This is a genomic window from Faecalispora jeddahensis (genome assembly GCF_000577335.1).
GTDB lineage: Bacteria > Bacillota > Clostridia > Oscillospirales > Acutalibacteraceae > Faecalispora > Faecalispora jeddahensis.
The window spans coordinates 1-57,438 of record NZ_CBYL010000012.1; the positions used below are offsets into that span (position 1 = coordinate 1).

At 51.4% G+C, this 57,438-nt stretch carries 58 protein-coding genes, 2 tRNA genes and 3 pseudogenes (1 of these 63 only partly in view); 31 read left to right on the forward strand and 32 right to left on the reverse strand.

The features are described from left to right. A partial coding sequence (locus tag TY09_RS06405; RefSeq protein WP_042432146.1) for a polysaccharide deacetylase family protein occupies positions 1–524 on the reverse strand: 524 nt, incomplete at its 3' end. Positions 525–846: 322 nt separating this feature from the next. Here TY09_RS06405 and TY09_RS06410 point away from each other — a divergent pair. Genes TY09_RS06410 through TY09_RS06440 form a run of 7 tightly spaced genes read left to right on the forward strand, consistent with a single transcriptional unit; the run spans position 847 to position 5,785 of the window. Next, positions 847–1,842: a transglutaminase-like domain-containing protein gene (locus TY09_RS06410; RefSeq protein WP_042432151.1), complete on the forward strand. Its 996-nt coding sequence runs from the start codon at positions 847–849 to the stop codon at positions 1,840–1,842. 24 nt (positions 1,843–1,866) lie between these two features. Then, positions 1,867–2,919, forward strand: a complete 1,053-nt coding sequence (locus tag TY09_RS06415; protein WP_042432154.1) for a type II secretion system F family protein — start codon at positions 1,867–1,869, stop codon at positions 2,917–2,919. Between the two features lie 12 nt (positions 2,920–2,931). Then, the gene (locus TY09_RS06420) at positions 2,932–3,246 is read left to right on the forward strand and encodes a hypothetical protein (protein ID WP_042432157.1); all 315 of its coding nucleotides are present in this window, start codon (positions 2,932–2,934) and stop codon (positions 3,244–3,246) included. Then, the gene (locus TY09_RS06425; protein ID WP_042432160.1) at positions 3,243–3,716 is read left to right on the forward strand and encodes a DUF4860 domain-containing protein; all 474 of its coding nucleotides are present in this window, start codon (positions 3,243–3,245) and stop codon (positions 3,714–3,716) included. Before TY09_RS06420 ends, TY09_RS06425 begins: the two co-directional genes overlap by 4 nt. A 19-nt stretch (positions 3,717–3,735) precedes the next feature. Continuing rightward, positions 3,736–4,200, forward strand: coding sequence for a hypothetical protein (locus tag TY09_RS06430; RefSeq protein ID WP_042432163.1), 465 nt, complete (start codon positions 3,736–3,738; stop codon positions 4,198–4,200). Continuing rightward, positions 4,201–4,698: a hypothetical protein gene (locus TY09_RS06435; RefSeq protein WP_042432166.1), complete on the forward strand. Its 498-nt coding sequence runs from the start codon at positions 4,201–4,203 to the stop codon at positions 4,696–4,698. 25 nt (positions 4,699–4,723) lie between these two features. Next, positions 4,724–5,785: a type IV pilus twitching motility protein PilT gene (locus TY09_RS06440; protein ID WP_042432169.1), complete on the forward strand. Its 1,062-nt coding sequence runs from the start codon at positions 4,724–4,726 to the stop codon at positions 5,783–5,785. A 186-nt stretch (positions 5,786–5,971) separates the two neighbouring features. Here the strand turns inward: TY09_RS06440 and trhA are convergent, their stop codons facing one another. The 8 genes from trhA to TY09_RS06480 all read right to left on the reverse strand — a co-directional run bounded on the left by trhA (position 5,972) and on the right by TY09_RS06480 (position 14,828). Beyond that, positions 5,972–6,712 carry a PAQR family membrane homeostasis protein TrhA gene (trhA, locus tag TY09_RS06445; RefSeq protein ID WP_042432172.1) on the reverse strand — a complete coding sequence of 247 codons (741 nt, stop codon included), beginning with the start codon at positions 6,710–6,712 and terminating at the stop codon, positions 5,972–5,974. Positions 6,713–7,014: 302 nt separating this feature from the next. After that, complete coding sequence (locus TY09_RS06450) at positions 7,015–7,236, reverse strand: DUF3006 domain-containing protein (RefSeq protein ID WP_009063404.1); 222 nt, start codon at positions 7,234–7,236, stop codon at positions 7,015–7,017. Between the two features lie 4 nt (positions 7,237–7,240). Beyond that, on the reverse strand, positions 7,241–8,182 hold the full coding sequence (locus TY09_RS06455; protein WP_042432176.1) for a ComEC/Rec2 family competence protein: 942 nt from the start codon (positions 8,180–8,182) through the stop codon (positions 7,241–7,243). A gap of 211 nt (positions 8,183–8,393) precedes the next feature. Further along, on the reverse strand, positions 8,394–10,997 hold the full coding sequence (locus tag TY09_RS06460) for a DNA translocase FtsK (RefSeq protein ID WP_042432179.1): 2,604 nt from the start codon (positions 10,995–10,997) through the stop codon (positions 8,394–8,396). Positions 10,998–11,124: 127 nt separating this feature from the next. After that, entirely contained in the window at positions 11,125–12,042 is a 918-nt protein-coding gene (locus TY09_RS06465) for an undecaprenyl-diphosphate phosphatase (RefSeq protein WP_042432181.1), read from the reverse strand. Between the two features lie 72 nt (positions 12,043–12,114). Beyond that, entirely contained in the window at positions 12,115–12,924 is an 810-nt protein-coding gene (locus TY09_RS06470) for a ClpP family protease (RefSeq protein ID WP_009063556.1), read from the reverse strand. 330 nt (positions 12,925–13,254) lie between these two features. Further along, positions 13,255–14,271 (reverse strand): DMT family transporter, encoded by a 1,017-nt coding sequence (locus tag TY09_RS06475; protein WP_042432183.1) that lies wholly within the window; start codon positions 14,269–14,271, stop codon positions 13,255–13,257. 101 nt (positions 14,272–14,372) lie between these two features. Beyond that, positions 14,373–14,828, reverse strand: a complete 456-nt coding sequence (locus tag TY09_RS06480; protein ID WP_242824596.1) for a YoaK family protein — start codon at positions 14,826–14,828, stop codon at positions 14,373–14,375. A 5-nt stretch (positions 14,829–14,833) separates the two neighbouring features. Between TY09_RS06480 and TY09_RS18795 the strand changes: the two are divergent. Then, positions 14,834–14,977, forward strand: a pseudogene (locus TY09_RS18795) (IS5 family transposase); the annotation flags it as partial. Positions 14,978–15,082: 105 nt separating this feature from the next. Here TY09_RS18795 and TY09_RS06485 read toward each other — a convergent pair. The 3 genes and pseudogenes from TY09_RS06485 to TY09_RS06490 form a co-directional block, all read right to left on the reverse strand. Then, positions 15,083–16,363 carry a lipopolysaccharide biosynthesis protein gene (locus TY09_RS06485; RefSeq protein ID WP_042432186.1) on the reverse strand — a complete coding sequence of 427 codons (1,281 nt, stop codon included), beginning with the start codon at positions 16,361–16,363 and terminating at the stop codon, positions 15,083–15,085. 142 nt (positions 16,364–16,505) lie between these two features. Beyond that, positions 16,506–16,619: pseudogene (locus TY09_RS18275) on the reverse strand (DUF1275 family protein); the annotation flags it as partial. Positions 16,620–16,802: 183 nt separating this feature from the next. Further along, positions 16,803–17,687 carry a LysR family transcriptional regulator gene (locus TY09_RS06490; RefSeq protein ID WP_042432189.1) on the reverse strand — a complete coding sequence of 295 codons (885 nt, stop codon included), beginning with the start codon at positions 17,685–17,687 and terminating at the stop codon, positions 16,803–16,805. A gap of 334 nt (positions 17,688–18,021) precedes the next feature. Here TY09_RS06490 and TY09_RS06495 point away from each other — a divergent pair, with 334 nt between their 5' ends. Next, entirely contained in the window at positions 18,022–19,377 is a 1,356-nt protein-coding gene (locus TY09_RS06495; RefSeq protein WP_042432192.1) for a Na+/H+ antiporter NhaC family protein, read from the forward strand. Between the two features lie 106 nt (positions 19,378–19,483). Here TY09_RS06495 and bioB read toward each other — a convergent pair whose 3' ends face one another. The 5 genes from bioB to hemC all read right to left on the reverse strand — a co-directional run bounded on the left by bioB (position 19,484) and on the right by hemC (position 25,575). Continuing rightward, positions 19,484–20,458 (reverse strand): biotin synthase BioB, encoded by a 975-nt coding sequence (gene bioB, locus TY09_RS06500; RefSeq protein WP_042432194.1) that lies wholly within the window; start codon positions 20,456–20,458, stop codon positions 19,484–19,486. A gap of 339 nt (positions 20,459–20,797) precedes the next feature. Continuing rightward, the gene (locus tag TY09_RS06505; RefSeq protein WP_081759613.1) at positions 20,798–22,552 is read right to left on the reverse strand and encodes an FAD-dependent oxidoreductase; all 1,755 of its coding nucleotides are present in this window, start codon (positions 22,550–22,552) and stop codon (positions 20,798–20,800) included. Positions 22,553–22,645: 93 nt separating this feature from the next. Further along, on the reverse strand, positions 22,646–23,212 hold the full coding sequence (ahpC, locus tag TY09_RS06510; RefSeq protein WP_009063554.1) for an alkyl hydroperoxide reductase subunit C: 567 nt from the start codon (positions 23,210–23,212) through the stop codon (positions 22,646–22,648). A 144-nt stretch (positions 23,213–23,356) separates the two neighbouring features. Beyond that, complete coding sequence (locus TY09_RS06515; protein ID WP_042432198.1) at positions 23,357–24,595, reverse strand: glutamate-1-semialdehyde 2,1-aminomutase; 1,239 nt, start codon at positions 24,593–24,595, stop codon at positions 23,357–23,359. Positions 24,596–24,696: 101 nt separating this feature from the next. Continuing rightward, the gene (gene hemC / locus TY09_RS06520; RefSeq protein ID WP_042432201.1) at positions 24,697–25,575 is read right to left on the reverse strand and encodes a hydroxymethylbilane synthase; all 879 of its coding nucleotides are present in this window, start codon (positions 25,573–25,575) and stop codon (positions 24,697–24,699) included. A 441-nt stretch (positions 25,576–26,016) separates the two neighbouring features. Between hemC and TY09_RS06530 the strand changes: the two genes are divergently transcribed. The 16 genes from TY09_RS06530 to TY09_RS06605 all read left to right on the forward strand — a co-directional run bounded on the left by TY09_RS06530 (position 26,017) and on the right by TY09_RS06605 (position 39,253). Next, positions 26,017–26,247: an acyl carrier protein gene (locus TY09_RS06530; protein WP_042432207.1), complete on the forward strand. Its 231-nt coding sequence runs from the start codon at positions 26,017–26,019 to the stop codon at positions 26,245–26,247. 88 nt (positions 26,248–26,335) lie between these two features. Further along, a complete protein-coding gene (accD, locus tag TY09_RS06535) occupies positions 26,336–27,172 on the forward strand; it encodes an acetyl-CoA carboxylase, carboxyltransferase subunit beta (protein ID WP_187119587.1) in 837 nt (278 codons plus the stop codon). Next, the gene (locus TY09_RS06540) at positions 27,169–28,107 is read left to right on the forward strand and encodes an acetyl-CoA carboxylase carboxyltransferase subunit alpha (RefSeq protein WP_042432213.1); all 939 of its coding nucleotides are present in this window, start codon (positions 27,169–27,171) and stop codon (positions 28,105–28,107) included. Before accD ends, TY09_RS06540 begins: the two co-directional genes overlap by 4 nt. Next, entirely contained in the window at positions 28,104–29,045 is a 942-nt protein-coding gene (locus tag TY09_RS06545) for a beta-ketoacyl-ACP synthase III (RefSeq protein WP_042432216.1), read from the forward strand. The genes TY09_RS06540 and TY09_RS06545 overlap by 4 nt, the downstream gene beginning before the upstream one ends. A 14-nt stretch (positions 29,046–29,059) precedes the next feature. Continuing rightward, positions 29,060–29,992, forward strand: a complete 933-nt coding sequence (locus TY09_RS06550; RefSeq protein WP_042432220.1) for a nitronate monooxygenase — start codon at positions 29,060–29,062, stop codon at positions 29,990–29,992. 1 nt (position 29,993) lies between these two features. After that, positions 29,994–31,061, forward strand: a complete 1,068-nt coding sequence (locus tag TY09_RS06555) for an NAD(P)H-dependent flavin oxidoreductase (RefSeq protein ID WP_042432223.1) — start codon at positions 29,994–29,996, stop codon at positions 31,059–31,061. Further along, a complete protein-coding gene (gene fabD / locus TY09_RS06560; RefSeq protein ID WP_042432224.1) occupies positions 31,058–31,993 on the forward strand; it encodes an ACP S-malonyltransferase in 936 nt (311 codons plus the stop codon). The genes TY09_RS06555 and fabD overlap by 4 nt, the downstream gene beginning before the upstream one ends. Beyond that, a complete protein-coding gene (gene fabG / locus TY09_RS06565; protein WP_042432227.1) occupies positions 31,990–32,733 on the forward strand; it encodes a 3-oxoacyl-[acyl-carrier-protein] reductase in 744 nt (247 codons plus the stop codon). The genes fabD and fabG overlap by 4 nt, the downstream gene beginning before the upstream one ends. A 55-nt stretch (positions 32,734–32,788) precedes the next feature. After that, positions 32,789–34,033: a beta-ketoacyl-ACP synthase II gene (gene fabF, locus TY09_RS06570; RefSeq protein WP_042432230.1), complete on the forward strand. Its 1,245-nt coding sequence runs from the start codon at positions 32,789–32,791 to the stop codon at positions 34,031–34,033. A 1-nt stretch (position 34,034) separates the two neighbouring features. Next, the gene (fabZ, locus tag TY09_RS06575; protein WP_042432233.1) at positions 34,035–34,463 is read left to right on the forward strand and encodes a 3-hydroxyacyl-ACP dehydratase FabZ; all 429 of its coding nucleotides are present in this window, start codon (positions 34,035–34,037) and stop codon (positions 34,461–34,463) included. Between the two features lie 84 nt (positions 34,464–34,547). Then, positions 34,548–35,009 carry a MarR family transcriptional regulator gene (locus TY09_RS06580; RefSeq protein ID WP_042432237.1) on the forward strand — a complete coding sequence of 154 codons (462 nt, stop codon included), beginning with the start codon at positions 34,548–34,550 and terminating at the stop codon, positions 35,007–35,009. Between the two features lie 195 nt (positions 35,010–35,204). Next, entirely contained in the window at positions 35,205–36,080 is an 876-nt protein-coding gene (locus TY09_RS06585) for a tRNA lysidine(34) synthetase (RefSeq protein WP_042432240.1), read from the forward strand. A 37-nt stretch (positions 36,081–36,117) separates the two neighbouring features. Further along, entirely contained in the window at positions 36,118–36,453 is a 336-nt protein-coding gene (locus TY09_RS06590; RefSeq protein ID WP_009063478.1) for a hypothetical protein, read from the forward strand. Positions 36,454–36,513: 60 nt separating this feature from the next. Next, positions 36,514–37,068, forward strand: coding sequence for a hypothetical protein (locus tag TY09_RS06595; protein ID WP_042432243.1), 555 nt, complete (start codon positions 36,514–36,516; stop codon positions 37,066–37,068). A gap of 150 nt (positions 37,069–37,218) precedes the next feature. Then, the gene (locus tag TY09_RS06600) at positions 37,219–37,785 is read left to right on the forward strand and encodes an HDIG domain-containing metalloprotein (RefSeq protein WP_042432245.1); all 567 of its coding nucleotides are present in this window, start codon (positions 37,219–37,221) and stop codon (positions 37,783–37,785) included. 160 nt (positions 37,786–37,945) lie between these two features. After that, positions 37,946–39,253 carry a [Fe-Fe] hydrogenase large subunit C-terminal domain-containing protein gene (locus TY09_RS06605; protein ID WP_042432248.1) on the forward strand — a complete coding sequence of 436 codons (1,308 nt, stop codon included), beginning with the start codon at positions 37,946–37,948 and terminating at the stop codon, positions 39,251–39,253. Positions 39,254–39,655: 402 nt separating this feature from the next. Here TY09_RS06605 and TY09_RS06610 read toward each other — a convergent pair whose 3' ends face one another. After that, positions 39,656–41,065 carry an MFS transporter gene (locus TY09_RS06610; protein ID WP_042432251.1) on the reverse strand — a complete coding sequence of 470 codons (1,410 nt, stop codon included), beginning with the start codon at positions 41,063–41,065 and terminating at the stop codon, positions 39,656–39,658. Between the two features lie 120 nt (positions 41,066–41,185). Here TY09_RS06610 and TY09_RS06615 point away from each other — a divergent pair. Both TY09_RS06615 and TY09_RS19005 read left to right on the forward strand, forming a co-directional pair. Further along, positions 41,186–41,752: pseudogene (locus TY09_RS06615) on the forward strand (LysR family transcriptional regulator); the annotation flags it as partial. Continuing rightward, on the forward strand, positions 41,713–42,045 hold the full coding sequence (locus TY09_RS19005; RefSeq protein ID WP_207739106.1) for a LysR family transcriptional regulator substrate-binding protein: 333 nt from the start codon (positions 41,713–41,715) through the stop codon (positions 42,043–42,045). The pseudogene TY09_RS06615 and the gene TY09_RS19005, both read left to right, overlap by 40 nt. 863 nt (positions 42,046–42,908) lie before the next feature. Here the strand turns inward: TY09_RS19005 and TY09_RS06620 are convergent. Beyond that, entirely contained in the window at positions 42,909–44,069 is a 1,161-nt protein-coding gene (locus TY09_RS06620; RefSeq protein ID WP_042432254.1) for a 5-bromo-4-chloroindolyl phosphate hydrolysis family protein, read from the reverse strand. 250 nt (positions 44,070–44,319) lie between these two features. Here TY09_RS06620 and TY09_RS06625 point away from each other — a divergent pair. The 3 genes from TY09_RS06625 to TY09_RS06635 all read left to right on the forward strand — a co-directional run bounded on the left by TY09_RS06625 (position 44,320) and on the right by TY09_RS06635 (position 45,493). Next, positions 44,320–44,396: transfer RNA gene (locus tag TY09_RS06625), tRNA-Asp, on the forward strand. 4 nt (positions 44,397–44,400) lie between these two features. Continuing rightward, positions 44,401–44,476: transfer RNA gene (locus TY09_RS06630), tRNA-Thr, on the forward strand. Between the two features lie 387 nt (positions 44,477–44,863). Further along, positions 44,864–45,493 carry a DUF998 domain-containing protein gene (locus TY09_RS06635; protein ID WP_042432257.1) on the forward strand — a complete coding sequence of 210 codons (630 nt, stop codon included), beginning with the start codon at positions 44,864–44,866 and terminating at the stop codon, positions 45,491–45,493. Positions 45,494–45,821: 328 nt separating this feature from the next. Here TY09_RS06635 and TY09_RS06640 read toward each other — a convergent pair whose 3' ends face one another. The 3 genes from TY09_RS06640 to TY09_RS06650 all read right to left on the reverse strand — a co-directional run bounded on the left by TY09_RS06640 (position 45,822) and on the right by TY09_RS06650 (position 48,197). Further along, entirely contained in the window at positions 45,822–46,055 is a 234-nt protein-coding gene (locus TY09_RS06640; protein WP_042432260.1) for a hypothetical protein, read from the reverse strand. A gap of 11 nt (positions 46,056–46,066) precedes the next feature. Continuing rightward, positions 46,067–47,299: a DNA polymerase IV gene (dinB, locus tag TY09_RS06645; RefSeq protein ID WP_081759619.1), complete on the reverse strand. Its 1,233-nt coding sequence runs from the start codon at positions 47,297–47,299 to the stop codon at positions 46,067–46,069. Between the two features lie 295 nt (positions 47,300–47,594). Next, positions 47,595–48,197: a 50S ribosomal protein L25 gene (locus tag TY09_RS06650; RefSeq protein WP_042432262.1), complete on the reverse strand. Its 603-nt coding sequence runs from the start codon at positions 48,195–48,197 to the stop codon at positions 47,595–47,597. A 361-nt stretch (positions 48,198–48,558) separates the two neighbouring features. Here TY09_RS06650 and TY09_RS06655 point away from each other — a divergent pair, with 361 nt between their 5' ends. Further along, a complete protein-coding gene (locus tag TY09_RS06655) occupies positions 48,559–48,891 on the forward strand; it encodes a FlxA-like family protein (protein WP_009064176.1) in 333 nt (110 codons plus the stop codon). 161 nt (positions 48,892–49,052) lie between these two features. Here TY09_RS06655 and TY09_RS06660 read toward each other — a convergent pair whose 3' ends face one another. From TY09_RS06660 to TY09_RS06705, 10 genes are all read right to left on the reverse strand, one after another. Continuing rightward, positions 49,053–49,592 carry a BMC domain-containing protein gene (locus tag TY09_RS06660; protein ID WP_042432263.1) on the reverse strand — a complete coding sequence of 180 codons (540 nt, stop codon included), beginning with the start codon at positions 49,590–49,592 and terminating at the stop codon, positions 49,053–49,055. Positions 49,593–49,597: 5 nt separating this feature from the next. Then, complete coding sequence (locus TY09_RS06665; protein WP_042432267.1) at positions 49,598–50,953, reverse strand: 4Fe-4S dicluster domain-containing protein; 1,356 nt, start codon at positions 50,951–50,953, stop codon at positions 49,598–49,600. A 123-nt stretch (positions 50,954–51,076) separates the two neighbouring features. Beyond that, entirely contained in the window at positions 51,077–51,358 is a 282-nt protein-coding gene (locus TY09_RS06670; protein WP_009063501.1) for a EutN/CcmL family microcompartment protein, read from the reverse strand. A gap of 29 nt (positions 51,359–51,387) precedes the next feature. Then, the gene (gene eutJ, locus TY09_RS06675; protein WP_009064170.1) at positions 51,388–52,209 is read right to left on the reverse strand and encodes an ethanolamine utilization protein EutJ; all 822 of its coding nucleotides are present in this window, start codon (positions 52,207–52,209) and stop codon (positions 51,388–51,390) included. 35 nt (positions 52,210–52,244) lie between these two features. Beyond that, the gene (locus tag TY09_RS06680; protein ID WP_042432270.1) at positions 52,245–53,666 is read right to left on the reverse strand and encodes an aldehyde dehydrogenase family protein; all 1,422 of its coding nucleotides are present in this window, start codon (positions 53,664–53,666) and stop codon (positions 52,245–52,247) included. A gap of 139 nt (positions 53,667–53,805) precedes the next feature. Then, on the reverse strand, positions 53,806–54,450 hold the full coding sequence (locus tag TY09_RS06685; protein WP_042432272.1) for a phosphate propanoyltransferase: 645 nt from the start codon (positions 54,448–54,450) through the stop codon (positions 53,806–53,808). A 75-nt stretch (positions 54,451–54,525) separates the two neighbouring features. Then, complete coding sequence (locus TY09_RS06690) at positions 54,526–54,795, reverse strand: BMC domain-containing protein (RefSeq protein WP_009064199.1); 270 nt, start codon at positions 54,793–54,795, stop codon at positions 54,526–54,528. A 58-nt stretch (positions 54,796–54,853) separates the two neighbouring features. Further along, entirely contained in the window at positions 54,854–55,720 is an 867-nt protein-coding gene (locus TY09_RS06695) for a hypothetical protein (RefSeq protein WP_042432275.1), read from the reverse strand. A 24-nt stretch (positions 55,721–55,744) separates the two neighbouring features. Then, the gene (gene metK, locus TY09_RS06700; RefSeq protein ID WP_042432278.1) at positions 55,745–56,941 is read right to left on the reverse strand and encodes a methionine adenosyltransferase; all 1,197 of its coding nucleotides are present in this window, start codon (positions 56,939–56,941) and stop codon (positions 55,745–55,747) included. A 24-nt stretch (positions 56,942–56,965) separates the two neighbouring features. Beyond that, positions 56,966–57,438 carry the 3' end of a response regulator gene (locus tag TY09_RS06705; protein ID WP_042432333.1) on the reverse strand. 541 nt of this gene lie beyond the right edge of the window, so the window shows 473 of its 1,014 coding nt (coding positions 542–1,014); the start codon falls outside the window, past its right edge; it ends in the stop codon at positions 56,966–56,968.

The following is a 57,438-nucleotide window of genomic DNA, read 5'->3' on the forward strand; positions in this document are numbered from 1 at the left end:
TTTTGAATCTCTACCATGCCGGATTGCATCATTTCGTTGATTTCCGTCCAGGTAATGTGAGAATACAGTTCATTTTCCTCACCGGACTCACTGTACTTTTGCGTAAAATACCCGATCGGCGAGATCACGATCTTCATATTATATTTTAAGGACAAGGGGTAGGCATACAAATAGTTGTTATAGTATCCGTCGTCAAAGGTGAGCATCACGGGCTTTTCCGGCAAAGGCTTATCATTGTCGACATAATCAATGAGATCCTGAACCACTACTGCGGTATAGCCCTTCTCTTTTAAATATTTCATGTCGTTTTCCAGCAGCTGTGGGGAGATCATATAGGTTCCCTGGTGCCGGCTGTCCTTTACTATCCCGTGGTACATTACAATCGTGAGCGGCACCCCTTCAAATTTCCGGTTGATGCCCAGCGCACCCACGGTGGCCCCTGTAACACCGGTGACCAGCAGAATCATAACCATCATCAGAGCGGCCAGATTTTTTTTATTTCGAAGACTGACAGTGAAAAACATGAGCATAGGCCCCTTTTCTTTTTATAATGAAGTCAATTTACTTGCAACCTGGAAAAAGAAGAAAACATCACAACAATCAGTCGCTTCACATTTTTGAGCGTAATAAAAGCCTACTCAAATAGAAAGTAAGCTTTTCGATTATTTTGTTGTATTTTTTTATGACCCATGATATACTAAAAATAAACAATAACTTTTCCTGAAATATCCAAATATTTCTTTGAATCAGATACTTTTCTCAGCAAAATAGGACGATAAATCCATATTATATGGATTTATCAATCTGTTCTAAATTTGCGCAATTCGTTTTTTCGGAGGCTTCCCCATGAAAAAGTTAAGACTACCGTGCCCTAAAAAAATAACTGCGCTTTGTTTGCTGCTTGCCAGCACCTCGCTGCTCGGCGCATGCGCGCCGGTCACTTCTGCTGAGGTTATGGCCCGCAACAGCGTTTTATCCGCAGCGGCTCTTCTGAACCGTCCCGCCGCAAATACGGAAAACCACATCTCTGCATCGAATGACGGTATTGTAAAGCAGATGGCCTATGAATCTGTTCCGTTCCAAACGGCCGCATCAACGGTATACTCCCGTAACGGCGTTATCATTGATGCCAGCACCGCTTCCAACGGCTATGTTCAGATCAAGTATGCGGGTGCCGAAAAGCGGTTGAAGGTTCAGATCAGAAAGGACAGTGTGGCCTACAATTACGATTTGAACAGCAAAGGCGTTCCGGAAACATACTCACTGCAAATGGGAAGCGGACAGTATTCCATCCGCGTTTTGGAAAACGTATCCGGGAATTACTATAAAGAATTATATAATCTTCCTCTGGCGGTAACGCTCTCGAGCGAAACGGCTCCGTTTCTGCATGCAAATCAGTATGTCAATTACAGTGCTTCCTCTCTGGCGGCACAAAAGGCTGCGGAACTGTGTGCAGCTTCCGGCACCGACGTGGAAAAACTCAAAGCCATTTACAACTATATGATCCAAAACATTAAATATGATTACGATAAGGCTGCCAAGGTAACCTCCAGCTATGTACCGAATGTGGACGCGGTTCTGACTGCTCAGAAGGGAATCTGCTTTGATTACTCTTCTCTGATGGCAGCGATGCTCCGTTCTCAGGGGATTCCCTCTAAAGTGGTGGTTGGATCTGTTGATACACTCGCCGTCACACATGCCTGGAATGAGGTTTATTTACAGGGAACCGGATGGATCACCATCAAGATCGAGGTATCCAAAACAGGCTGGAATCTGATGGATTCCACACTGGGTGCGTCCAATACCGTCGGAGCCGGATACACGGCGGCCCGTATCTATTAACCGACGAAAGCCGGAGGAAACAATATGCAACAAAAAGAATGTACCGTTTTTACAGCAGGTGAGCTTTCGTTGATCTGCTCACAAATTTCCTGGATGTTAGAATCGGCAATTCCTTTGGAAGAAGGAATTGCCGTAATTTGTGAAAACACTGAAAATCCCAGGCAGAAAAAGATGCTTCAAAGCGTGTGCGACGCAGTTACCCAGAGCGGCTCGTTCAGTCAGGCCATGCGTGAATCCGGTTTTTTCCCTTCCTATATGGTTTCTATGGTAGAGATCGGGAAAAAGACCGGCAGACTGGACGACGTGATGGCTGGCCTGGCCGTTTACTATGAACGGGAGGATCAGATCTGGCGCCAGATCAAGGGAGCCGTCACCTATCCCCTGGTATTGATTTTTATGGTCGCGGCAATCCTTGGCGTGCTTTCCGCCAAGATTCTGCCGGTATTCCAGCAGGTATTTGACGGTTTAGGCGAGGATTACTCCGCTGTTTCGTTTCGTGCGGTCAATATGGGGATCGCCGCCGGCCGGGTCACTGTGATCATTATGCTGCTGGTTGGGCTTTCTATCCTTCTTGCACTCCTGTTCGCCGGAACTCAACGCGGCCACGCCGCTTTTCTTTCCGTGTGCTACCGAATCCCTTTCCTCGCCAGGATCATCAACGGGATCGATTCCGCTCAGTTTGCTTCTGCGCTGTCCATCCTGCTCAGCAGCGGTTACGACGTTTCGGAATCTTTAAACCTGATGCCGGAACTTCTGCAGAACCCTCGCAACCTTGAAAACGCGAAGAAAGCGGCTCAGGCCGTGGAAGATGGAGCCTCCCTTTCAGCCGCCCTGCGGCAGACCGAGCTCTTCTCCGGGCCGCGCTACAGTATGATCCGCGTGGGAGAAAGCGCCGGCAGCATAGAAAAAGTTCTGTCGAAAATTGCCGACATCGATACCGAGGAAGCGTTGGAGCTGATGAACCAGAAAATCGCCCTGATTGAACCGGTTTTGGTCGGTCTGGTTTCTGTGGTGATCGGTGCGCTCCTGCTTTCCGTGATGCTTCCGCTGATTGGGATCATGACCAGCATGATTTAGAGAGGGATTTTCATGAACATGCGCCGTTTTTTATCTGTGGCCCTGTTTGCAGTGCTTCTTGCCGCCCTTTCGATCGGTTTTACCCATCTGGAGCGGATCAATCACCAGAATGCCAGTAATCTGCTGCTTCAAAAAATCGACCGGGCTGTCATCAACTGCTATGCGATTGAGGGAACCTATCCTCCCAGCTTTGCATATCTGGAAGAAAACTACGGAATCCATATTGATGACAAAAAATACTACGTCGACTATCAGATTTTCGCTTCGAACATTAAGCCCGAAATTCGCCTTGTGGAGCGGGGACATTCCGAGGAGGCCAAGCCGTGAACCCAAAAGCACACCAGTCTACGCAAACCCTCTTCGCTCTGCTGATTGCCTGTGTTTTTACCGCCGCTTCGCTTTTTCTGGTGGTATTGGGAGCCGATTCCTACCGGAACAGTCTGCACTCGATCACTGTCAATCACCAGATTCGTGCCGCACTTTCTTATACGGCCAACCAGATTCGTTCCGCAGACAACGCGGAGAATATTTCGATTGAATCGCTTGACGGTCAACAGGTGCTGTTGATTCGTTCTGAGGAAGCCGAGCGGAACGGAAACACCTATCTGTATTTCCGCAACGGATATTTGATGGAGCTTTTTGCCGGCGGTCAGGACCCTTTTGAGCCGGAATATGGAGAGAAAATAACGGAAATCAAACAGTTTGCCGTAACCAAAAGCGGCAATTTATTTGTTGTCTCCGCGACTGCTCTGAACGGCAGGCAATTTTCAGTTTCTGTCTGCCCAAGAGCCTCTTAACAGAATGAGGTGAAGCCTGATGAAATACGCCGTGCGGATTCATCCTTTTTTTATAGAAATTCTTTTTGTGATCTTTTTTCTCGCAGTTTCTTCCGTCGCCGTATTGCAGATTTATGTTGCAACGAACACTGCCGCAAAAAAGAACACAGATACCCAGTTTGCTATGGCAGCCGCGCAAACGGCTGCAGAAACACTGCACTCTGTGAAAAGCCCCGCTGACGCAGAGCAGGCTTTTGGAGAAAAGAAAACGACAGAGCAGGGGGAGATTATTCTCACCCAATATGACGAGAACTGGGCCCCGGTCTCTTCAGGCGGCATTTACTACGCGGAAAAGCAGCTTCAGTCTACCCCGGTGGAAGCCGGTACCATTATGACATTGCGGATTTCAGTTTATTCCGAGAAAAACAATGATAAAAAAGAGCTTTTCTCTCTGACCTCTCAGCGCTATTTCCCCTCTTTCGGCTCAGAACAGGAGGGTGCGTAGATGAAGCAGAGCAGAAGACTGCCGTTCCCGGGCGTAGGCCTTTCTTCCCTCTTTATGGTGTTTGTCATTTTGTGCCTGACCGCCTTTGGCATCCTGTCCTTTTCCGCCGCGAAATCGGACTGGGATCTCACACAAAAGCACGTGCAAAGCGTTCAGGCCTATTATGCCGCCGACTCCAAGGCACAGCAGGTGCTGAGCGGCATTGACGCAAGGCTCTATCGCCTTCTTCAGGAAAATCCCGCTGTGAGTGAAACGGAGCTGGCCCGGCACCTGAACGGTACTGTGATCGACGATGTTTCTTTATCTCTTACAGAGGATTCTTCCGGCAGTAAAATTGCTTTTTCGGTACCTGCGGGTTCTGTTCAGGAAATCCAGGTGGAGATACAGCCCATAACCGGGCCGGAGCGCTATCGGGTTCTTAGCTACCGGCTGGCTGCCTCCAATGAATGGAACGGCGCCGATCAGCCGCTGGAGCTCTGGCAGGGCTCTCAGCCTTAACTGAAATGAAAGGAATCTCAACCCCATGGAAATGATGGAAATGCTTCAAACAGCCGTGTCAAAAGGTGCATCCGATATTTTCATTATCTCTGGCTGCCCGGCTTCCTATAAAATCAACGACGTGATTCAGCCGATGAACGAGGAAAAGCTGATGCCGGACAACGCAAAGCAGATGATCTCGCGCATATTTGAAATTGCGAGCCAGCGTGATTTTCAGTCCTTTTTGCAGAAGGGCGACGACGATTTCTCCTTTTCCATTCCCAAGCTGGGGCGGTTTCGCTGCAACGCATATCTGCAGCGGAATTCCTGTGCGGCCGTTCTTCGCATTCTGGGGTTTGAACTCCCCGAGCCTCACGCACTCCACATCCCCCAAGCTGTGATGGATCTTGCCAATAAAGAGCGGGGACTGGTTTTGATTACCGGCCCGGCCGGCAGCGGCAAAACCACCACTCTCGCGTGCCTGATCGAACAGATCAATCAAACGCGCAACAGCCATATTATTACGATTGAAGACCCGATCGAGTTTTTGCATGCACATAAAAAAAGCATTGTCAGCCAGCGTGAAATCGACAACGATACCCGGGGATATATTCCGGCGCTTCGTGCTGCGCTGCGGCAGGCACCCGATGTGATTTTAATCGGTGAAATGCGCGACTACGAAACCATTTCCACAGCTGTAACAGCGGCTGAAACCGGCCAGCTGATCTTCTCTACGCTTCACACTCTGGGTGCTTCCAATGCGATTGACCGCATTGTCGACGTGTTTCCCCAGAACCAGCAGTATCAAATCCGCGTTCAGCTTTCGATGGTGCTGCAGGCCGTCGTTTCCCAGCAGCTGATTCCTTCAATCGACGGTACCCTTGTTCCCACATTTGAAATCCTGCTTGTTAACAGCGCGATCCGCCACATGATCCGTGAGGCGAAAACCCATCAGATCGACAATACCATTTCCGCAAACGCGGCAATCGGAATGCTCTCAATGGATAGCGACCTGCTGCGCCTTTATCGGGAAGGGATCATTTCCAAGGAAAACGCGCTCACTTACTGCACCAATGTGGAATTGATGAATAAAAAGCTGTCTATGTGATTTTCTGTCAGCACAACCAGAAACACATATTTTCTCAAAAGAGAAAGCTCCTGTTCCAGATTCTTCGGAACAGGAGCTTTTCAATGATCGGGTTTTGCGCTCGGCAAAATAATACCTGATTCAAAAGGGCCTCCGGAGACTGAACAATCCGTCTCTGGAGGCCCCTTTATTATTTGAAATCTTTCTTTACAACAATTCCACCACATGATAAATCATAAAGAAATGCAGGATGCTGCCGGCCAGCACAAACAGGTGCCACACGCAGTGCAGGTAAGAGATCTTCTTCCCTTTCTGATAAATCAAAGCGCCCACAGTATAAGCAACGCCGCCTGCAATCAATAAAATCAAATCGCGCAGCTGAAGCGCCTGAATCAAAGGCCCGAATGCAAACACGACAATCCAGCCCATCGCAATGTAGCAGATCATCGATAGCTTGCGGAAACGCTCCATATCCACTATATTCAAAAGGATGCCGGCAATAGCGGCGGCCCATACAATAGAAAAAAGGACAAAGCCCGTTTTCCCCGCTAACGCGATCAATGTGATCGGCGTATAGGAACCGGCAATCAGCAGAAATATGGTGCAATGGTCCAGCACCTGAAACACGCGCTTGGCCTTGCACACGCCAAAGGCATGGTACATGGTAGAAACAAAATACAGCAAAAAGAGAGTTACTGCATAAATGCTGACAACCGCCTGCGGAAAAATCTCTTTTGGAGCCGCAGCCTGCAGAAGAAATAAGGCTACCAGCGCCAAAATGGCCCCGATGCCGTGTGTAACCGCATTCGCAACCTCTTCTCCTACACTGTACGACGGCAATCCCAATTCGCAGCGCCTGGTTTTACGCCACTCGTTTTTCTCTTCTCTTGTTTTTTCTTTGAGCGCATACCCGTTTAAGTGCAGCGCCCGTTCTGATTGTTCTGCCAATTTGAGGCACCTCCGTCCTGTGTAATGTAGTTTTAAAAACTAGATGTTATAATTATATTAATCCTAATCATTCGGTTTGTCAATTGGTTTCAGATAAAATTTTATTAAATTTTACAACTGAAAATGTCTTTGGTTTTTCATTAAAATGGATTTTTCTTTCCCAAAACAGCTTGAACAGAAAAAATGAAAATATACACTTTCAGCGGTAAAAAAGATGGTTCCAGCCAGAGCCAAAACCATCCCTTTTACTGCGCAGCGTTTTCATTTTCCGAATCATTTCTGGATTGCTCATTGCAAAAAAATCACGATTCCCACAAAGAATTCTGTTTTCGACGGATCAGACTGCGGCGTTCCGCAGTTTTTTCCGCATTGACCGAAAGGGTTCCGTCATCACCGATTTCCAGCACGTCCCCCTCGTGTACATCCTTCGGGAGCTCTGACAGCTCAATAGCAAAGAATTTTTTCTCTCCGTCCTCGCAGATGGCATATACACCCTCGAAACGGTCGACAATCAGATTTTTCATAGAATCACCTTTCTGTTTGATAGGTAACGCTTATTCCGTCACTGCAGTATAGCAGCGTACCGCTGACATCGGTACGCCCAATCGTGGCGGAAAAACGGTTCAGACGATCCATCACCTCGCGGTTCGGCAGCTCATAATGACTATCCGCCACAGAAACCGCAGCATATTTGGGGCGCACCGCAGCCAAAAAAGCGGCCGTGCTGGAGGTTTTGCTGCCATGGTGCCCCACTTTCAGCACATCTGCGCGAAGATCTTGCCTGAAAGACAAAAGTGCCGACTCTTCCCCGGCCTCCGCGTCGCCCATCAGCAAAAACCGGGTCTGCCCGAACGTAAGCATCAGTACAATGGAATTGTTGTTTGTTGTGTCCAGCACCGACAGCGGCGCCAGCACCTGAACGGAAAGCTCCTCCAGATTCAAGGCGTCGCCGCCGCGCAGATACTCTACCGGTATCTGTTTCTCCTTCAGAGCCTCCATCGTATTGATGTAGGCAAAATCCGACGGAATCAGCTTTTCCGGCAGCTTCGGCATAAAGTAGCGACCAACTGAAAATTCTTCGATCACTCCTCCAAGCCCGCCGACATGGTCGCTGTCCGGATGCGTGTTAATGACATAATCGAGGGTCGTCACCCCACGTCTGGCCAGGTAGCGGCTCACGTTCTCAGCCTGATCCGGCGTTCCGCCATCTACCAGAATATATTTCCCCTGGCATTCCACCAGAATGGAGTCGGCTTTCCCAACCTCAAGCACATGCATCGACATGGGATAACCATCTGCTACGCTCGAGAAGTCGGACAATCCGACGGCGGAAAACGCCTGTCGCCACCAGGCAGAATACCCTCCTGGAAACAAAACGGGTAAAATACCAAGGCAAAGCAGAACTGCCGCAAGGGCGGTCAAAAATGCTCGCTTTTTTCGGAATTCCGCTTGGGTCGTTTGTGGCTTCATCCCAGGATTTCTCCTTTGAGCGGGTTTAGGGCTGGTATACAAATGAAAAATAAAGGATATTTTGAGGAACAACAAAATTAAAGTTGTGCCGCAGGAATCCTCTAAGGGTAAGCGTACAGAAGGTACAGGGATTATCCCAGAGTTTTTATGCAGCCGCAGCCTGTTTCCTGTTTCTGTCCGAAGGACACTGAAAACCAGTACCAGCAGTCTCTTAGGCCTGCTCGCCGCGGTCCGCCTGCTGCATGGTCATTTCAAGGTATTGCTGGCGGGTCAGAAGCACCTGACGCGGTTTCGAGCCCTCGTGAGGGCCTACCACTCCCAGCTGCTCCATTTCATCGATCAAACGCCCTGCGCGGGCATAGCCAAGGCGCAGCCGCCGCTGGAGCAAAGAGGTAGAGGCCTGTCCCGCCTCGATGACGCATTTAATCGCTTCGTTCATCATGGGGTCCGTCATTTCTGAATCCGGGCCGTCTCCGTCAGAAGCGCCCTTCTCTGCCACTGCGTTGCGCTCGATCTCCTCAATGACCGACTGATCATAGCCGGAATCCTGCACTTTTTTCACATAGGTAACAACAGATTCGATTTCACTGTCGCTGACGAAGCAGCCCTGAATGCGGATCGGTTTCTGTGAGCCGACGGGCGAAAAGAGCATATCGCCGCGTCCCAGCAGCTTTTCAGCGCCGCCCATATCCAAAATGGTGCGGGAATCGATCTGGGACGAAACCGCAAAGGCGATTCGGCTTGGGATGTTGGCCTTGATGATACCTGTAATGACGTCTACGGAAGGACGCTGCGTCGCGATGACCAAATGCATTCCCGCCGCGCGGGCCATCTGCGCCAGACGGCAGATGGAATCCTCCACCTCGTTCGGTGCGGCCATCATCAAATCCGCCAGCTCATCGATAATGATGACGATCTGCGGCAAATGCGGCATGGGATTGCCGTCCTCATCCTGATTATTCTTGCTCTTTGCGAGCTTATTATAAGAAGCAAGGTCGCGCACATTATTTTCCGCAAAGATTTTATAGCGTTTGAGCATTTCCGTTACGGCCCAGCCCAGCGCACCGGCCGCCTTGCGGGGGTCGGTCACCACAGGCACCAGCAGATGCGGAATTCCGTTATAAATTCCAAGCTCCACCACCTTGGGGTCGACCATCAGAAAACGCACCTCATCCGGGGTGGACTTATACAGCAGGCTGACGATCAGCGAGTTGATGCACACCGACTTACCGGAACCCGTGGAACCGGCGATCAGCAGATGCGGCATCTTTGCCAGATCTGTAACCGCTACCGCACCGGCAATATCGCGCCCTAAGGCGACCGTCAGCTTGCTTTTCGCCGAGACAAAAGGATTCGATTCCACCAGATCGCGCATGCGAACCACATTGATATTTTTATTGGGCACCTCAATACCCACAGCTGCCTTGCCGGGAATCGGCGCTTCAATGCGCACGCCCGCCGCCGCAAGGTTCATAGCGATGTCGTCGCTGAGGTTGGTGATCTTGCTGATCTTCACACCGGGTGCCGGCTGCAGCTCATACCGTGTTACGGCAGGGCCGCGGCTGATGTCGACTATTTTGGTCTGCACCCCAAAGCTTTTCAGTGTGCCGACGAGCATATTTCCGTTGCTCTGCAGCTCCGCGGTAATATCCTCCTGATTGACTCCGGTGGAATATTCGAGCATGGAAAGCGGCGGAAAATGATATCCTTCCGGCTGCTGAACAGACTCTGCCGCCCGGACCGCTGTCTCTCGCGCCGCGCTTTGCAGCATGGCGGTTTTCTGAACGAAAGCAGCAGCCGCGGCTGCCGCGGAACCCGAAGGATCCTGCACTGCTGAAGAAGTGGGAACAGCAGGTACCACCTGAACTGGTGTGGGGATAACGCTGGGAACGGGAGTGGAAGCCGGAACCGAGGCCTGTACCGCCTGAGGCTTCTCTTCCGCTTTTTCCTGCGGAGCACCTCCGGTAAAATTAAAAATTTTCTCCAGCTGCTCCAGTTTTTCGCTCTTTTCCTGAGGGTCCGCCGGTGTGCGGTCCGATTTTACCGGGTGTGCGGGCAGCTCGTCCGCATCCAGAGCAATATCGATATTCGGGTCGCGCGATCTTTCTTTTTCCTGCGCGCGGCGCTCGCGAACGGCATCGATATTTTCCGCTACCATATCCATCGGTTTTGTAACAGTCCTGAACAGCTGAATCAGACTGGTACCTGTCAGCAGCATAATCATGACAAACAACAGCAGAATGATGACGATTTTCGAGCCAACAGAGCCCAGAACCGAAACAAACAGCACGCCGATCATACCGCTGACCAGTCCGGCCCCGCGCTGACCAACGCCCTGCACATACAATTCCTTCAGATGGGTAAAATAGGTTTCCCGCTGAATCGCTGCTGTTTCCGGCCCAAAAATATACACGGTCGCGCAGACCATAATAATAATGCCGGAAATCATCCACACCTTAAAGCGCATATTATCGCTGATGCGCTCAACTGCCGTAATAATCGCTATGTACAGAAGCAGAATCGGCCACAGGATCGCGCAGTTGCCGAACAGCCCAAGCAGCACATTATGTGCCCAATTCCATACATGATCGCCTTTTACAAGTACCAGAAACGCCATCAGCACCGCCACGGCAAACATCACCACCGCTGTCATCTGATTGCGGTGGCGCAGAGCCTCCAGCTCCCGTTCCGTTCTGGGCTTGGATTCAGGGCGTTTCGCCGCAGAGGTACTTTGGCGTCGATTGGCCGCAGGCGGGCGTTTGGCTTTCTTTTTCGTCTGAGAGGGTTCTTTTTGAACTGTTTTTTGTTTTGCCACAGCATTCTCACCTTGTTTTAAAATTCATTCGCGTTAAAACGTCTTATTTCTTTGCCCTAATGTAAAATAGATAGAAAAACATCTGATAGTAACATGTCATTCTATTTCGTTTTATGTTCATTCAAAATCAGGAAGGAAAGGTAACAACCCACCCGGTCTGGTGCTCAAATACACCGATCGCGATGGTCACAATTCCCAAAATCAATGTGTACCATACAAAAACCATCAGTTTATCGGAGGCCACCATCCAGCGAAGCAGCTTGATCGCCAAAAAGCCGACGATCGCGGCAGTGATAACTCCCGCAAGAATCGGAGCGATCCCGACAGTAACCGGCTCATGCAGAGCATCCTTCAGTTCCAGTGCCGCCGCAGCCACAATCGCAGGAATTCCAATGACAAAGGAATAATCCAGTGCCGTTTGGCGGCTGATGCCGCGCATCAATCCAGCAGAAAGTGTGGAACCGGAACGGGAAAGCCCCGGGAACACCGCCGCCACGCATTGTGCAAAACCAACCGCAAGCGCATCCGGCACACCAAAGCTTCTTCTTCCCGATATGGCCCCGGCTCTTCCCCTGCCCCGCTGGCGCTTCGTTGCAAGAATGCCCAGCGTCAGCAAAATGGAGGTCGCGACCAGCGCGCAGCCCTCCACCACAATATCCGAATCCGTTGCCCACAGGTCGGCAAAGTCCTTTACCTGGTACCCTGTACCCGGCACAGGCACGAACAGCAAAAACAAAGGCAAAAGACCGATCATCAGCATGATAAGCAGCCGGCGGTCGGCGCTCATGTGAGACCAGCGGAATTTTCCGGTGAAAACGTCCCGCACCAGACGGATCAACGCCACGATCAGACGAAGAATCAGCTCGCGGTAGACAATCAAAACGGCCAGCAATGTACCGATGTGAAGCATCACATCAAACAAAAGGCTGTCGACCTTTACCCCCATAAAATGCTGTGCCAGCGAAAGATGCCCGCTGCTGGAAACCGGCAAAAACTCCGTGGCACCTTGAACGATTCCCTGAATAATTGCTTGCAGAATACTCAACGTGAACCTCCGTCATATGTAATTCGGCGGCAGCCGCAGAGCGGAGCCGCCCGTATTTGCGGCAGGGACCCATTATTTTGTGTCCTTTGCCGATTTCGGACTTTTTCTGGTAGAACGTGGTTTTATCTTTTTTTCTTTTGCGCGGTTTTCATCGATCATATTGCGCAGGCAGTCCAGCGCGTCTGAAAGCGTCCCCACTGAATCGATCAAACCTTCCTCTACGGCATCGGAGCCGGTAAGCACCGTTCCTACATCCATCACAAGCTCCTGCGTGTTCATCGAAAGCTCGTAAAAGCGCTCCGGCGACATTTTGGAATTCTGCGTGACAAATCGCGTGATCCTTTCCTGCATCCGCTGAAAATACTCCAGCGTTTGAGGAACGCCCAGCACCAGGCCGCTCATGCGAACCGGGTGAATCGTCATAGATGCGGACTGTGCGATAAAAGAATGCTTTGCGGCAACCGCCAGAGGAACTCCAATAGAGTGTCCTCCGCCCAAAACCAGCGAAACCGTCGGCTTTTTCATCCCGGCCATCAGCTCTGCAATGGCCAGACCGGCCTCTACGTCGCCGCCTACCGTGTTCAGAATAATCAGGAGCCCGTGAACCTTCGGCTCCTCTTCAATGGCGACCAGCTGCGGGATCACATGCTCATATTTTGTTGTCTTGTTCTGCGACGGCAAAATATAATGACCCTCCACCTGACCGATAATCGTCAGGCAGTGAATCATGTGATCGGGGTCCCCTGCCAAAATAGAACCATTCTCTGTAATTTGATCTGTTTGTTTTTCACTGCCAACCTGTGCGGGCTCGATCTCTTCTCTTTCATTATCGTTCTCGCGCGGGGATGGATTATCGATCTGCTGATTGCGGTGTTTACCCATTTGTTCAGCCACCTCCTACGTACTAGTGTGCCGTAAGGAGCGGCTTCTCATTCACAGGATAGTGCGAATTTCCCTTTTCTGAAACCTGCGGGAAACCGCAAAGTGAAAAAACAAAGCAGCCAAACGAAAAAACAACATGATTCCAACGAGATATCATAAATTTAAAAATTTGCTTTGGCTTGCGCTGTGAAGTTATTATAGCATTTTACACACGCTTCTTCAATGTGATTCCAAAGAAAAAGCCAGTGAAATCATTCGACAAACCCTGCATATCCCTGAAAAACACAAAAATCCCCTGCCGCTTGCGACAGAGGATTTGCGTAATTCAGATTATTCCGAGAGCACTTTTTCGGCGGTTTCCTCAGAAGCGATTTCCTGCGCTGCGGCTTCTCTCGGTACAACCTCCAGTACAGCGGCGGCCTTCTGGCGCTTCCAGCTGGGAATGAACGTGATCATCGAACCGATCAGGATCAACACGATACCGGCAATCTTTGTAGAGGTGAGCGGTTCCTGAAGAATCAGGAAAGCCAGAACCGGCGCAAGAGCCGGTTTGATAAAAAACACGAGCGAGGTAGTGATTGCCGAGGTTGCTTCCATCGCCATAAAGTAAAATGCGAAGCCCAGGCCGGTAACACCGACGCCAATATACAAAAGGCTGGGCAGCAGATCAGCTGTGATACCCTCAAAAATGGGAGTATTGGCAAACACGCCTAACCCAATATCGGTTAAGAAGCCGCCAAACCACGCTGTTTTTGTCAGCAGAACAAGGACAAACAGCTCTGCCGCACCAAAAATAAAACTGAAGCAGGTCGTGACAACGCTGCCGTAACGGGCGCTATGTTTTTTGCCCATCACACTGTATAGCGCAAAGGTAATTGCCGCCAGAACCGAAAGGATGGTTCCCGTTGCGGAACCCTTGGCATGGAAAGGATCGATTGTCACCATCATGCCGGTAAGGCTGACGAGGATAGAAACGATCGAATATTTATAAACCTTTTCTTTCAGAACCAGCGCGGCCAGTATCATGACAAACACAGGGTTGCAGCTGAACAAAATCGCAACGATCGACGCATCCGAATAAAGAACGGCCATCTGGTATACAACCATGCTGATGACGACACAGCAAAAGCCGGTAAGGGCTAAATACAGCAAATCCTTAGAGCTCAGTCGGCAATTTTTCTTCTTTAGATGCCGGAGTGCAAACGGCAGCAGCACCAGCGCGCCGATGGAAAAACGCAGCACGGTAATTTGCAGCGGATGGAACCCGCCTGCCGTGATTTTCAGCATGATCTCCATCGTACTGAAAAAAATAGTCGTAATCAGAATGTACAAATATCCCTTTTTCATATGTGACCTCTCCCAACCCCTATTTTATGTTTTCTGCCGGATACTTTTGTCCCGCAGTTCTGAACATTCACATCTTTTCAGGCCCATGGCATGCCGGGCCGCTATTCTGCATCATGGCGGACCAACAGCAAAACAAACGCAGCAGCCAGCAGCGCCGCGCCTGCCAGAATCGCAGACTCACGCCACAGACCAACGCAGAGATTGCCAAGCACTGCCCCAAGCGTAAAAATCGCGATCATGAAATAGAACATAAGGCCCCTTTTCATCATCGATCTTTCTTTTGTATAAACAGAATCGCAGATCAACTGTGCCGCCGAACGAAGATTCCCAGTACACATGATCGTGGCTACCGGAGTGCCGTCGATCTTCCGAAAGCTTTCCGCCTGAACGCCGCAGGCAAAAGAAATCAGATTATTTGCCAGCAGATTGTTGCTTTGCGGAATAAAAGCCACCAACAGCAAAATCAAAGCCTCAAATAAAATCCCAATCTGCCGCCAATGAATTTTCCGGAAATTGCACAGCGGATACTGAATCAGCGCAACCAGAGCAATTCCGATCGTAAGCATTAAAAAAGGAACATCATTTAGTAAAATGCTTTTTTAATAAAATCAAACATTTTTGCAGAGTTGCAACTCGGTATGATAAGCTGGCAACATCCTTTCTTGCCTTTGTTTATTGTGCTTCCATATTCACTTTGTGCAAATAGTATAGGAAACGTGAGTTTTCAGACACACCCTAGAGACGCTAAGGGCATGACAGAATTTATACCAGCTTTTAAAATGATTTTCAACGCTGGGGAACCCAGAAAATGTCACGCGATGCTCTTAACAATCTTTTGGCAGAAGCGGTAGAAGATCAGATACGCCGCTGCCATCGGCAGACTGGCCGCAAGTAGATACTGCGCATAAGTCATCGGGATAACCATCGTCAATAGCGACGGAATCAAAACCACGGCGAGCAAAAAGAACTGCCATACCATCGTTGCCTTTTGGCGCCCAAGCGCAATGGCAGTGTTCGTGAGCGGCATTACCACAAAGCGCACCATAAATAATGGAATCAAATATCTGAGATATTCCGCCATAGGCCGCCATTGCTCTCCTAAAAATCTGGAAATGATGGGTTCGCCCCACAACAGCAAAATACCAAATGGGAACACAGAAATGATAATCAGCCATTTTGTCACAGTCGAAAATGTTTTACTGAGCTTTTTGCCGTTGTGTTTATCTGCGGACGCGCCTTGCAAAAACACCTGAGAAACCGCATTGGAAATCAGTTGAAGCGGCTGTCCCAATATCCGGTTGATTAGTCTGTAATACCCATTCATCACTGCACCGTAATTCATCTGAGTAAACACCCCCATCATATTCATGGCAAAGCTGTTGGCGATGGCGCTCGGCAGCATGTATTTGGGGTACACCATATTTTTACGCGCTACTTGTTTTAAAAAGGAGAGGTGGAACATCGAGCGATGAACGCGGCCTTTTAATGTCATCAGCATGCGTAAATTACCAAACAAAAACGACAAGAACTGCCCGATAATCAACCCCCAGTAGCCGAAGCCAAGGAAGGCAAGCCCTATCTGAGCGACGACCATCACCGAAACGCGGATAATGTTGGAGATGGAAATCACCTTGTATTTCTCAAACCGCACATTGAAATAGTTGAGTGCGTTAGTAAGTCCACAGATAAACGTCGTGAGTGGCACCATCCAGAGTGTATACTCCGCACCGCCCGTGAGCTTTAGCGCGGCACCAACATTGGAGATAAAGGGCCACATCGCAAGGCCAATCACCGCCGAAAACAAAGCAGACAGCGACGCACTGAGTACAAAAGCACCGCCCGCCTCCTCGTCACTGTCTACCACCACAATGGCGTAATCGTAGCGAAAACAGGCGATTTGCTGCGTGATGCCCGTTATCGAAACATAGATGCCGTAAACTCCTTGCAGCTCCGGCCCATAGAGCCGGCCCAAAATGTACATGGCGGCAATCGGAATCAACTGTGCCGCGGCCGTGCCGCTGCTCAGGACTGCCACATTTTTAAAAAATTGGTTTTTTCGCAGGGATTTTATTTTAGACGCTACAAAAGACAAATTGCGACCCCCTATGAAATATTAGGTGTAGGAAGTTGGAGTTGAGTGGGCGCTGTTTGCTCTCGTTATTTTAGTGAGCATTGCACTATTGAATAAAAAATAGTAGAATATCCCTATTATTGTCTCCCGCTTTCTGTAGGATACTAGCAAAAACGCCCCCGCGGCACACAAAAGAATAGGCGTCCATAAAGCCGCCCGCAAGTGTCAAAAGGATACCAAGCTCAATTGATTCTGAAACCTGTTTAGACCTTTGCATGTTCTTCCCTCATTGCAAATCTGTGAGTTTTATCCTGGCCGCACTTTTATTGCAGCTTACTCAGGCCGCCTGATCTTCGCTGGTGGAAACCCCTTTGCATCAGCTTTTTATCTGCTTGAAAAAGTATGCCTCAATCAGTTTAACGCAGCAAATTCAGAATGTCTATCCCTTTCGTGTGTTTTTTCACGATCCATTTTCCTCATCCCGACAGAGGTCGATCATCTCTGTCATGGCGTCCGTCAGATATTTTCCTTTATGATAGACTGCCTTAAACCATCTGCGGAACTGCATGTGGCTGACATCGACCATACAGAGCTTCCCTGCTTCGCATTCCTCTTTTACCGCGAGGTGTGAAATCACGGAAACCCCCAGCCCCTCCTGCACGGCCAGCTTAATGGTATCTGCGTTATTGCAGATCCAGCCTTCCCGCCAGGTGAGTGATTTCGCCGCCATTTCATCTTCAAAGGTTTTACGGGTTCCGCTGCCTTTTTCGCGGATGATAAAGGTTTCCTGCTCCAGTTCCTCAGGGGCGATCTGCCTGCGCCCGGCAAAACGATGCTGCGTACCGCAGATCAGCACCAGCTCATCGCTGAGAAAAGGAAGTGTCACAAGATCGGAGGATACCGTATCCCCCTCCACAAGCGCCAGATCAAGCTGGCCTCCCAGCAGCATCGCCTCAATATTCGCCGTGTTGTCCTCCACAACGAACACTTCTGTTCCCGGTCGGTTTTGCTGAAAGCGTGACACCAGCTTCGGCAGCACATAGGCTCCGATGGTTACGCTTGCCCCTACCCGGATCGAGCCGTCCTTTTGCAGGGCTTTCATATTATCTTCCGCCTCAAGGTCCATCCGGACGATCTGGTTCGCGTAGCGCATCAGCTTTTTCCCGGCGGTAGTCAGGTAAAGCTTGCGGGACATCCGCTCGAACAGGCGCACACCGTAGTGCTTCTCCATCTCTGCAATTGCCTGGCTTACGGCTGACTGGGAGAGAAACAGATTTTCCGCAGCGGCCGTCATATTCATACAGTCACAGACTGCGAGAAAAATTTTATAATGCCGCAAAGTCATACGGTTTGTTCTCCTTCATTTTCATTGAAAAGGCATTCTCATCGATAAGAAAATAGAAACTAAATCGTTTTGATGATACTATTTTACTTATGAAAAATCAAGCGGAAGTGTTCCCTTCCATTCTTTCCTCCATATTTTATTATGGAAAAAGGTTGTAAACTCCCGACGATTTCGCTATAATAACCTCACGCCGCATACAAAAGCGAAGCTTTTTGCGGCTGAGAGAACATTGAAGCACCGGCCAGTTCATTTTTATTCTCCAGGGGGTTTTCATAAATCACGTCTGAGTTTGTGCTATAATGAAATACAATTTAAATTGGTGGGGGAATTGGATTTGGCAGAACGAATCACGCTATCTTTGTTTTTATTGGGACTCGTTGCTTGTATTTTAGGTGGATTTCAAATCCTGTACGCGCTGGCATTTGGTCTGGTCTGTTTTGTCGTCTATGGTCTTTTGAAGAAACATACGCCTCGTCAGATGGTCACCATGATGCTGGACGGTATCCGCGGTGCAAAAAACATTCTGATCATCTTTTTGTTGATTGGCATCCTGACCTCTGTGTGGCGGTCGTCGGGAACCATTCCATTTTTGATTTACCATGCCGTTCAGGTGTTGAATCCCAGCTTCTTTGTGCTGTACACATTCCTTTTGTGCTGCATGATGTCCTTCCTGATGGGAACCTCGTTCGGAACGGCGGCCACCATGGGCGTTGTGTGTATGATGATCTCACGCTCGCTTGGAATCGATCCGGTTCTTTCGGGCGGCGCAATACTGGCAGGATCTTATTTTGGTGACCGCTGCTCACCGATGTCCTCCAGCGCGCTGCTGGTCAGCGAGCTGACCGATACCAATATTTACGATAACATTCGGCGTATGCTGAAAACGGCGGCCATCCCTTTTGCTCTTTCGTGTCTGTTGTATCTGGTGGCGCGGGGGGCTTCTTCCCAAACCGGCAGCGTAGCGTCTTTAGACATGTTTCGTGAGCATTTTAACCTCTCTTTTGTTGTGGTGCTGCCTGCGCTGCTGATCATCATCCTGTCGCTGTTCCGTATGCCGGTAAAGCGAACCATGCTGCTGAGCATTCTCGTTGCGGGCGTGATCTGCCTTACCGTACAGAAAATCCCTCTGACTCAGCTGCTTCCCAGCCTGCTGCTGGGATATGAGTCACCGAATGCCGAGCTTGCGGCTCTGCTGAACGGCGGGGGGATTCTTTCCATGGCAAAGGTGGCCGGGATCATCTTGATTTCCACCTCTTATTTTGGCATCTTCAAGCAGACGGAGCTCCTGACAGAGGTTCGCAGGCTCGTGGAAGCCTCTGCCTCAAAAATCACCCCGTTCGGCTCTGTGCTGTTTACCTCTGTGGTGATGAGTGCGATCAGCTGCAATCAGACGCTGGCCACTATGCTGACTTTTCAGATGTGCGATTCCATTCTGCCCGACAGAAAAAAGCTGGCGATCGTACTGGAAGATACCGTGATCGTGATCGCGCCGCTGATTCCCTGGAGCATTGCGGGCGGTATGCCCCTGACAACTGTTGGAGCGCCGACCATGAGCATTTGGTTTGCGTTTTATCTGTTCCTGCTCCCCATTTTCAGCTTCGGGACGGAGCTGCTCCTGAACCGGAAGAATAAGCAGACTGCAGCAGAGGAAATTGCGGAATCGCTTCCGAATACGGAAGAAAGCAAATGATCCTTACTACATATGCAAGCGAAAAAGAGCACCGGGAATGGCCGAAACCATCCCCGGTGTTCTTTTATGTTATGATAGGTAATCTTGTTCGCAAAAACAATATGAATCAGACCCGTACCTGACGGCGCAGCTGGAAGCCGGCCTTGGTGAACATTTCGAAATCCTCTTCCACCGTATTGCCGGAAGTAGTCAGCATGTTGCCCGTAATTGAAGCGTTTGCACCGGCGTGCAAAGCCAGTCGGCCGCAGTCTGTCATAGAATTGCGTCCGCCGGCCAGACGGATGTTGGCTGTGGGGTTGATCAACCGGAACAGCGCAATCGTACGCAGAATTTCAGGCTCGGGCAGCAAGGGCTGATCCTGCAGGGGAGTACCCGGAATTGCCATCAGCACGTTGACAGGGATCGATTCAACACCCAGATCGCGCAGCTCAAAAGCCATATCCAAACGATCGCTCATTTCCTCGCCCATTCCGATAATGCCGCCGCTGCAAATCTCAAGACCTGCTTTTTGGGCCGCCCGGATGGTTTCGATCTTATCATCGTACGTATGAGTGGTGCAGACCCGCGGAAAAAACCTGCGGGAGGTTTCGAGGTTATTATGAATGCGGGTAATGCCGGCCTCTTTCAGGCGCAAAAACTGCTCATAATTAATGAGGCCATGAGAAGCGCACAGCTGAATATCGGACTGCTCATGAATTTTGGCGTAGGCACGGCACAAAACGTCGACCTCTGCGTCGGATACCCGTACCCCGGAGGTAACGACCGAAAAACGGTCCACTCCTGCTTCAGCGGTTTGCAGGCCCTCTTCCACAATGCGGTCTACTGTGAGCAGCGGATATTCTTCCACCCCGGTTTTATGTCCGCGGGCCTGTGCGCAATACTTACAGTTTTCGGTACATAAACCGCTTTTTCCGTTTAGAATCGAACAGGTATCCAGTGTGTTGCCGTTCAGCTTTTCGCGGACTTCATTCGCCGCTTCACACAATTCTTCAAGCGGTGCTTTCAGCAATTCTTCTGCTCCGGGGCGGTCAATCTCCCCGCCGGACAGAATTTTTTCTTTCCAAATCTGCACGATACTCATTTCGTGACATCCTCCTAATCAATTGCCATTCACTGTTCTTGATAGCCATACAACTTGGAAAACAACATTCCTTTCCCCATCCGTCTTCGGTAAGGAAAATGATCCCGCAGGATTTGATGTTGCGCTGATTCAGTTGTCTGACGATCTGGCAGGCCCGCTGAAAAAACATGTTTGCCTTATTGTAGCAGGCTCATTTTGCATTGTCAACCATATTTATGATTATTTAGTTTACAATTTGAAAAATTGAGGTTGACGGAAAGGAGTCTCTGGGACGAAAGAATAAAAAAACAGAGCTCCCAGCCTGATTGGCCGAAAGCCCTGCAAAATGTGAAAGTGAAATCAGCCCTCCATCACTTTCTGGAGAACCTGATCGAATGACTGCGCCCCAAAGGTGGCCTGCTCATTGCTGTTGACGATGAGAGCAGGAACACTCATGATGTGATACTTCTCCCGAATATCCGGGAACAAAGCCACATCCATCATTTCCGCCGTGACGTTTCCTCCGCTGGCGATCGCAATGGAATGCGCCGCCGCAACGACGTCGGGGCAATACGGGCACGCAAGCGTTACCCCTATCTTCAGCGTGGTGTTAGGCGGAAGCTGACGGATTTTCTCCAGCTGCTCCTCAGTCAGCTTATCCTCCGCAGCCAGATGGAGAATGCCCAGTACAAACGAATTAATTTCGTGGCCGCCGGGAACTCCGCTGAACTTCACTCCGCTGAAACGGCCGTTCTCGTCCAGAAAAGCAGCGACGGGGTAACGTTCAATTCCAAGCGACTGCTCCAACTCAGGGTCTTCACCCTTCTGCAGCACACGCAGATGAATCAGATCGCTCAACGGCTCTATTTCGCGAAGGAAGCCCTCCAGCTCCAAAGACTTCTGATTTGAAGGATCGACTACCGTGACAATCGTCATTTCTTTTTTCAGGCGCTGGAATACCTGTGCCAGCTGTTCCTTCAAATCGCCTCCCAAATAGGTTCCGTCCGAAACAGAGGCAGGATTCTCCGCTTTGTCCTCTTTTTGTTCCAGCTCAGGTTCAGCTGTTGCAGCATCCTCCTCAAACATCGGAAGGCCCAGACGTTCCTTTTCGCTGGTGATATACTTTTCAGCCGAAGTGGCCGCCACCGCACCGTCAGCTACCGCGGTAACGATCTGGCGCAGCAGCTTCGGACGCAGGTCGCCGGCGGCAAAAACGCCCGGTACATTGGTGTGCATGGCATCGTCGGTCAGAATATATCCATCCTCGTCCATATCCACCTGTTCGCGGAACAGCTCAGTCGCGGGGTCGTACCCCACAAAAACGAACACGCCGAATGTTCCATTTTCCCCGGCGTCATACACGCTGGTTTCTCCGGTCAGCTTATCCTGAAAGTATGCCCGGCGAGGCAGACTGTCTCCTTCTATCTTTTCAAGCAAGGTGTTATACTTTACAGTGATCTTCGGATGCGCAATTGCCTTCTCCGCTACTGTTCTTGCACAGCTGAAGTCTTTGCCGCGGATGACAATCGTAACCGATTTGGCAAAGCGGGTCAGGTAAATAGCCTCCTCTGCCGCGGCATAGCCTCCCCCGATCACGAAGATATCGAGCCCACTGAAAAATTCGCCGTCGCAGGTGGCACAGTACGCAACTCCGTGCCCGCTGTAAAGCTCTTCCCCTTTAAATCCGCCGTGACGGGGCGATGCCCCGGTTGCAATGATCACCGCGCGGCTTTGATACGTTCCGGAGGGGGAATAGAGCTTTTTGATCTCTCCGGACAGTTCCACCCGCTCGATCTCAGCTGTTTCAATCTTTACGCCAAAATCTCGGACGTGATTTTTCATCTCTTCCACAAGCTCCGGGCCGCTCGTCCTGCGGATGCCGGGGTAGTTCACAACCTCTGCGGTATTCCCCACCTGACCGCCCGGATTGCTTTTTTCCAGAATCAGCGTCTTAAGCTTTGCACGCCCCGCATAAACACCGGCAGCCAGTCCCGCACTGCCGGCCCCGATGATAATCAGATCATAAATCGGATTCATGTTGTAATACTCCCCTTTAAAAATAGCCGCCGCCATTCCGGCAGCGGCCTTTTCATTATCATTATTCCACTGATTCAAAACTCTTGATATCTTCCCCTTCCAAAAGAAGGGGAAGATATCTCCGTTTTCTTATCAGTTCACTTGATAAAGCAAACTGACGTTATTTCGTTATTACAGCTTACCAACCAGATTCAGGCTGGGAGAAAGGGTCTCTTCGCCGGGCTTCCACTTAGCGGGGCAAACCTGGTCGCCGTGTTTGTCGACAAACTGAGCGGCCTGCACCTTACGCAGAACCTCTTCTGCATTTCGGCCGATTCCCAGATCATTCACCTCGTAGGCGACAATCTTGCCCTGCGGATTTACGATAAAAGTACCGCGCAGCGCCAAACCGCCGGATTCCACATAAATCCCAAGCTCTTTCGAGAGCGCCCCGGCCCGGTCGGCCAGCATGGGATACTGAATTTTCTTGATGGTATCGGAGGCATCCGCCCAGGCCTTATGAACATACTGGCTGTCGGTCGATACGGAATACACCTCTACGCCAATCTTCTTGAAATCGCTATAATGATCTGCCAGATCGCCAAGCTCTGTCGGGCAAACGAAGGAAAAATCAGCCGGGTAGAAAAACAGGATGCTCCACTGGCCTTCCAAATCCTCGCGGGAGATCTCCTTGAGCTCACCCTGATGATACGCCTGCAGTTTAAAATCCGGGAGTTCACGTCCAATTAAGTTTGTCATATCAAATTTACCTCCTATACGTATCATAAATTTTTGAAACTGCTTTCGCAGTTATCCTTTACTAACACACATTATACAGGAAGATGATTTGAATTTCAATAGATTTTTAAGAATAATTATTATTTTCAAAAATATTTTTCCAACTTATGCCAGAAACTCGGCCGAAGCCTCCAAAAACATTTCCACATCGCGCTCTGTGTGAGCGCCGGAGAGAAAGATGGGTTCAAACTGAGACGGCATCATAAAGATACCGTTTTCCAGCATATGAGAAAAATAGCGGACAAACTCACCTTTGTCACTGCTTCTGGCATCCTTGTCATTTTTGACAGGGCCGGGCGTAAAGAGCAGGCTGCTGACAGAGCCAACGCCGCCGACTGTGCACTGCGGGAACAACCCGCGCAGGCCAGCCCGCAGCTTTTCCCCTTCTCTTGCCAGTTTTTCATATAAAAGAGGCTGATTCAATACCGAACTCAGCTGCGCAAAGCCAGCCGCCATTGCCACCGGATTCCCGTTGCAGGCATCCGTCTGGTACACGGGCCCTACGGGAGCCAGCTGCTCCATGATCGCCCTGCTCCCGCCAAAGGCGCCCGCCGGCAGCCCTGCCCCGATGATCTCTCCGAAGATAGTCATATCCGGCTTTACCCCATAGTATTCCTGTGCGCCGCCAAGGGCCAGCCGAAATCCGGTGACTGTTTCGTCAAAAATCAGAATGGTTTTGTTTTGGCTGCAAAGCTTTCGCAGGTTCTGTAAAAATTCCGGTTCCGGTTCAACGATTCCCATGTGAGCCGCCAGCGGCTCTATGATCACTGCGGCAATCTGCCCCTGATTCTTTTCAAATAAATGTTCCACGCTGTTCAGATCATTATATTGCGCCACAAGCGCGTCCTGATCGCTGCCGCAGAGCAAAGAAGATCCAGAGGAATCTCCTTCCCCCTCCACCGCGTCAAAGCTGCCGTGGCGGCACCCGGCAAATTTAATCAGGCGTTTTCTGCCTGTTACGCTGCGTGCCACGCAAACCGCACTCAAAATCGCTTCGGTGACGGAGCTGACCATTCGCACCATCTGAACGGACGGAACCAGCTGAACGATCAGCTTTGCCAGCTTCAGCTCGGTTTCGGCGCAAGCCTCGTAATTCAGACCGTTCTGAACTGCCTCGAGCACAGCCTTTCTCACCAAAGGCGGATTGTGACCCAGCAGCGCGGCGCCCCCGGAACACACAAAATCAATATAAACATGACCGTCCACATCGTAAACACGGGATTCATCCGCACGGCGGATAAAGCGGGGCGTCTGCCCTATTTCTGCAAATGAACGCAGAGGGTTGTTTACCCCGCCAGGGATATACCGGGCCGCTTCCTCAAACAACTGCTCAGAACGAGTCATAGATTGATTTCTCCCTTCGGTTGGTTCCAGATAGATATTAAAATTTCACAGTCAATGCAAACACCTTTCTTATGTAAGAAGCAATCATTGCCGCCTGTCCGTCACCCATTTTCATACCATTGCTTGACTTCCTCCGCCAAGCGTTCCCCAAGCTTTCGCGCTTCAGAGAGCGGGCCGGTCAGCTGCCGCTTGCAGCTTCGCTCGCCATCACTGTAAAAGCCGGTCAGCTGCAATTCATTATCCTGTATTTGCGCAAACGCGGCGATCGGGTTATTGCAGGTATCTTCAAACAATTCAATAAACGTACGCTCCGCCTTTGCACAGCACCGGCTGAGAAAATCATCTACGCCTGAAAGGCAGTCGTGAACCTCATCCTCTCTGGTCATGACGGCCAGAATCCCCTGCCCTGCCACCGGAACGATCTCCTGCTCCGAAAAAACCCGGCTGCTGCGGTTGCGGATTCCCAAACGGGCCAGCGCATCACAAGGCAGAATCAGTGCAGAATAATCCCCGCGGTCCAAGCGTTTGAGCCTGCTTTGAACATCCCCGCGGATCGGGGCGATGTCAAAACGGGGATACAATACCCCTGCCTGCATGCGGCGATGTGCGCCCGATGCGCCGATCGGCCTCTCCGTATCCGGGTGCTCTGTCCCGCTTGGCAGAACCAGAGTGTCTTTTGCATCTGAACGCGCAGAATACGCCGCAATGGAAAGCCCGGGCGTAAGCTGCGGGGGAAGTTCCCCCAGATCGCACACGGCCAGATCGATTCTTCCGTCCAGCAGCGCCCGATCCAGTTCCCCAACCGGTGTCTCCTTGTGGGCCGTTTCCTCTGTCAGGTCCAGCACCTGTTCCTCTGCCTGTGCAATGGTCACCATATCCAACTGGCAGGAAGAGTCCGCTCTTTTTATTTTCTGCAGAATTCGTTTCGCATGGATCACCGCAAGCGCGTTGTCACGGCAGCCAATCCGTATTCTTTCCATCTGCAACCTCCGATCATCGCAGTCTATTCCCGTCTGTCCGGTCCAGTATCCATATCACCGTGCGTCAGACAAAATCCACCCTCAAAACGGTGCGCATCTTTTTTATCACAGGAAAAAAGTCAAAAAACACCCGCTGGGATTCCGGCCCGCGAGCGAATCATTTAAAATATGCTGTCTGTTTTCGCCTTTTCCAAATCCAACCGCTTTCCAATGCTTCTGCAGGCCAGCATTAAAATCCAATTTATGGTACGGATCATCTTGTTCCTGATTTTACCGGATACCATGCGAAAAGTCAAGCAGAGCATGCTTTTTTCGGGGCTGTCCCATTCTTTTTCAGAAATTTTTCTTGACTTTTTACGGCAATTGGAATACCATAACATTAAATTTTTTTAATTAAATATTTTTAACTATTTAGCAGTTTTCGGAGAAGAGGTTACAATCATGATTTTTGAAAAAATCAGAGATTTAATCGTGAGCAGAACCAACCTCAGCGAAAGTGTTGTGACTATGCAGGCCAGCCTGAAGGATGATCTTGGCCTGGATTCGTTCGACCTTGCAGAGCTGGGGATGGAATTGGAGGACACCTTTACCGTCACAATATCCGACGAAGAGCTGATTGCCTTTCATACCGTAAGAGATATTGTTACATTTATGGAAAACAACAAAGAATAAAACGAACAGGGTTGATTTTGTTTTTACCGAAAGAAAGGAACAGGCCATGAATCAACATTCCCCACATCCTAAAATGACCTTATTCTCGATGCTTCGCCTGCCTACCCAAAAGGCCCGCAAAGAATCGAGCGAAAAAGAAGTTCTGGGCTACACCACCTGCCCGGGCTGCAAAAAAGAAATCTTACGGGCACACTTGTCCGATCGGCAGATGGTCTGCCCCCAGTGCGGGCATCATCTTCCGATTTCTGCGAAGGAGCGCCTGAATATGCTGGCGGACCCGGGAAGCCTGCGGATTCTCGATCTGCCTGCCTGCCCGGAAAACCCGCTGGATTTCCCCGGGTACCCGGAAAAGCTGGAAGAAAGCCGGCAGAAAACAGGGCTGCCTGAGGCTGCTTTGTTTGCTTCTCTGAAGATTTACAACCAGCCCGCCGTTGTGGCGGTGCTGGACAGCCGCTTTTTTATGGGCAGCATGGGCGTTCAGGTAGGCGAAATCGTCACCAGTGCCGTGGAATACGCCCTGGAAAAACAGCTTCCCCTGATCATTTTCAGTGCCAGCGGCGGCGCAAGAATGCAGGAGGGAATCCTCTCTTTGATGCAGATGGCGAAAACCAGCGCCGCGCTGGCCCGTTTTGCAAAGGAGGGCGGCCTGTATATCTCTTACCTGACGCACCCGACAACCGGAGGAGTCAGCGCCAGTTTTGCGGGCCTTGGCGATATCACACTCGCGGAGCCCGGCGCGCTGATCGGTTTTGCCGGCCCCCGCGTTATTGAGCAGACCATCCGCCAGAAGCTGCCCGAGGGCTTTCAGCGCGCAGAATTTCAGGAGGAGCACGGTTTTGTGGATCGCATTGTGCCGCGCGGTGAAATGAAGTCCACCCTGGGCTTTCTGCTGCTGATTCATCAAAAAGGAGGGATGCCCGCATGATCAAAGAGACAGAGCTTCAGCTGGATCAGCTGGATCAGGAGCTTGCCGCCCTGCGGGAAAAATCCAAAGTTCCCCAGCTGCGCATCTGGCAGCTGGAGGGAGAACGCAGAAAGCTGCTCGAAGCCTACCCCGAGCTTACCCCGGCCGATAAGGTCTATCTGGCCCGCCGGCCGAAGCGCCCCGGCGTACGCGATTACACCGCGGCGCTGTTTCAGGATTTCTTTGAACTGCGGGGCGACCGCCTGAATAAAGACGACAAGAGCATTCTGGGCGGCGTAGCGTTTTACCACGGGATTCCCGTAACGGTGATCGGTCACTGCAAAGGAAAAAACCTGGATGAAAACCTGTACTATAATTTTGGAATGCCCGGCCCCGAGGGATACCGCAAAGCCCTGCGCCTGATGAAACAGGCCGAAAAATTCGGGCGCTCCATCATCACCTTTATTGATACGCCCGGCGCATTCCCGGGTCTGGAAGCGGAAACGAACGGCCAAAGCGAAGCGATTGCGCGCAATCTGGCCGCGATGAGCCAGCTTTCGGTGCCTGTGATTGCCGTGGTTACCGGGGAAGGCGGCAGCGGCGGTGCTCTGGCGCTCGGCGTTGCAAACCGCCTGCTGATGCTGGAAAACGCTGTATACTCTGTCCTGTCACCCGAGGGCTTCGCCTCTATTTTGTGGAAGGATTCCTCCCGCAGCGCCGAAGCCAGCGGAATGATGAAGCTGACCGCTCAGGATTTGCTCCGTTTCGGCGTGGCGGATGAAATTGTGCCGGAGCCGCGCGGCGGCGCTCACCGGACCCCCGATGCGGTTTACACCGCGCTGGATGAGGCTTTGCTGCGAAACCTGAAGGAGCTGCTGCCCCTCAGCGGAGAACGGCTGGCCAATCAGCGATACGATAAATTCAGAAAAATCGGCACGTCAAAGGAGGCCATATGACCGGAATTCATATTTTAGGAACCGGGCGCTGCGTTCCGGAGAAAATCGTCACAAATGATGACATCAGCAAGCTGACAGATACCAACGACGAGTGGATTTCTACCCGCACTGGAATCCGTCAAAGACATTTCGTGCAGGGAGAAAGCAATGCGGACCTGGCGACCGCCGCCGCACAAAAGGCGATGGAACGCGCGGGAGCGAAGCCGGAGGAAATCGGCGCCTGCGTGGTAGCCACCTTTACGCCCGACCACATGTCCCCTGCCGTTGCCACACAGGTGCAGCACCGTCTTTCCCTGCCGGAGGACTGCCCCTCCTTCGATATCAGCGTCGGCTGCACAGGCTTTCTGTACGGCCTGACTGTCGTTCGGGGGCTTTTGCTGCAAAGCGGTTATTCCCGCGCGCTGCTGATCGGCAGCGAGGTCATTTCTAAAGTGTTGGATTTTGACGATCGGAGCACCTGCGTTTTGTTCGGTGATGGCGCGGGCGCGGCAGTCATCGAGCTTTCGGACGATTACGCCTTTACCAGCGTGCTGGGCTGCAGCGGCGATGATACGCTGCTGGGCTGCACCAACGAATCGGGGGCGGAGTGCCACCGCATTTTCATGAACGGGAGCGACGTGTTCCGCTTTGCGGTGGAAACGGTGCCTCGCTGCATTGAAGAAACCCTGCAGAAAGCGCAGCTTTCCGCAGATCAAATCGATTATTTTGTATGCCATCAGGCAAATCAGCGCATCATTTCCAGTGTGATCCGCAAAACACATCTTCCCGAAGAAAAATTCTACATGAACGTACAGAATTACGGCAACACTTCTGCCGCAAGCATCCCGATCGCTCTGGACGAAATGGCGGAACAGGGCATGCTTTCGCCCGGAACACGCACGCTTTGTGTCGGATTCGGAGCGGGCCTCACCTGGGGCGGCGCAGTTCTGGAATGGTAAAAGGAGGAATCAACATGAGACTGAACAACTGGCTCGGAATTGAATTTCCGTTTATACAGGGCGGTATGGCCAACATCGCCACCGGCGAATTTGCCGCAGCGGTTTCAAACGCGGGCGGCCTTGGCCTGATCGGGGCCGGCGGTATGAATCTGGATTCCTTTCGGGAAAACATCCGGATCTGCAAGGAGAAAACCGATAGGCCCTTCGGCGCAAACATTATGCTGATGCACCCGCAGGCCAAAGAAATGGCAGAGCTGGCGGCGGAAGAAAAAATTCCCGTCATCACAACCGGCGCGGGCAACCCCAGCTCTTATATCTCCATGTGGAAGGACGCGGGCGCAAAGGTCATCCCGGTCGTACCCGGCGTGGCTCTGGCCAAGCGGGTAGCGGAATACGGCGCCGACGCCGTGATCGCGGAGGGAACCGAAAGCGGCGGGCATGTCGGCGAGCTGACCACCATGGCGCTGGTGCCGCAGGTAGCGGACGCGATAGACCTGCCCGTGATCGCCGCGGGCGGCATTGCCAGCGGGCGGCAGCTTTTGGCGGCGTTCGCACTGGGAGCCATCGGCGCACAGCTCGGCACCTGCCTGCTCGTCAGCGAGGAATGCCCCATTCACTCCAATTACAAGGCGGCAATCCTCAAGGCCAAAGATAACGGCACAACCGTTACCGGCCGCTCGGCGGGTGTTCCTGTCCGCCTGCTCAAAAACAAGATGGCCCGCGAATACCTGAAAAAGGAAGCTGCGGGAGCCGATAAAATGGAGCTGGAGCATTACACGCTCGGTTCTTTGCGCCGCGCCGTGTTTGACGGCGATGTGGACAACGGTTCGCTGATGGCGGGCCAGGTAGCGGGACAGCTGCGCGACATCAAGCCCCTGCGACAGATTTTTGAGGAGCTTTATCAGGGATATCTCGATACCCTGACAAAGCTGGAACAGGAGCGCTGATATGGTTCTTGTCAAGGAACGGCCCCTGCTGCTGCCAATCATTCAGGGCGGCATGGGGATCGGCGTTTCCCTCGGGAATCTGGCGGGCCACGTGGCAAAGCACGGCGCAATGGGCGTGATCAGCGCGGCCAATCCCGGCTTTGCGGCGCCGGATTTCTGGAAGAATGCCATGCGGTGCAACATTGCCGCTTTAAAAGAGCAGATTCAGAAAGCAAAACAAATTGCACAGGGCAACGGGTGGGTTGCCATCAACGCCATGGTCGCCACCACCCACTATGAAGAAACCATCCAGGCCGCAGTGGAGGCAGGCGCAGACGCGGTGATTTCCGGAGCCGGTCTCCCCTCGGATCTTCCCGCCTATGTGAAGGGCAGCCAAACGGCGATCGCCCCCATCGTTTCGAGCGGAAGAGCGGCACACACCATCTGCCGCCTGTGGGATAAACGGCATCAGGTCTGCCCCGATTTCATCGTGATCGAAGGGCCGATGGCCGGAGGACACCTCGGTTTTCATGCGGAAGAGCTGGAGAACGGCACCGCGCAGACCCCGGAGCAGATTTTGCCGGAGGTACTGGCGGAAATCAAACCGTATGAAGAGAAATACCAAAGACGCATTCCGGTGTTCGTGGCCGGGGGTGTTTATACCGCAGAGGATATTGCCCGGTTTTTGAAGCTGGGCGCAGCGGGCGTGCAAATCGGCACCCGCTTTATCGCTACAGAGGAATGCGACGCTTCAGAGCGTTATAAAGAGATTCTGGTCGCTGCAAAAAAAGAGGACATCTGCCTCATCAAAAGCCCGGTGGGAATGCCGGGCCGCGCGCTGAATTCTCCGCTGATTCAGCGCCTGCGCAAGGAGCTGCGCATTCCGGTGCAGAAATGCGCCGACTGTCTTCACCCGTGCGATCCCGCGACAACGCCATACTGCATTACCAAAGCGCTGTCTGAGGCTGTGCGTGGCAACTGGGAGGAAGGCTTATTCTTCTGCGGCAGCAACGCCTGGCGGCTGGATCGCATCCTGCCGGTGCAGAAGCTGCTGGAGGAACTGAAACAAGGATGGAGGGATTCTCAATGAAATTGGCTTTTTTATATGCGGGACAAGGAAACCAGCATGTCGGGATGGGCATGGATCTGTATGAGCAGTACCCGGAGTTCCGGCGCTTCTACGACACCGCCGCCGCCGGATTTGATCTGAAAGCGCTGATTCAGAATGGCCCCGACGAAGAACTGAACCAGACGCGCAACACCCAGCCGTGCATGGTGGCCTTTTGCTCCGGCATCACCGCTCTTCTCGAGCAGGAGGGCATTGTTCCTGAAATGGTAGCCGGACTGAGCCTTGGGGAATACTCCGCCCTGACAGCCGCCGGTGTGTTTGATCCCGACACCGCCATTGCCCTCACGGCATTCCGCGGCAAGGCGATGGAAACCGCCGTGGGCGATTTGCCCTGCGCAATGGCCGCAATCATGAATCTGGACCGCGGTGAGCTGCAGAAGGTCTGCGATGAGGCCTCTGTTTTGGGCGTGGTGGAAATCGCAAACTACAACTGCCCCGGCCAGCTGGTCATTGCCGGTGAAAAAGCTGCTGTAGAAAAGGCGGGCGAACTGGCGCTCGCAGCCGGAGCCCGGCGCTGCATTCCGCTTCATCTGCCCGGCCCGTTCCACAGCTCGCTGATGCATCCCGCCGGGGATGCACTGGCTGATTATTTCAAAAACATTTCTTTTGGGGAGATGAAATTCCCCGTGATCTTCAACACCACCGCAAAGCCCTTGCAGCCGGGAGAAAGCATCCCCGCTCTGCTGGAGCGCCAGGTGCAGAGCAGCGTGTATTTTGAGGATTCCATCCGCACTATGGAACAGGCCGGCATCGACACTGCGGTAGAAATCGGTCCGGGCAAGGTTCTTGCCGGGTTTGTGCGCAAAACAACCAAGAATATCAAAACGTACTCCGTAGAAGACGCCGAAAGCCTGCGCGCCACAATCGAAGCGCTGAAAGGAGCCGCACAATGAGTCAAACTGTCAGAACCGCCATCGTTACCGGCGGCAGCCGCGGCATTGGCCGCGCCATTTGCAAGCACTTCGCCGCCGAGGGCAAAAACCTTGTGATCAACTACGCAGGCAACCTTCAGGCCGCGGAAGAAACCGCCGCTGAATGCCGCGAGCTCGGTGCACAGGTTATTCTGGTGCAGGCGGACGTTTCCTCTGCCGCAGGCTGCGAAGAACTCTTTGCGAAAGCGCAGGAGGCCTTTAAAGCCGTGGATATTCTCGTCAATAACGCCGGCATCACCCGCGACGGACTGATTCTGCGCATGAGCGAAGACAATTTTGACGAAGTAATCAACACCAATCTCAAGGGCGCGTTCCTGTGCATGAAGCTCGCTTCGCGCATTATGATGAAGCAGCGCTGGGGGCGAATCATCAACATGAGCAGCGTGGCCGGTGTGCGCGGGAACCCCGGGCAGGTCAACTATTCCGCCAGCAAGGCGGGACTGATCGGCATCACCAAATCACTGGCCAAAGAGCTGGCCGGGCGCAGCGTGACGGTAAACGCCGTCGCTCCCGGCATGATCGAAACCGACATGACCGGCGTACTGCCGGATGCGGTAAAGGATCAGCTGCTGCAGGGCATCCCCATGGCCCGCGCCGGAAAACCCGAAGAAATCGCCGCGGCTGTTGCCTTTTTTGCCAGCGAAGGGGCCGGGTATATCACCGGCCAGGTGCTTTGCGTAGACGGCGGCATGGCCGTTTGACGTTCATTTTGAAACAGAATTACCGCCAATGAGCGGACATTTTCAGGAGGTTACTATGACGGAACGACGTGTTGTCATCACCGGACTGGGGGCGGTTACCCCCATCGGCCTGACCGCAGACGAAACCTGGCGCTCCGCAAAGGACGGCGTCTGCGGAATCGGAGAAATCACGCTGTATGATACTTCGAATCAAAAAGTAAAAATTGCCGGTGAGGTCAAAAACTTTCAGCCGGAAAACTATATCGATAAGCGCGAAGTCAGAAAGCTCGACCGCTTCACGCAGCTCGCTATCGCCGCCGCGGATCAGGCGTTCCATGACAGCGGCATCGTTACAGAGCAGGAGAATGCGTACCGCTGCGCCGTGATCGTTTCCAGCGGCATCGGCGGACTGGGCACGATTGCGGACGAGCACGCGCGCGGCGAGCAGAAGGGCTTTGACCGCGTTTCCCCCTATTTTATCCCGATGTCCATCGCCAACATGGGCGCGGCGCACATCGCGATCCGCTGCGGCTTCCGCGGCATGGTCACCTGCCCGGTTACCGCCTGCGCCGGCGGCACCAACGCCGTAGGCGACGCCATGCGTCTGATCCGTGGCGGTCACGCGGATGTCGCCATCTGCGGCGGCGCGGAATCCTCCATCACCCCACTGGGCATCGGTGGCTTTACCTCGATGAAGGCGCTGTCGGAATCAAACGACCCGAACCGGGCCTCTATCCCCTTTGACAAGGAGCGCGACGGCTTTGTCATGGGCGAGGGCGCTGCGATGCTGGTGCTGGAAGGCCTGGAGCACGCGCAGGCGCGCGGTGCAAAAATCTACGGAGAAGTGATCGGTTACGGCTCTACCTGCGACGCGTATCACATTACGGCTCCTGACCCGGACGGGGGCGCCGCACAGGAAAGCATGCGTCAGGCAATTGAGGACGCCGGAATCACCCCCGAACAGGTTGACTATATCAACGCGCACGGAACCTCTACCCCGCTGAACGATAAAGGCGAAACCGCCGCTGTGAAGGCGGTGTTCGGCGAATACGCCAAACGCCTGATGATCAGCTCTACCAAGTCGATGACAGGCCATCTGCTGGGAGCCAGCGGCGCGGTGGAAGCGCTTTTATGTGTCCTTGCACTGAAGGAGGGCTTTGTCCCCCCCACCATCAACTACCGGGTACCGGATGAAGAGTGCGATCTGGACGTTGTGCCGAATACTGGCCGCAAGGCCGATCTGCGCTATGCGCTCTCGAACTCTCTGGGATTTGGCGGGCATAACGCCAGCCTGATACTCAAACGCTGGGAGGGAGAATAACATGCAGCTCGATTCCAATCAGATTCAGGAGATCCTGCCCCACCGCTACCCGTTCCTGCTGGTGGACAAAATCGTAGACGGCGAGCCTGGCGCGTGGGCCAAGGGAATCAAATGTGTTACCGCAAACGAACCGTTTTTCTGCGGGCATTTCCCGCAGAAGCACGTGATGCCCGGCGTGTTGATCATTGAGGCGCTGGCTCAGGTAGGCGCTGTCGCAATTTTGTCCGTGGAAGAAAACCGCGGGAAGATCGCGTTCTTCGGCGGCATTAAAAATGCCCGCTTCAAGCAGCAGGTGGTGCCCGGCGACGTGCTGGAGCTCACCTGCGAGCTCACCCGCCAGCGCGGGCCGGTCGGCTTTGGAACCGCCACAGCTACCGTAAACGGCAAGGTAGCTGCTTCTGCTGAGCTGACCTTTGCCATCGGCGACTGAATCCTGCAGTGAACAGGCCTACGAAATTTGACGCGGGCTGCCCTGTGCCAGAGGGTGCCCGCATGCCCGCAAAGGAGATCACGAATGCTAGAACAATCCTTGTCAGACGTATATACAAAATTTAAGCTTCATTTTTATCGGAAGGTATTTTCCCGGTTTGAAAGCCGCGAAGCGAGCCTGACTACGGTGGAAACTTACTGCATTGAAATTATTCATGCGTTGGGGCACCCAACGGTCAATGAATTTGCCTCCTTTGCCCAGATATCCCCTCCCAACGCGGCTTATAAGGTGACGAACCTGATCCAGAAGGGGTATCTCAAAAAAATCCGTTCTAAAACGGATAAGCGGGAGTATTTTTTAGAGGTCACTCCGAAATATTTTGAGTATTACAATCTGAATCACGGCTATATTCTGACCGTGATTGACCGGATCAAGGACCGTTTTACCCCGCAGGAGGTCACTCTGTTGGATCATATTCTGACCGTGATGTACGACGAGCTGATGCCGGAGGTTCCCCTTCCGCACAGAAATCAGGATCTGCCTTGAGAGCGGCGTAATTCATATGTTGCTGTCTCTATCAAAGCGAAAAGTGGTACCAGCCGCTTTTCGCTTTCTTTTGTTTGACCACAGCGGGATGGGCGTGCTATAATCTGAAATGCAATCCATGTAAAAACGACGATTTCTCTCTTACCGAAGGCGCGGGAGAAATCAGTCACTATTCTAAAATAAAGGCGCGATAGGATGGAAGAAACACAGAAGATCGAACAAAGTATTCTCAAAAAGTATAAAAAAGAAATCTGGAACCGCATGATCGGTGGAATCAAGGATTATCAGCTGATTTTGCCGGGCGATCGGATCGCCGTGTGTATTTCCGGCGGCAAGGACTCCATGCTTCTGGCCAAGTGTCTACAAATGCTGCAGCGCCATACGGAAATTCCCTTTGAACTGGAATTTTTGTCGATGGACCCCGGCTATAATGAATATAACCGGCAGCTGATCGCTCAAAATGCCGAGAAGCTGGGGATCCCCCTGACGATATTTTCCTCGCGTATTTTCGAGATCGTCAGCCATTCCGGCGGGAATCCCTGCTATTTGTGTGCCAGAATGCGGCGCGGCCATCTGTATGCCAAAGCGAAAGAGCTTGGCTGCAACAAAATTGCGCTGGCGCATCATTTTGACGACGTCATCGAAACCACAATGATGAGCATGCTTTACGGCGCGGAAATCCGCACCATGATGCCAAAGCTCCCCAGCACCAACTTTCCCGGCATGGAAATCATCCGCCCGCTGTATCTGGTGCGTGAGCGCGATGTGCTGGCCTGGAAGCGCTACAACTCACTCGAATTCGTGCGCTGCGGGTGTCCTTTGTCTGAAAACGCTCCCGTCTGCACAGAAAAAGAAAACAACGGCTCAAAGCGCGCGATGGTAAAAGAGCTGATCGCCCGCCTGCGCAAGGACAACCCCCAGGTAGACATCAATATTTTCCGCAGCATGCACAACGTAAACCTCGATACCGTTCTCGGCTACCGCCAGGGCGGTCAAATTCATAGCTTTCTGGATCATTACGGCCAATCGGCCGGCGACATATCAATCGAAGATGACACAGCGCAAGAATAGAGAAAACTGCTGATCATTTTAAGAAAGAAGGATTTTTTTGAAATACATAAAATATTATGTCCTGCAATTGATCATGATTGCTACCCTGCTGGTGTTCGCTTTCGCTTTCGCTGAGTTTGCCATGGGCCGCGATACCTCTGTGGGGATGATTTCCCTGTATATTGCGCTGTCTGTCTTTTATTTGTTCTCTTATCTTTTCTTGAAGCATAAAATGCGCCAGGGTGGGAAAAGTGCCGAAGACATTTTTCACCTGCTGCAAACTGAAGAAATTTATAATATGCTGCATATCTTTAACGAGAAGGTCGGGGTCGCGTTCACCATTATTATGGCTCTTGGCAGTGTTGTGGTGTATTTTTTAAAGCATCCTGTTTGATTCGGCTAAAATTCCTTCTCCAGTCGTTGTTTCATATCGTATTGCAGGAGGGCTTTATTGATGAAAAAGCGTTATGTGATCGGTATCGCAGCTTTCTGTATATGCCTCTCCCTTTTCCTTGCAGGCTCTCATTTTATTTCCTGGGGCGTAATGAAAAGCAATCTGGAATCGGATGCCCGAAAATCGCAAAATATTGACGCCAGCTGGAAAGCAGTCTCCGCTACTTCAGATAAATTTTCTGCGGTTCTCTTTTATGACGAATCTCAGAGCCAAGGCAGCTATGCCCTATATGAAACGCACAATAGTCGATCTGTTGGCTATTTTTTTCGGGATGGAGGCAGCCTTGCAGATACAGATATAATAGAAGGGATACAGGGCTTTAGCTACGGAAAGGGCTTTGCCGTGTTGTCTATCAATCAAGTGAACGCTGTAAAGGTTGAAAGGGTATTTGAAAAGAGAACTCTCCCGACAGAAATCCATGAGGTAGAACCCGGCAAACCCTTTGCGGTCGTATTCTCATCCAATGAGAATGCAGATAATGGAACGGTTACTGTGTATGACGCGGAAGGACACAGTATTCCGTTTGATTCCTTCGTTGTCATAGAATGCTACTGACTGCACACTGTCAAGGATGATACAGCTATGCTGTATCATCCTTTTTTGTCCATTTGTCGATCTATACATATATGTTATAAAAGTCATAGTGGACATTCACAGATTTCTGCGTTATACTAACGACAAACACAAGCAAAAGGAGTGACCGATATGGGAACCATTCCCACCCTGGAGCAGGCGCAGGCTCTGCTGGAAGAGTATAATCAGGACGAATTTCATCTTCGCCACGCGAAAATTGTATCCGGCGTGATGGGCTATTTTGCGCAGGAATACGACCCGGAAAACGTGGATTTCTGGAAAGTGGTAGGCCTGCTTCACGATTTGGACTTTGAACAATACCCGGAGCAGCACTGTGTTAAATGTCAGGAGATCATGCGCGAGCGCGGGCTGGATGAACGGCTGATCCGCGCGGTGGCCAGCCATGGGCACCTGATCCGTGTGGATATTCCCCCGGAGCACATCATGGAGAAGATTCTGTATGCAACAGATGAGCTCACCGGTCTGATCGGCGCGGTGGCGATTATGCGGCCATCCAAAAGTGTTTCTGATCTGGAGTTGAAATCGGTCAAGAAGAAATTCAAATCCACCGGCTTTGCGGCAGGATGCTCCCGCGAGGTTATCTCAAGGGGCGCTGAAATGCTCGGCTGGTCTTTGGACGAGCTGATTGAACGCACGATCCTCGCAATGCGCAGCCTGATGGATACGCTGGATGTTTAAGTCACTTTCGATAGCCGCCCGGAATTCCGCCTTAATCTGCGGCGAAAGGTTATCATAAATTTACAGAATCAATAAAGCCCTGCCGATTGTTTCAAACAGCCTGTCCATTGAATAATTTCTTCAATAATCGTATAATAGTTCCAGGAATCCCCAAAATAACATGGAAACGGGCGTTTCTCTTGCACAGATCATGCGCCCCGGCAAAAGGAGCATTATCATGACAACATTTGAAGAACTTTACAACAGACTGGTCAAGGCTTCCGTACAGAATCATCTGGATGAGGAGTTGGAACAAGCCACGCAGGACGGATTTGACCCCCATCATTTGGATTGCCTGCTCAACCCGTCAAAATACGCGCCGGTGATCCGGATCGGCGACTGCGACTGCACTGATAAATCAAATACATCCTGCGCTGGAAAGTGCCTGTTTGATGCACTGTACCGCGATGAAAACGGAAATATCTCGATTAATAAGGATTTGTGCGTTGGCTGTTCCGAGTGCGTCAACAACTGTCATGCCAAAAAGCTGACGGAAAGCCGCGATATTCTTCCCGCACTGGCCGCCATTCAGCATGCGCAAACCCCTGTTTACGCAATGGTAGCACCGGCTTTTATCAACCAGTTCAGCAGCGATGTCACCCCCGGCAAGCTGCGCAGCGCCTTTAAGAAAATCGGATTCGACGGCATGGTTGAGGTGGCGCTGTTTGCGGACATCCTCACGCTGAAGGAAGCTTTGGAATTTGATAAAAACATTCAAAAAGAAGAGGATTATCAGCTGACCAGCTGCTGCTGTCCCATGTGGATTTCGATGATCCGCAAGGTGTACAAGCAATTGATCCCTCACGTGCCGGGTGCTGTTTCGCCCATGGTAGCCTGCGGACGTTCCATTAAAACCATGTACCCGGGCGCAATTACCATTTTTATTGGGCCATGCCTGGCCAAAAAAGCGGAGGCAAGGGAGCCTGATGTTTCGGATTCCACCGATTTTGTCCTGACGTTCCAGGAAATCAAAGACGTTTTCGACTTTGCCGGAATCGATTTGGCCTCTATGCCCGAAGATGAACGCGACCACTCTTCCCGCGCCGGCCGTATCTATGCCGGTACCGGCGGCGTCAGCGAGGCGGTACAGAGCACGGTAGCACGCCTGAACCCAGACCGTAAGATTTCCGTTCGTGCAGCGCATGCAGACGGCGTGCGTGCCTGCAAAGAGATGCTCAGCAGCGCTCTGGAGGGCAAGCTGACTGCTAACTTTATTGAAGGCATGGGTTGTGTCGGCGGCTGTGTTGGCGGGCCGAAGGCTCTGATTCCGAAAGAGGAAGGCCGAAAGAACGTATTTGAATACGGCAATACCGCTACCTACCCCACCCCCATCGATAATCCCTACGTTATAGAGCTTTTGCATCGCCTGGGATTCGATACCGTTGAGGATCTGCTCGAGAAGAGCGATATTTTTACCCGCCAATTCTAACCACAATAAAAACCTCCACAAATCCGGAGCCGGAAATGTGGAGGTTTTTTTCCGCCATCCGGCGGAATCGTTAGCATGTTTCAAAAGGAAAATTCATTCTATGATAAGCCTTACAGAAAGGCACTTATAATTTGTCTGCCAGCCTGCGGCCCGGTATTCCGGCCAACCGCAGGCAGCGAATGCAGTGTTTTCTTTACTGTTTTCAGTATAGTGGTAAGTTGTGTGAAAATTATGAACCGAATCGAAACAAATCAAAAACAAAGCTGCTTAAAATGAAGCTATATAGCTTGAAAAACAGCGAAGCCCATCGAACGGTGTCGATGGGCTTCGCTATATGGAGAAATTGCGTAGAGTCACCAGCAGCTCTCAAGCCAGAGGCAAAGTGAAAATGAAGTCCCCTATCTATGATTTCTTTTCCATGTGGAAGGCGCAGAGGAAGCCGACCGCGCCGAAAAATGCTCCAATCCACATAATGACGGAAAAGGAAGCTAAAAAGGTTTCCTGTACGGTAAAGCCTCCCCTTGAAAGCCTGGATTGGATATAGCCAAAAAGTGAGCCGCCGATGGTTGTGCCAAGAATCATACCGATATTCCGAAAGGTGGCAACCACTCCGGATGCAACGCCCTGATCTTTTTTCGGCGCAGCGCCCATAATGGCGGAATTGTTGGGTGCAGCGAAAACACCTGTGCCGAATCCGATGCAGACAAGTCCGAGAATCAGAAGCGCAAATGCCGCGGCAGAAGAAGTCTTCGCCATCATTCCAAACAGGATCAAACTGAACACGCAAAATCCCATCCCCGTCATGGAAAATACTCTGGAACCAAAACGGTCGGACATTGCTCCCACAATTGGGGAGCAGATCGTCATAATCACGGGGGTGATACTGAAAATGAATCCGGTGCGCATTGCGGAGCTATGCAGAACCACATCAAAGTAATACGGAATGAGGAACAGTACCAAATAGAAACAAAGGTAATTGAAAACCGCCCCCGCCGCACCGAAACCAAAATTGCGAATCCGGAACAGCCGAAGAGGAATCATCGGGAAGGGCGCCTCTCGCTCAACATGGAAAAAAAGCGCAAAAGCAGCGATCATCACGGCAAACAGAAGCGGCCGCATCAGATGGGAACGCGATATGGAGGAAGCGTTCATCAGCAGAGTCATCGCAATCATGGCAACCGCAAAGCAGGCCATGCCGCGAACATCGACCGCTCGGGCATTGACGTCTTTCCCGTCTTTGATCACAAGCAGGGTCAGAATCAGACCGGCAGCGCCAAACGGAACAGAAATAAAGAAAGTGAACTGCCAGCCGAACAGGCTTGCGATACTCCCGCCAATCAAAGGCCCGAGTGAAAGCCCAATGTAAGTCATCAATGCCTGAAACCCCAGTGCTTTTCCTCTCTCTTCAGAAGAAAACGTGGTGGTAATAATTGCGGGCCCGACAGACAGAAGAATAGACCCACCCAGAGCCAGCAAAGCTCTGCCCAAAAGCAGTGAGAAAAACGTGTCGGAGAAGCCGCATAAAATCGCCGCGCCGGTAAAAATCACAAATCCGAGCAAAAACAATTTCCGGCGCCCCATATGATCCGAAAGACGTCCGATGGGAATAAGCGCTACGGTCATGATCAGCAGGTAAATTAAAACAAGCCATTCCGACTGATTTGTCGTTGTGTTCAGTGAGCGCTCGATTGTCGGCAAAATCGTGCTGGTCAGGCTGGAGTTTAACGATGACAGAAATGTTGCAATACCGACGCAGACCAAAACAATCCATTTGCTTCTTTTCGCCTGCACAGGCTCCACTATAGCATCCATAAGGGCAAGCCTCTCTTATTTCAATCTTTTTCTTCATTATACCCATCTTTTATTTATATGTTAAATACGTAAGCGTGATATAATATATATTAATTTACATATTAATGGAGGCTGCAGTCATTGAACCAAATACAGCTTATTTATTTTAAAGCTATAGCGGAGGAAGGCGGCATCTCGAAAGCTGCGGAGCGAGTGCATGTCCCCCAACCCTATTTAAGCAGCCAGCTAAAGAACATAGAACATGAACTGGGCGTAACTCTCGCTATTCGCAATACCCGCAATTTTCAGCTTACGGATGCAGGAAAACGCTTTTATGATCGGGCGATTCAGATTCTTGAGCTGATGGACACAACGAAGAATGAATTGGAAACGTTTGAAACCGGATTGCAGGGCACATTGAAAATCGGAACGCTCGCAACCTCCGCTGCCGCCGTATTGTCTGAATCCGTGCGTAGGTTCCACGAGAAATACCCGCATGTGCGTTTTGAAATTCGGAATATGTCTACACAAAGCATTCAGGAATCCTTGAAAATCGGGCTGATTGAACTTGGATTTGTCAGAACACCGTTCAATACAAGCAACTTTGATTCATTCATCATGCCGGAACAGCCAATGGTCGCAGTACAAAGCATGGAGTTCCAAAGCAAGTGGGACATTGCAGACTTAAACGAGCTGTCTCAAAAGCCGCTGCTGGTGAATGTCAGATTGAAACAATCATCACGGAAGCGTTCCAGGCGGCAGGCTTTGAACCTAATATTTCGTGTCAAGCGGATGATACCCGTCTGCTTTTACTTTGGGCAAACGCCGGAATGGGAACTGCCATTATCCCCATGGACTGGATTGACATTGTTCCGAATCTTCACTTGCATCACCTTGTACTGAGTGCGGAAATTTTAAGAACCGCACCGGCGGCTATTTGGCTGAAACACCATACCTTATCTGCCGCCGCTCAGAATTTTTTAAAAATTTTCGAATCCTAATGCTGTCTTTTCAATTCGATCCGAATTTTTTTGAAAAAACCTCTTCTTGGGAACAAGAAAAGGGGGCGGACAGCTTCTGCTGTCCACCCCTTATGCTATATTATCTACTTATTTATTGCACTGGCCCATATACTGGAGCAGCAGCTCAAACAACTCTTTACAGTTCATTTGTCATTCTCCTTTATATTCCGCCGTAGAATTTCATCTGACTTGTTCCGATCTTACTTATTGCACTGACCCATGTACTGGAGCAGCAGCTCAAATAACTCTTTACAGTTCATTTGTCATTCTCCTTTATATTTCGTCGTAGAATTTCATCTGACTTGTTCCGATCTTACTTATTGCACTGGCCCATGTACTGGAGCAGCAATTCAAATAACTCTTTGCAGTTCATCTGTCATTCTCCTTTATATTCTGTCGTAGAATTTCATCTGACTTGTTTCGATCTTACTTATTGCACTGGCCCATGTACTGGAGCAGCAGCTCAAATAACTCTTTGCAGTTCATCTGTCATTCTCCTTTATATTCCGTCGTAGAATTTCATCTGACTTGTTTCGATCTTACTTATTGCACTGGCCCATATACTGGAGCAGCAGCTCAAATAACTCTTTGCAATTCATAATACAATTCTCCTTTATTCCCCATTGTTAAAAATGAATGATACACTTTTCCATTACTTGCTGCACTTATTCATATACTGGAGCAGCAGCTGAATCAATTCCTGGCAGTTCATCATCCACATCCTCCTTTTACCCGAGTTCATTCAAAGTTTTGAATCGGTTTTTTGAATGTGGCTAAAGTGTAACACTTCTGTAACCTCTTTTCAAATGCAATTTTTAACATGGAAAACAAGTAAAAATTTGTTACTTCATGTCGTCAGATCTTTTAAAGTCATCCCCGGTGAGTCCCTCACGAGCCAGCATGACCTCCAGAACAGAAATATCGGACGAGATGTCCATTGTGGCATCCCCAAACAAACTATCCAGAAGATTTTCAAACGCAGTATTAATTGTATCCAGGCTTTCGCGAATCTGCTTTTTGGCAGAAGTGATATTCTCCCCCTGTACCGACTGACTGTCAAAATGGCAGTAGGAATGAATCAGCTTTAAAGTAGTCGGCAGATAATACTCATTAAATTTTCGGATCTGAGATCCCTTTTCGGGATGCTCTTCCACATAATTCAGTATTTTTTCCGTGACGCTCTCTAAACGGGATATTTTCAGAAGCACTACTTCATCCGTAATAAAGTTCTTGGCCTGACTGATCTGATTCAGCAGATCGCGTCCCTTAGAAGGCGCCGTGCTTTCTTCCGGCTCCTTTTTCTGGGCACTCCGGCGTTCCCGCTCTTCCATAGACTGCTGCGCCTGAAGATATTGCTGGTATGTTTCTTCCCCCAGCATCAGGCAGGTTTTCTGATCATCCAAATACCCGTCGGGCAGCATGTTGGAACGGATCATTTTTTCCAGATCCTTTACAACAAACGTCGGGGATTTTCTCACCAGTCTGGCAAGCTGATCAACAGAGCAGAAATTCGCAGCGCCAACACCGTTCAGATAACGAGCAATGCGGTTTAACCTGCCGCGTATCCGACAGCCCTGTGTAATCATCCACGCAGAAAGCCCGCTAAAGGGTACTGTTACGGAAGCCAGCGTCAAAAGTACATCCGCCGCCGACAGCGTTGCCGCCGCAACGACCAGGGCAATCAGCAGGCTGGCAGAAACCACGCCGAAAATCCCCCCAAATATCAAAAGCAAAATACTGGAAACCTGCTTCCATGGAAAGCGGGAATCCGAATATCGCAGAGGGCGAACCTCCGCCTGAACGGAGGGATCGGGAGAAATCGGCGACCGGGGAGGTCTGCGCCGGTTCTTTCTGCTCTGACGGCGGGAATTCCCATCCCCTACCGCATCACGGAAGGTCTCCTTTACCTCTTGTTTTAAATCGCGAAATTCTTCTGAATGAACCACACCACGCACACTATTGCTGATTTCTCTACCCAGCATCGAAAAAAATCTCTCAAACATCTTAGATTCCTCACTATGTAGTTCTTAAAATCTATTGGTTTTATTATACCTGAATCCAATTCAAATGACAACTAAGCATCCCCGACGCTTTTTACCAATTTTCTTAATTTTCATTATAAATCCGCCATATTTCTCCCTACAATCTTTTTCAAAAAAACTAAAAATAAATTAAAAAAAGATATTGACAGATTGAATAAAACCAGATATAATTACTATCGTTGTCCCGGCAAATTGTTCCGTGTGATTACACGGCTCGGTAGTTCAGTTGGTTAGAACGCTAGCCTGTCACGCTAGAGGTCGACGGTTCGAACCCGTTCCGAGTCGCCAGTTTGCTGCTATGGCTCAGTTGGCAGAGCACGTCCTTGGTAAGGACGAGGTCACGCGTTCGAATCGCGTTAGCAGCTCCATTAAAAACCGCTTAGTTTTAAAACTAAGCGGTTTTTTTGTCGTTTATTTTTATTTTCAAAATAGTAATTTCAAAGCGTGTTGAACATTGGAAAAGATCAAAATTCTGATACTATTTAAATGGACACGCCCTTATTTACGGCTTCTTAAAGCTTCGGCCTAGACCAAACTATCGGTCTTTTTCGGGCTTATATAAACCGTTTCCACTCTTTCATTCGTTCGAATCAGTAGAAATACGACCAGTATGATAGCTGCTGACCGATACGGAAAGAACAACAAGTGTAAATAAAATAAATACAGCCATAATATGAAAAGAAGATTTTATGGTTGCTGCGCGACGATCAGGCACCAAAGGACTGCATCGAAATTTAAGATCAGGAGCTAAAACAATGGGTTTACAAAAACGGTTACTATCACTTGGTATGATTGGGGTTATTTCTTTTTTCTTGAGTGATGTTCTTGGCTGCATTCTTGTACAGGGATATAATCCGATAACATCCTATATTAGTGTGTTATCTGCGGACGGCACACCCTATTCCGGTGTAATGCGAACCTTTATTATGATATATCAAGTTTGTTTTCTGTTATTTTCGATTACACTCTGCATCAAATCTTTTAAAGAATACTGCCCATACACACGTGTAGGTTCTATTTTACTTTTTGGTGTTGCTTGTTTATCCGTTTTTACATTTGGCGTTTTCCCGATGACGGTAGAATCTGCGATCAATCCGCAAAATATGATTCACCTTATTTTAGCGATAGCCATTATTACCTTACCGATCTTGGCTTTATTTTTGCTCTCACTTGGATTTAGGAAAGATCAAAGAAGCATTCTGGCGAGAGCATCTTTCATTGCGGCCATCCTGATTTTATTTTTCGATTTATCGCATCTATTCGCTATCAAGAATGGATGGGACATCTTAGGCCTTTTACAAAGGCTCAGCGTATATTCCTTTCACGCCTTTACTTTCTTTCTCTCTTGGATTTACGTAAGAAAAACAAGGAGAACAGTACATTAAAACTATATACCTCAAAAGCAGAAACGATCCCCCGCAATCGGAACACTCCGGCTGCGGGGGATCGTTGTTTTGGCATAAAAAAGCGGGGACAGGACGTTTGTATACCATCCCATCCCCCTGTCTACGGAGTTGCAGTCTCCATAAACAACGGCTAAGTCGCACTATGTAAATGATACAGCAATTTCCATATTTTGTAAATATCTGTTTTTATTTTCTCCCGTCTCCTGTCCGTCTACACGATCTTCCTCAGAAATATAGGCTGCGACAGCATACAGCGGCATGGTTTCTCTGCAGCGCTCTCATTCATGGCCAAAAGATGAACGCGCTTTTAATCTTTCCCCTCTACAAACCAGCGGTCATTCTCCAACCAGATATACCGTTCCTGCCCTTTCATCCGACATAAATAGCGAATCCCTGTACCACCGGCCCGCAGGGAGGCCGCCCGCTGCACATCCAACACTTTGTCAATTTCAAAAAGCTCGCCAGCAGACCAACGGACAGCCAAAGGAATAATATGGCCGTCTTCGGTATACCGTACAATCATATCAATATAACGTTTCATTCTTGCTTCCTTTAAAATATCGGGCCATACAACATAATATGGTCATGCTTGGGGTCAAATCCAGAGAGCTCCGGGTCCTGAAGCAATACTGCCGGCTGCACGGCGTTGGTGCCAAAACGCCTTTTCAGGCTGTCCACAGCAGTCTCCAGCTGTTCCCGGCGCAGCTGCTCCTGTCCTGCGCCAAACAAATCCATCTGCAGAGGAGTCGAATCACTGACCAAATCGGAGATACTGATGCCAAGGCTGCGAACGGGCCGCTGCCAGTGATAGTGCTGCATAAACAGCTCCATGCCTGCCTGTGCGATCTCGGCAGCACTGTTGGTGTAATGGCTCAGAGCATGCTGCCGCCCGAAAGTTTCAAGCTGATTATCTCGAACACTGATGCTGATGGTACGCCCCTTACAGCCATGCTCGCGCAGTCGGCGAGCGACGCTGTCTGCCAAAACATACAGGATAATTTTCGCATCCTCATTATCCACAAGGTCGCGAGGCGTGGTGGTGCTGTTGCCGATGCTTTTCGCCTCTTCCCGATCTTCGTAGCGGGCAACCGGCGTATTGTCAAAGCCGTTTGCATAAGCATACAGCACACTCCCCCATTTGCCAAACCAGCTTTTCAGCGTCTTTTCCGGAGTGTCGGCCAAATCCCCTATAGTATGCTTACAGTAAGACTGCAGCTTGCGCTGGGTGACTCTGCCGACATACAGCAAGGCGCCGACCGGCAACGGCCAGACCATCTCTTTGAAATTTCCCCGATGGATTTCTGTAACTGCGTCCGGTTTTTTGTAATCCGACCCCAGCTTCGCAAAAATTTTATTGTAAGATACGCCAATGCTCACGGTGATCCCCAGCTCCTGCCTGATCCGCAGGCGGATTTCCTGCGCGAGCTGTACGCCGTTCGCGCCTTCGGCGGTGACATCGAGCCAGCATTCATCCAGGCCAAACGGTTCCACCCGGTCCGTGTATTCCAGATAAATCTGATGGCAAAGCCGCGAGAATTGCTTGTAGAGCTCAAAGCGCGGCGGAACAACCATCAGATCGGGACACTTTTGCCGGGCCTGCCAGAGGGCCTCGCCTGTTTTAACGCCGTATTTCTTCGCCTGCTCGTTTTTGGCAAGAATAACACCGTGGCGCTGCTCCACATCGCCGCCCACGGCTGCCGGCCGGCCCCTCATTTCAGGCCGGTACAGACTTTCAACACTTGCATAAAAGCTGTTGCAGTCCGAATGTAATATGATTCGATCCACATTTCCACCACCAAACACACGTTCTATTCCTCTGATCATTCTAATACAGAACATGTGTTCTGGCAAGAGGAAAATAAAAACAAAATTCCGCAGTCCGTATAGACTGCGGGATTTTGAATGAAACCGAAATACAGGTAAAACAGCCCGCGTTTCACTTTACTGCATGAAAGAGAAAATCGAAAGCGTTTTTCAAAGCGGAAAACCGCTCCCGTAACAGCAATCCTCCCGGCAAAAATGCAGCCAGGAGGATTTTTTATTTTCCTCTAAAAAACAATGGGGAATCTATCTTTTCAGATCACGACTGATTCGCTGCTTCCTCTGCTGCGGTTTGGGTTTCTTCATCCGCATCAGCGACTACAGTTCTTACCGGCTTGATAACGGCGTAAATCTCGCCCTCCGGGGCAATCAGACGTACTCCGACAGGAAGATGGAAATCCGCGGCCGTAATGGCTTCTCCGGCCTTTTTACCGGAGACCTCAGTCACAATTTCGTCCGGGATCAGCGTCGCCTTTCCTTCCACTTCAACTTCAGAATGATATACCTGCAATTGCAGCAAATCGTGTTCCAATTCGCCATGGCCATGGAATACAATGGGAAGCTGCATCTTCACGTCCTGATCTTCCGAGATCATCTGGACAGACACATGAACCGCATTCCCATCCACAGGATGCCGCTGAACCTCTTTTAAAAATCCAAATTTCTTTTCGCCGCCCAGCATAACCCACAATTTTGCGCTGGTACCATGGCGTGCGATCACTTTGTTCAGACCACCGCTTTCAAACTGCACAGGAGTGGATGCGGTACCAGGCCCATTGAGAACCCCCGGAATAAAGCCTTCTCTTCTCACTTTTTTCGGCTTGTCTTTTCTGATCACTGCTTTTAAAGCAATCTCTTCCATCGTAAAAACACTCCTTTTCTTATAGTGACATTGTTCGTTACCTCGATTTTATACCTATCCCACAAAATGTCAAACGCAGGTTCCCGTAATAAAGCTGTGAGAATCGGACGAATCGCTCTCTTGGCCCGTATCAGGCGGCAAAGGCGGCGATTCTGATCCGATTTTCCCCGAATCTCAGGCAGAATCGCATCTGCCCTGCTCTTTCCTCCTTATTCGTCCTTATATTCTGTGAATTGGAGCTGCCGGGGGTGTTTTCTCAGAGAAAACTCACTGAATTCTAATTAAATAATATCCAGCCTACACCGATATGATTTATAGAAGAGTATTTACTTTATTTCAATACAAAGGACAGTGATCAGTCATGAGCATTTCTGCAATTTCAGGCACAAGCAGCTATACCACTACGGCCAGCAGCAACCAAAGTGAAATCAACAAGCTGCGCGCACAGGAAAAACAACTCCAGCAGGAACTGACCCAGCTGCAAAGCGACGTTTCAGGAGACGATTCCGAACAGGTTCAGCTACAGATTTCAACCGTGCAGCAGCAGATTACTCAGATTCAGCAGCAGATACAGCAGCTGCAGAACCAGTCGGCCAAACAGTCACAGGACAAGCAGCAAACCACGCAGGCGAAATTCAACGTAGGAGACACCGCAAGCTTTCCGGATGACCATCTGATCGACATTACCGTATGATCAAATAAAAGCCTTCTCTCCCATCCAGGGCGAGGGGGCTTTTATTTTGTGTATGGAGCTGTTTGCACTCGGTTCTGTAAATGAATAATGGCAAAAAGAAAGGCAGGCACCCGATTGATGCCTGCTTTTTATGGAGAGTAGTCTTATGAGTGAACAGTGTATTACAGCAGCGTTTGAAAAATCTTTTCGGAGGGGCGGGCAATCACCGTGGTGGAAAGCAGAAGCTCTGTTTCCGCAGTCGCCGCCGCAACCGCAGTTTTCACAGCCCCCACATCGCCCGTAAGAAGAACGACGCCCTTTCCCCCAATCGCATAGCCTATTTTCACTTCCATCAGCGTGATATCCGCGGCCTTTGCGGCAATATCCGCCGCGCGGATACCGGACGCTACCGAGTAAAATTCCATCACGCCAATCGCCCGAATCGCTTCTACCGGGTTTGTCAGGCCGATGGCAGGAATCAGCTGGGAATGAATGTTGGGAATCAGCAGGCTGTCTACATAGTATTCCCCCGCAACCTGAATTCCCCTTTCCATAGAAGTCTCAACATCGCTGGTGCTGCCGCCGATAATCACAAAGTATTTGCCAGGACAGACTGTGGAGGCCTTCACCAATTGCGCATTGGTCACCTTGACCATCTGATCGCTGACATCTATTCCGCGGGCAATGCTGGAAAGCTCAATTGCTCCAATTGCTTCTCTCATTGTCCTCAAGCCTCCCTATCGCGGCGGATCGATGCGCCGTCCTCATTGATTTCTGTGATGATCCCGCTGATGCTGGCATGAATATTCGCGGAGAGCCCCTGTGCAGCCGACGCCAGCAAATCACCCTTTTGCACCGTTTCCCCGGCCTGCACAGCCGGGACGGCGGGCTTTCCGATGTGCTGCCGGAACGAAATCCATACCTGCTCCGGGAAAAGCTCGGTGCAGTCATCCCCGGCATGCTGATGATAATACTCCGAAAGCCCCAGACGGGCCACCAGACGGTCGGTCGGCACCTTGCCGTACAAAGACCCTTCCCTTGCCTTTGGAGAAAGATTTCGCGGCACCTGAATGCCTTTCTCGCGCAGCCTGCCCTTCAGGTAAGCATTCACCTTGCGGGGCGACAGCCCCATGGGACAGGAGAACATTTCACACACGCCGCAGTCGCAGCAATTTACGGCCTGCCCAAATGCCTTTTCGTACTCGTCGTTGTCGGAAATCAGCTCCTCCCGGAACAGATTCCGCATCATCAGATGCGGCTGGATCTGATGCCCGATCAAATACCGCGGACACAGGCTGGTACACATCCGGCACTGAACGCAGGCGCTTTTGGCCTGTGTTTTAATCCGACCAAGCGGCAGCGCTGCCCGGCGCGCCAAATAATGTTCGTTTGACAGAACAATCAGGTTCCCTGTTGTTTTCGTTACCGCCAGACGATCGATTTCGGCAGGGTCGGTTACGACGCGCCCCATCATGGGGCCGCCGACGATCACAATATAATTTTGAAGGCGCGGGCGGGCACTGCTGATACACTCCCGCAGAGGCGTACCGAGCGGAACCCTGCGCATCACCGGGCGCTCCACCTCGCCGACGACGGACAGATATTTTTCCGTTACGGGGATTCCCTGCAGGGCGTCGTGAATATTCAGCAGAGTTCCCACGTTGTCTACCACAGCTCCCACATCGAGCGGGATTCCGCGTTCGGGAACCGAGGTGCCGCAGACCTGCTGAATCAGCACCTGCTCATCCCCGGCCGGATAAAAGGACGGCATCTCGAATAGTTCGATCTGCGCGCCGGAGGCCGTGATGGCCTGCCGCAGCATGGCGGACTCTTTGACATATTTCTTTTTCAGAGCGATCACGGCTCTCTTGGCGCCGACGTGGGCCGCCACCGCACCGACCGCCTGAACGATCTGATCCGGGAAGGTACGCATCAAATACTTATCCGTTTCGATCAGCGGCTCGCATTCCGCGCCGTTCACCACAAAGCACTCCGCCTTGGCGGAAAGCTTTACATGCGTGGGGAACCCGGCTCCGCCGGCCCCTACCACACCCGCGGCCTTTACCGCTTCGATCAAATCCATACGATCACCATCCTGCCTCATTGATACCGATCTTCCGTTAAAACCGTGTATCAAAACTGGTTGTCTCTCCCCGCTTTCAACGAGAGAGGACAACTGTTTCTTACTTTGAATCAGTCATTTCTACTACAGCACATTGGTGTTGATTTCTTTATCGTCTATGATGCCGACGACGGTTGCGTCCACCGGAACATCAGGGCGCCCGACTGCGGTCCGGGCGGAGCTCCCGCTGACGATCAGTACCGTCTCACCGATTCCCGCGCCGATGCTGTCTACCGCAACGATCGGGGTTCCCGGCTTTCCTCCCTCCAGCAGATCAAGAGGGCAAACAACCAGAAATTTGAGTCCCCTCAGGCTTTCTTCCTTCCGGGTTGACCAGATATTTCCAATCACCTTTCCTACCAGCATAAAAAGCTCCTCCCGCTCCCGTTGAGGGGTTATTTTTCAATACAGTTCATGGCAATCCCCGCCGGTGTGACCAGAAATGGATTTTCCGGTTTATAGGTGGGGATTCCGGTTTCCTTTTCAAAGACCGATTCCACCCCGGCCAGACAGCAGGTTCCGCCGCACAGATAAATCGCGCTGACGGTTTCTTTGCTGACGTATTTTTTCACAATGGCCGCCATCTTCTCGATCACTGCCTTAACGACGGGGAAAATCTCCGCGTGGCGCGAGGAATCGAGCTTGATGGCCTCCGCTTCGGCAATCGGGATCTGATAGCTGCCCGCCAGGACCAGCGTCAGGTGCGTGCCGCCTGTCGGCTCGTCTTCGATCTGAACCACCTTGCCGTCCTTTAAAACGGCAAGGCCCGTGGTGCCGCCGCCGATGTCTACCACGACTCCGTCGGAAACACGGTAAATGGTGTTGGCAGCGGTCGGCTCGTCGAGAACATTAATCACCTGCATTCCCGCGCTTTCCGCCACATAGGTGTGCGTTTTCAGGCTGCTGTCGGTTCCGGCCGGCATGGCGATGGCGCATCGCTCCAAAGGCTGGCCCAGGCGGGCCTCCAGCTTCTCTTTCAGCTCGCGCACAATGCGGCAGGCCCCAACGTAATCCACGACCACGCCGTCGCGCAGGACACTCGCCGCCCGCTTTTCGCAGGCGATCGGGCGATCCTCGGCGTCCAGTACGACAAGTACGATATAAGCGGTACCCAAATCGAGCCCCACCTTCAGTTTGCCGGGGCACGGCTCAAAGGTTTCCTTTTCAGAGCGCTCAACCTGCGCAATATATTCATTGATTCGTTCCAGTTCCAGCAATGCGGGCAGCCTCCGTTTCCGTTGATTTTTCCCGCTCAGCGGATGTGCAGCGCATCAGACATGACGCAGCGGCGCTTTCTGCAGAAAGAACGGGCAGTCGTCAGGCCTTCTCCGGTCGGGCCCGCAATCGTAAAAGTAGTGCAGCCTTCCCCGCCCACACCGATTCCGGCATAGGACGGCGCATTCTTGACGAAGATCGTTGTCTGCAGCAGCTTTGCCATCTTCGTCAGCTTGTCGACGTTCTTCGAGTGCATCATGGCGGTATGGCGGTTGCCGCGCTCGGCCACCAGCGCAATCTCAATGGCCTCATCCACATTCTCGGCCCGAACGATCGGCAGGATCGGCATCATTAGCTCTTCCATCACAAACGGATGATCCTTCTGCGTTTCCATCAGGATCACGCGCGCGTTTTCTCCGCCGCTGATCCCCAGCTTATTCAGAATATAAGGAGCGCTTTTCCCGACAAACTCCACCTTGGGGCCGCCCTTTTCATTGGTGACCAGCTGAAGCAGGCGGCTGATAGCGCTTTCCTCTTTCAGCTCGAACGCACCGACGCGCTTCATATGCCAGATCAGGCAGTCTGCGATGGTATCGACCGCGATGACCTCTTTTTCCGCGATACAGGGCAGGTTGTTGTCGAAGCTGCAGCCGTCGACGATGTCTTTGGCCGCTTTCTCAATGTCCGCCGTTTCGTCCACGACGACAGGGGGATTGCCCGCGCCCGCGCCGATGGCCTTTTTGCCGGTCGACATGACCATTTTAACGATTCCAGGGCCGCCTGTGGCGACCAGCACCCGAATCTTAGGATGCTTGATCATCAGATTGGTGTTCTCAACGGAGGGCTCGCGCACCGTTACGATCAGGTTTGCGGGAGCCCCCGCCTTTTCCAGCGCCTGATTCAGCGCCGTTACCAGCACATGGGTCACGTTCTTCGCTCTGGGATGAGGACTGAACACGACAGTATTTCCGCCCGCCAGCATCGCAATGGAATTGCAGATGATGGTTTCGGTCGGGTTCGTCGCGGGAGTGACCGCGCCGATGACACCGAAGGGGCAGTATTCCACCAGAGTCAGGCCGCGGTCGCCGGTCATCGCCTCAGTGACAAGGTCTTCGGTGCCGGGGGATTTCTCCGCCGCCAAACGGTTTTTGATCAGCTTATGTTCATAGTTGCCCATGCCGGTTTCTTCGACTGCCATGCGCGAAATTTTCTGGAGCATCTCCGGCTCCAGCACCGTCTGGCGGATCACATCGACATATTTCTGGCGATCCTCCATGGTAGAAAACAGGTATTTTCTCTGAGCCGCTTCGCTGGCCTGTACCGCGTCATCCATGGAATCGAAAATCCCGTAGCTGTCGCCGCAGGTTTCGTTTTCCTCACACGCCGCAGCGCTCCCGCTTTTCATTTCTTCCATCACCAGGCGGGCGACCTGCTCGATCAATTTATCATCTAATTTCATAGCTGTCAGCTCCTTATCGTAAACTCACTCTAAAATCGGTTCATCAAAAAGTGGGCATTGATCTCTTCCTTTTCGACAGGGAGATCAAACTGTTTTAAAACAAACACACTTTTCAAGTGAATCGATACTACTTTCAAATTCAGCGGCATTTGCGGATCAGGACATAATCGTTGTTTTTCAGCCCGCATGCATTTGCCTCATCGGTATCCACATGGATTTCCAGCGCAGATTTCTCTGAAACGCGAACCAGCACGTTCCCAAGCACACAGCGCCTCTCGCCGCAGGTTTCCACCTCGACGATCTCTTTGTCGCAAATTCCCATACGCTTCGCAATCTCTGGCGTAGCATGAATATGACGCAGCGCCACAATGGCGCCGCAGGGCAGTTCCAGCGTTCCCAGCGGGCCGCAGAGCTGCAGGCCGGGCGTGTTTTCCAGCTGACCCGATTCGCGGATGGGCGCCTTGACCCCCAGCCGGAAGCTGTCGGAAAGGGAAATCTCCACCTGACTCTTGGGACGCACCGGCCCCAGAATACGAACGTTCTCAAAGCTGCCCTTCGGCCCGATGATCGTGACTGTTTCTTTGGCTGCGAATTGACCGGGCTGCCCCAGCTCCTTGATAGAAGTCAGCTGATACCCGGGGCCGAACAGCGTCTCCAGATCCGCCTGGCTCAAATGCACATGCCGGTTCGATACCCCCACCGGCACTATATTGTTCTGCATTTCGCGCAGCCGCTCCAAAACAAGCTTTGCAATGGTTTCCACCGTTTGATCTGTGTGCTTCAACCCTTGCACACCTCCCTGCTTTCAATTCCGGCCCGCCGCAAAGGTGCGGTCGGGCCGGTCATTCCCTGCCGCAGCTTACGGCAGTATTTTTTCTGTGTCTGAATGGGGCCGGGGAATCACATGGCGGGAAACGACCTCTCCCACTGCGTCTGCCGCCGCTACGCCGGCGTCTACCGACGCTTTGACCGCGCCGACATCCCCGCGCACCATAACCGTTACCAGGCCGGAGCCGATTTTCTCGTAGCCGATTAGAACGACATTTGCCGCTTTCACCATGGCATCTGCCGCTTCAATCGCGCCGACGAGTCCTTTTGTCTCGATCATGCCCAATGCTTCGTTTGACATATTGCATTCCTCCTGTTTCAAAAATAAAGTGGTCTATCTAAGCCCGGCAAAATCCGGTTTACGCAAACAATCCGTTTACGAGGAACATGCTGAGCATAATGGTAAAGGCCGGCGGGTCAATATGGGTATCGCAGTGGCTGTTAAAGGTTTTGGCCAGCGTGTCGCCCAGAACCGTGCAGAAAATCGCCACCAGAACGCCGATCCATACATTCCCCGTCATCACAGCCGCCGAAGCCGCCGGTAAGGTGATGTGGTGAGAAGCCGGGGCGGCAAAGCCCGTCTGAACAAAAATCAGGCTGACCGCACTCAGGCCGAAGCAGGCGATCGGGAACATTGCCATCGCCTCTTTCGAAGCGCCCGAGGACAAGAGAGAAACCGCCACGCCGCTGACCGCAGCGCCGATGCCGAGCCCCAGCAGGATATTATATACCAGCGGGCTGCCCGTCGGCACCCATGCCCTCTTTTCGGTTCCCTCATATTTGCCGAACAGACCGGTGGTGCCAAACACCAGACGTGTAATAATTGCGAGCGTGATCACCGTAATGGCGGGCAGATCCGTTCTCAGGTGAAGAATATCACCGTAGAAGAACTTGATGAGATAGCCCATCACACCAAACATTCCACCCACGCAAATCACGGCGGAACTGCCTGTGCCGTTCAGGGAATACAGGATATCCGCGCCATTGGGAATCAGCTTTTTCTTGCCCGCAAAGGCTGCCGCAGCAACACCGCCGGCAAAAGCGATATGCGGCCCCAGCATGGAACCGAACGTGATACTGCCGATCGAAAGCTCGGCAATCCCCGCCATCCCCATCAGGCCACCTACGACCGCAAATACGCCTGTTAAAATAAATACCGGCAGCGCTCCCAGCATTGCGCCCAAAACTCCTCCGCCAAAGGCCGCGACCAGCGCGAATAAATCCATACCTCTCAACCTTTCCTGATTAAATTAAATAAATATGTTACTGATACAAGTCACCGCTTTTTTTCTTAAAGATTCTGTCCGATCTGTTTTCTCCCACTGAAAGCCCTGATCCTCCCGGCCAAAATGACCATAAGCCGCAGTTTTTAAAAATTGAGGCCGGCGCAGCTGGAGCTGCTCGAGAATGTGCGAAACGGAAAAAGAAAATTCCTCTTTGACGATCCGGTTCAGGTCATTCAAGGGAATGCGTTGTGTACCAAAGGGATTTACCGTAACCGCCTCGGGCTCCGGCAGGCCGATGGCGTAAGCAAGAGAAACCTCGCAGCGCCCCGCCAGGCCCGCGGCCACAATGTTTTTTGCCGCATACCGGGCCATGTAAGCCGCAGACCGGTCTACCTTTGTCGGGTCTTTTCCCGAAAAGGCTCCTCCCCCATGGCGGCCCATACCGCCGTACGTATCCACCATGATTTTTCTGCCGGTCAGGCCGACATCGGCCGCCGGACCGCCCGTAACAAAGCGCCCCGTAGGGTTAATATGTATTTTCGTGTGATAGCTGATGAGCCCGGAATCGACCACGGAATGGATCACTTCGTTTAAAATCGCGTCCCGCAGGTAATCATACTCGATTCCGTCATCGTGCTGTGCCGAAACAATGATACTGGTAATTTCAAGCGGCTTTCCCTCGGGAGAATACCGCATGGTCACCTGTGTTTTTCCATCCGGATACAGCCAGGGCAAAAGCTCCTGATGCCGTACATCCGCCAGCCGCTTTGCCAGTTTATGAGCGAGCTCTGCCGTGAGCGGCATGTAACTGCGCGTTTCATTGCACGCATAGCCATACATGATCCCCTGGTCCCCGGCGCCAAGGCTCGTGCTGGTGCCGACCGGCTGATTTTCTCCATCCACCCCTCTGGCGATATCCGCAGACTGGGCGTTCAGATTCGTCAAAACCATACAGGTGCGGTAATCCATGCCCTTTTTCTCATCGGTATACCCAACGCTCTGCAGAATCCTGCGGGCCACGTCCTCCACATCGACCTTCTCGCTGGAGGTCACCTCGCCGGCGATCATGACCACCCCGGGTGATACCATGGTTTCCACCGCGACCCGGGCATTGGGGTCCTTCGTCAGGTAGGCATCCAGAATTCCGTCGGAAATCTGGTCGCACACCTTATCGGGATGCCCCTCCGTCACCGATTCTGAAGTTACCAAATAATCGCACATCACTGTCACCTGTCCCTTGCACCGCTACCGTTCGGAGGATGCTCCGACGGCTTTTTTATATTGATAGACGGTTATGTTCTCGTACTTTTTGAAAACCTTGCTGAAATAGCCGCTTTCATTGTAGCCCAGGCGGAACGCAACATCTGCGATGCTCAGGTCCGTAGACTGGAAATATTCCTTTGCGAGCATCAGCTTTCTCAAATGCAGATATTCCATGACACTGACATTCAGGCAGTTCTTGAAGATGCGGCTAAGATACCCCTGGCTGACCGCACAGTTTTCGATGATCTGCGTCAGGCCGATCTCCTCCTGAATGTGCGCATTGATGTAAGAGAATACATTCTGCAGCAGCTCGTATTTGCGGATGCTGGTCTGCTGAAAAATGTAGTCCAGAACGCGGAACAGCCAAATCTCCATCCCGGCGGGAGAAGCGAGATACGCCTCACTGAGCGGGAACATTTCCGCGCAATCAACCGGCCGGGCAGAAACACGGCCCA

Coding starts and splice junctions, on each gene's coding strand:
- TY09_RS06410 (WP_042432151.1), top strand. CDS start 847: ATGAAAAAGTTAAGACTACCGTGCCCTAAAAAAATAACTGCGCTTTGT.
- TY09_RS06415 (WP_042432154.1), top strand. CDS start 1,867: ATGCAACAAAAAGAATGTACCGTTTTTACAGCAGGTGAGCTTTCGTTG.
- TY09_RS06420 (WP_042432157.1), top strand. CDS start 2,932: ATGAACATGCGCCGTTTTTTATCTGTGGCCCTGTTTGCAGTGCTTCTT.
- TY09_RS06430 (WP_042432163.1), top strand. CDS start 3,736: ATGAAATACGCCGTGCGGATTCATCCTTTTTTTATAGAAATTCTTTTT.
- TY09_RS06435 (WP_042432166.1), top strand. CDS start 4,201: ATGAAGCAGAGCAGAAGACTGCCGTTCCCGGGCGTAGGCCTTTCTTCC.
- TY09_RS06440 (WP_042432169.1), top strand. CDS start 4,724: ATGGAAATGATGGAAATGCTTCAAACAGCCGTGTCAAAAGGTGCATCC.
- TY09_RS06450 (WP_009063404.1), bottom strand. CDS start 7,236: ATGAAAAATCTGATTGTCGACCGTTTCGAGGGTGTATATGCCATCTGC.
- TY09_RS06455 (WP_042432176.1), bottom strand. CDS start 8,182: ATGAAGCCACAAACGACCCAAGCGGAATTCCGAAAAAAGCGAGCATTT.
- TY09_RS06470 (WP_009063556.1), bottom strand. CDS start 12,924: ATGGGTAAACACCGCAATCAGCAGATCGATAATCCATCCCCGCGCGAG.
- TY09_RS06475 (WP_042432183.1), bottom strand. CDS start 14,271: ATGAAAAAGGGATATTTGTACATTCTGATTACGACTATTTTTTTCAGT.
- TY09_RS06490 (WP_042432189.1), bottom strand. CDS start 17,687: ATGACTTTGCGGCATTATAAAATTTTTCTCGCAGTCTGTGACTGTATG.
- bioB (WP_042432194.1), bottom strand. CDS start 20,458: ATGAGTATCGTGCAGATTTGGAAAGAAAAAATTCTGTCCGGCGGGGAG.
- ahpC (WP_009063554.1), bottom strand. CDS start 23,212: ATGACAAACTTAATTGGACGTGAACTCCCGGATTTTAAACTGCAGGCG.
- TY09_RS06515 (WP_042432198.1), bottom strand. CDS start 24,595: ATGACTCGTTCTGAGCAGTTGTTTGAGGAAGCGGCCCGGTATATCCCT.
- hemC (WP_042432201.1), bottom strand. CDS start 25,575: ATGGAAAGAATACGGATTGGCTGCCGTGACAACGCGCTTGCGGTGATC.
- TY09_RS06530 (WP_042432207.1), top strand. CDS start 26,017: ATGATTTTTGAAAAAATCAGAGATTTAATCGTGAGCAGAACCAACCTC.
- accD (WP_187119587.1), top strand. CDS start 26,336: ATGCTTCGCCTGCCTACCCAAAAGGCCCGCAAAGAATCGAGCGAAAAA.
- TY09_RS06540 (WP_042432213.1), top strand. CDS start 27,169: ATGATCAAAGAGACAGAGCTTCAGCTGGATCAGCTGGATCAGGAGCTT.
- TY09_RS06545 (WP_042432216.1), top strand. CDS start 28,104: ATGACCGGAATTCATATTTTAGGAACCGGGCGCTGCGTTCCGGAGAAA.
- TY09_RS06550 (WP_042432220.1), top strand. CDS start 29,060: ATGAGACTGAACAACTGGCTCGGAATTGAATTTCCGTTTATACAGGGC.
- TY09_RS06555 (WP_042432223.1), top strand. CDS start 29,994: ATGGTTCTTGTCAAGGAACGGCCCCTGCTGCTGCCAATCATTCAGGGC.
- fabD (WP_042432224.1), top strand. CDS start 31,058: ATGAAATTGGCTTTTTTATATGCGGGACAAGGAAACCAGCATGTCGGG.
- fabG (WP_042432227.1), top strand. CDS start 31,990: ATGAGTCAAACTGTCAGAACCGCCATCGTTACCGGCGGCAGCCGCGGC.
- fabF (WP_042432230.1), top strand. CDS start 32,789: ATGACGGAACGACGTGTTGTCATCACCGGACTGGGGGCGGTTACCCCC.
- fabZ (WP_042432233.1), top strand. CDS start 34,035: ATGCAGCTCGATTCCAATCAGATTCAGGAGATCCTGCCCCACCGCTAC.
- TY09_RS06580 (WP_042432237.1), top strand. CDS start 34,548: ATGCTAGAACAATCCTTGTCAGACGTATATACAAAATTTAAGCTTCAT.
- TY09_RS06585 (WP_042432240.1), top strand. CDS start 35,205: ATGGAAGAAACACAGAAGATCGAACAAAGTATTCTCAAAAAGTATAAA.
- TY09_RS06595 (WP_042432243.1), top strand. CDS start 36,514: ATGAAAAAGCGTTATGTGATCGGTATCGCAGCTTTCTGTATATGCCTC.
- TY09_RS06600 (WP_042432245.1), top strand. CDS start 37,219: ATGGGAACCATTCCCACCCTGGAGCAGGCGCAGGCTCTGCTGGAAGAG.
- TY09_RS06605 (WP_042432248.1), top strand. CDS start 37,946: ATGGAAACGGGCGTTTCTCTTGCACAGATCATGCGCCCCGGCAAAAGG.
- TY09_RS06610 (WP_042432251.1), bottom strand. CDS start 41,065: ATGGATGCTATAGTGGAGCCTGTGCAGGCGAAAAGAAGCAAATGGATT.
- TY09_RS06620 (WP_042432254.1), bottom strand. CDS start 44,069: ATGTTTGAGAGATTTTTTTCGATGCTGGGTAGAGAAATCAGCAATAGT.
- TY09_RS06635 (WP_042432257.1), top strand. CDS start 44,864: ATGGGTTTACAAAAACGGTTACTATCACTTGGTATGATTGGGGTTATT.
- TY09_RS06640 (WP_042432260.1), bottom strand. CDS start 46,055: ATGAAACGTTATATTGATATGATTGTACGGTATACCGAAGACGGCCAT.
- TY09_RS06650 (WP_042432262.1), bottom strand. CDS start 48,197: ATGGAAGAGATTGCTTTAAAAGCAGTGATCAGAAAAGACAAGCCGAAA.
- TY09_RS06655 (WP_009064176.1), top strand. CDS start 48,559: ATGAGCATTTCTGCAATTTCAGGCACAAGCAGCTATACCACTACGGCC.
- TY09_RS06660 (WP_042432263.1), bottom strand. CDS start 49,592: ATGAGAGAAGCAATTGGAGCAATTGAGCTTTCCAGCATTGCCCGCGGA.
- TY09_RS06665 (WP_042432267.1), bottom strand. CDS start 50,953: ATGGATTTGATCGAAGCGGTAAAGGCCGCGGGTGTGGTAGGGGCCGGC.
- TY09_RS06670 (WP_009063501.1), bottom strand. CDS start 51,358: ATGCTGGTAGGAAAGGTGATTGGAAATATCTGGTCAACCCGGAAGGAA.
- TY09_RS06680 (WP_042432270.1), bottom strand. CDS start 53,666: ATGAAATTAGATGATAAATTGATCGAGCAGGTCGCCCGCCTGGTGATG.
- TY09_RS06690 (WP_009064199.1), bottom strand. CDS start 54,795: ATGTCAAACGAAGCATTGGGCATGATCGAGACAAAAGGACTCGTCGGC.
- TY09_RS06695 (WP_042432275.1), bottom strand. CDS start 55,720: ATGGATTTATTCGCGCTGGTCGCGGCCTTTGGCGGAGGAGTTTTGGGC.
- metK (WP_042432278.1), bottom strand. CDS start 56,941: ATGTGCGATTATTTGGTAACTTCAGAATCGGTGACGGAGGGGCATCCC.